Origin of the sequence: Streptomyces polyasparticus (genome assembly GCF_014493765.1) — a bacterium.
GTDB classification, from domain to species: Bacteria; Actinomycetota; Actinomycetes; order Streptomycetales; family Streptomycetaceae; genus Streptomyces; species Streptomyces polyasparticus.
In genome coordinates this window covers 1-57,671 of record NZ_JACTVJ010000030.1, presented here as the reverse complement: position 1 = coordinate 57,671, position 57,671 = coordinate 1, and the positions used below count along the sequence as shown (strand labels likewise).

General features: G+C 68.2%; 53 protein-coding genes and 5 pseudogenes (1 of these 58 running past the window's edge). 40 read left to right on the top strand and 18 right to left on the bottom strand.

Going from position 1 to position 57,671, the window contains the following annotated elements; genetic code table 11:
* Together H9Y04_RS40875 and H9Y04_RS40870 are read right to left on the bottom strand one after the other, a co-directional pair.
* Window positions 1-926, bottom strand: the start of a protein-coding gene (locus H9Y04_RS40875; protein WP_268980553.1) for a condensation domain-containing protein. The gene continues 1,792 nt to the left of window position 1, outside the view; only the first 926 of its 2,718 coding nucleotides appear in the window; the start codon lies at window positions 924-926; the stop codon falls past the left edge of the window.
* Between the two features lie 182 nt (window positions 927-1,108).
* Entirely contained in the window at window positions 1,109-1,288 is a 180-nt protein-coding gene (locus tag H9Y04_RS40870) for an integrase core domain-containing protein (RefSeq protein WP_187819321.1), read from the bottom strand.
* Window positions 1,289-1,468: 180 nt separating this feature from the next.
* Here H9Y04_RS40870 and H9Y04_RS47185 point away from each other — a divergent pair.
* Window positions 1,469-1,687, top strand: a pseudogene (locus tag H9Y04_RS47185) (IS30 family transposase); the annotation flags it as partial.
* Between the two features lie 207 nt (window positions 1,688-1,894).
* Here H9Y04_RS47185 and H9Y04_RS40860 read toward each other — a convergent pair.
* The 7 genes and pseudogenes from H9Y04_RS40860 to H9Y04_RS40830 form a co-directional block, all read right to left on the bottom strand.
* Window positions 1,895-3,056, bottom strand: a pseudogene (locus tag H9Y04_RS40860) (IS3 family transposase).
* A 185-nt stretch (window positions 3,057-3,241) separates the two neighbouring features.
* Window positions 3,242-4,098: pseudogene (locus tag H9Y04_RS40855) on the bottom strand (IS5 family transposase).
* A 14-nt stretch (window positions 4,099-4,112) separates the two neighbouring features.
* Window positions 4,113-4,523, bottom strand: coding sequence for a RacP protein (locus tag H9Y04_RS40850; protein WP_187819319.1), 411 nt, complete (start codon window positions 4,521-4,523; stop codon window positions 4,113-4,115).
* A 2-nt stretch (window positions 4,524-4,525) separates the two neighbouring features.
* Window positions 4,526-5,443: a DUF6192 family protein gene (locus tag H9Y04_RS40845; RefSeq protein WP_308801891.1), complete on the bottom strand. Its 918-nt coding sequence runs from the start codon at window positions 5,441-5,443 to the stop codon at window positions 4,526-4,528.
* Between the two features lie 283 nt (window positions 5,444-5,726).
* Window positions 5,727-6,926, bottom strand: coding sequence for an MAB_1171c family putative transporter (locus H9Y04_RS40840; protein ID WP_187819318.1), 1,200 nt, complete (start codon window positions 6,924-6,926; stop codon window positions 5,727-5,729).
* Window positions 6,927-6,939: 13 nt separating this feature from the next.
* The gene (locus H9Y04_RS40835; protein WP_187819317.1) at window positions 6,940-7,443 is read right to left on the bottom strand and encodes an ImmA/IrrE family metallo-endopeptidase; all 504 of its coding nucleotides are present in this window, start codon (window positions 7,441-7,443) and stop codon (window positions 6,940-6,942) included.
* A 109-nt stretch (window positions 7,444-7,552) separates the two neighbouring features.
* The gene (locus tag H9Y04_RS40830) at window positions 7,553-8,242 is read right to left on the bottom strand and encodes a helix-turn-helix domain-containing protein (protein ID WP_187819316.1); all 690 of its coding nucleotides are present in this window, start codon (window positions 8,240-8,242) and stop codon (window positions 7,553-7,555) included.
* A 1,267-nt stretch (window positions 8,243-9,509) separates the two neighbouring features.
* Here H9Y04_RS40830 and H9Y04_RS40825 point away from each other — a divergent pair.
* From H9Y04_RS40825 to H9Y04_RS47175, 3 genes are read left to right on the top strand one after another with little or no spacing between them, the layout of a single operon-like run.
* Complete coding sequence (locus H9Y04_RS40825) at window positions 9,510-9,989, top strand: hypothetical protein (protein WP_187819315.1); 480 nt, start codon at window positions 9,510-9,512, stop codon at window positions 9,987-9,989.
* Window positions 9,986-10,948: a helix-turn-helix transcriptional regulator gene (locus H9Y04_RS47855; protein ID WP_187819314.1), complete on the top strand. Its 963-nt coding sequence runs from the start codon at window positions 9,986-9,988 to the stop codon at window positions 10,946-10,948. Before H9Y04_RS40825 ends, H9Y04_RS47855 begins: the two co-directional genes overlap by 4 nt.
* Before the next feature lie 19 nt (window positions 10,949-10,967).
* Window positions 10,968-11,288 carry a hypothetical protein gene (locus H9Y04_RS47175; RefSeq protein WP_236072049.1) on the top strand — a complete coding sequence of 107 codons (321 nt, stop codon included), beginning with the start codon at window positions 10,968-10,970 and terminating at the stop codon, window positions 11,286-11,288.
* Window positions 11,289-11,653: 365 nt separating this feature from the next.
* Here the strand turns inward: H9Y04_RS47175 and H9Y04_RS40810 are convergent.
* Window positions 11,654-11,945, bottom strand: a pseudogene (locus tag H9Y04_RS40810) (transposase); the annotation flags it as partial.
* A 69-nt stretch (window positions 11,946-12,014) separates the two neighbouring features.
* Here H9Y04_RS40810 and H9Y04_RS40805 point away from each other — a divergent pair.
* A complete protein-coding gene (locus H9Y04_RS40805) occupies window positions 12,015-12,605 on the top strand; it encodes a hypothetical protein (RefSeq protein WP_187819392.1) in 591 nt (196 codons plus the stop codon).
* A 150-nt stretch (window positions 12,606-12,755) separates the two neighbouring features.
* Here the strand turns inward: H9Y04_RS40805 and H9Y04_RS40800 are convergent, their stop codons facing one another.
* Both H9Y04_RS40800 and H9Y04_RS40795 read right to left on the bottom strand, forming a co-directional pair.
* Entirely contained in the window at window positions 12,756-12,977 is a 222-nt protein-coding gene (locus H9Y04_RS40800; protein WP_187819313.1) for a hypothetical protein, read from the bottom strand.
* A gap of 91 nt (window positions 12,978-13,068) precedes the next feature.
* Window positions 13,069-13,617: a 50S ribosomal protein L11 methyltransferase gene (locus H9Y04_RS40795; RefSeq protein ID WP_268980556.1), complete on the bottom strand. Its 549-nt coding sequence runs from the start codon at window positions 13,615-13,617 to the stop codon at window positions 13,069-13,071.
* Between the two features lie 560 nt (window positions 13,618-14,177).
* On the opposite strand from H9Y04_RS40795, the gene H9Y04_RS40790 reads away from it, so the two are divergent.
* The 20 genes from H9Y04_RS40790 (at window position 14,178) to H9Y04_RS40695 (ending at window position 30,873) form a co-directional block, all read left to right on the top strand.
* Window positions 14,178-14,453, top strand: coding sequence for a hypothetical protein (locus tag H9Y04_RS40790; RefSeq protein ID WP_187819311.1), 276 nt, complete (start codon window positions 14,178-14,180; stop codon window positions 14,451-14,453).
* A gap of 161 nt (window positions 14,454-14,614) precedes the next feature.
* Window positions 14,615-15,571, top strand: coding sequence for an LLM class flavin-dependent oxidoreductase (locus H9Y04_RS40785; RefSeq protein WP_187819310.1), 957 nt, complete (start codon window positions 14,615-14,617; stop codon window positions 15,569-15,571).
* A gap of 39 nt (window positions 15,572-15,610) precedes the next feature.
* Entirely contained in the window at window positions 15,611-16,693 is a 1,083-nt protein-coding gene (gene mpaB / locus H9Y04_RS40780; protein WP_214662157.1) for a daptide biosynthesis RiPP recognition protein, read from the top strand.
* The gene (mpaM, locus tag H9Y04_RS40775) at window positions 16,690-17,493 is read left to right on the top strand and encodes a daptide-type RiPP biosynthesis methyltransferase (RefSeq protein WP_187819309.1); all 804 of its coding nucleotides are present in this window, start codon (window positions 16,690-16,692) and stop codon (window positions 17,491-17,493) included. Before mpaB ends, mpaM begins: the two co-directional genes overlap by 4 nt.
* Window positions 17,490-18,755, top strand: a complete 1,266-nt coding sequence (mpaD, locus tag H9Y04_RS40770; RefSeq protein ID WP_187819308.1) for a daptide-type RiPP biosynthesis aminotransferase — start codon at window positions 17,490-17,492, stop codon at window positions 18,753-18,755. The genes mpaM and mpaD overlap by 4 nt, the downstream gene beginning before the upstream one ends.
* Before the next feature lie 47 nt (window positions 18,756-18,802).
* Entirely contained in the window at window positions 18,803-18,967 is a 165-nt protein-coding gene (locus H9Y04_RS40765; RefSeq protein WP_187819391.1) for a daptide-type RiPP, read from the top strand.
* A 226-nt stretch (window positions 18,968-19,193) separates the two neighbouring features.
* The gene (gene mpaC / locus H9Y04_RS40760; protein ID WP_187819307.1) at window positions 19,194-20,576 is read left to right on the top strand and encodes a daptide-type RiPP biosynthesis dehydogenase; all 1,383 of its coding nucleotides are present in this window, start codon (window positions 19,194-19,196) and stop codon (window positions 20,574-20,576) included.
* Between the two features lie 82 nt (window positions 20,577-20,658).
* Entirely contained in the window at window positions 20,659-20,817 is a 159-nt protein-coding gene (locus tag H9Y04_RS40755) for a daptide-type RiPP (protein ID WP_187819306.1), read from the top strand.
* Window positions 20,818-20,865: 48 nt separating this feature from the next.
* Complete coding sequence (locus H9Y04_RS40750; RefSeq protein ID WP_187819305.1) at window positions 20,866-21,030, top strand: daptide-type RiPP; 165 nt, start codon at window positions 20,866-20,868, stop codon at window positions 21,028-21,030.
* Window positions 21,031-21,185: 155 nt separating this feature from the next.
* A complete protein-coding gene (locus tag H9Y04_RS40745; RefSeq protein WP_187819306.1) occupies window positions 21,186-21,344 on the top strand; it encodes a daptide-type RiPP in 159 nt (52 codons plus the stop codon).
* Window positions 21,345-21,392: 48 nt separating this feature from the next.
* Entirely contained in the window at window positions 21,393-21,557 is a 165-nt protein-coding gene (locus tag H9Y04_RS40740) for a daptide-type RiPP (protein ID WP_187819305.1), read from the top strand.
* Between the two features lie 182 nt (window positions 21,558-21,739).
* On the top strand, window positions 21,740-23,377 hold the full coding sequence (mpaP, locus tag H9Y04_RS40735) for a daptide biosynthesis intramembrane metalloprotease (RefSeq protein ID WP_187819304.1): 1,638 nt from the start codon (window positions 21,740-21,742) through the stop codon (window positions 23,375-23,377).
* Between the two features lie 67 nt (window positions 23,378-23,444).
* Complete coding sequence (lanKC, locus tag H9Y04_RS40730) at window positions 23,445-25,976, top strand: class III lanthionine synthetase LanKC (RefSeq protein WP_187819303.1); 2,532 nt, start codon at window positions 23,445-23,447, stop codon at window positions 25,974-25,976.
* Window positions 25,973-27,250, top strand: coding sequence for a YcaO-like family protein (locus H9Y04_RS40725; RefSeq protein WP_187819302.1), 1,278 nt, complete (start codon window positions 25,973-25,975; stop codon window positions 27,248-27,250). Before lanKC ends, H9Y04_RS40725 begins: the two co-directional genes overlap by 4 nt.
* 61 nt (window positions 27,251-27,311) lie before the next feature.
* The gene (locus H9Y04_RS40720; RefSeq protein WP_187819301.1) at window positions 27,312-28,196 is read left to right on the top strand and encodes an ABC transporter ATP-binding protein; all 885 of its coding nucleotides are present in this window, start codon (window positions 27,312-27,314) and stop codon (window positions 28,194-28,196) included.
* On the top strand, window positions 28,193-29,443 hold the full coding sequence (locus tag H9Y04_RS40715) for an ABC transporter permease (protein WP_187819300.1): 1,251 nt from the start codon (window positions 28,193-28,195) through the stop codon (window positions 29,441-29,443). Before H9Y04_RS40720 ends, H9Y04_RS40715 begins: the two co-directional genes overlap by 4 nt.
* A gap of 30 nt (window positions 29,444-29,473) precedes the next feature.
* Window positions 29,474-29,656 carry a hypothetical protein gene (locus H9Y04_RS40710; protein ID WP_187819299.1) on the top strand — a complete coding sequence of 61 codons (183 nt, stop codon included), beginning with the start codon at window positions 29,474-29,476 and terminating at the stop codon, window positions 29,654-29,656.
* A gap of 89 nt (window positions 29,657-29,745) precedes the next feature.
* Window positions 29,746-30,018, top strand: coding sequence for a hypothetical protein (locus H9Y04_RS40705; protein WP_187819298.1), 273 nt, complete (start codon window positions 29,746-29,748; stop codon window positions 30,016-30,018).
* A 3-nt stretch (window positions 30,019-30,021) separates the two neighbouring features.
* Window positions 30,022-30,444, top strand: a complete 423-nt coding sequence (locus tag H9Y04_RS40700; RefSeq protein WP_187819297.1) for a hypothetical protein — start codon at window positions 30,022-30,024, stop codon at window positions 30,442-30,444.
* Window positions 30,445-30,531: 87 nt separating this feature from the next.
* A complete protein-coding gene (locus tag H9Y04_RS40695; RefSeq protein ID WP_187819296.1) occupies window positions 30,532-30,873 on the top strand; it encodes a peptidase inhibitor family I36 protein in 342 nt (113 codons plus the stop codon).
* Between the two features lie 265 nt (window positions 30,874-31,138).
* On the opposite strand, the gene H9Y04_RS47625 is transcribed toward H9Y04_RS40695, so the two are convergent.
* From H9Y04_RS47625 to H9Y04_RS48020, 6 genes are all read right to left on the bottom strand, one after another.
* Window positions 31,139-31,264 carry a hypothetical protein gene (locus H9Y04_RS47625; RefSeq protein WP_268980552.1) on the bottom strand — a complete coding sequence of 42 codons (126 nt, stop codon included), beginning with the start codon at window positions 31,262-31,264 and terminating at the stop codon, window positions 31,139-31,141.
* Window positions 31,265-31,341: 77 nt separating this feature from the next.
* Window positions 31,342-31,563 carry a hypothetical protein gene (locus H9Y04_RS40690; RefSeq protein ID WP_187819295.1) on the bottom strand — a complete coding sequence of 74 codons (222 nt, stop codon included), beginning with the start codon at window positions 31,561-31,563 and terminating at the stop codon, window positions 31,342-31,344.
* 41 nt (window positions 31,564-31,604) lie between these two features.
* Complete coding sequence (locus tag H9Y04_RS40685) at window positions 31,605-31,838, bottom strand: hypothetical protein (protein WP_187819294.1); 234 nt, start codon at window positions 31,836-31,838, stop codon at window positions 31,605-31,607.
* A 35-nt stretch (window positions 31,839-31,873) separates the two neighbouring features.
* Window positions 31,874-33,319, bottom strand: a complete 1,446-nt coding sequence (locus tag H9Y04_RS40680; protein WP_187819293.1) for a hypothetical protein — start codon at window positions 33,317-33,319, stop codon at window positions 31,874-31,876.
* A gap of 480 nt (window positions 33,320-33,799) precedes the next feature.
* Complete coding sequence (locus H9Y04_RS40675; protein WP_214662156.1) at window positions 33,800-34,426, bottom strand: hypothetical protein; 627 nt, start codon at window positions 34,424-34,426, stop codon at window positions 33,800-33,802.
* On the bottom strand, window positions 34,398-40,847 hold the full coding sequence (locus tag H9Y04_RS48020) for an RHS repeat domain-containing protein (protein ID WP_187819291.1): 6,450 nt from the start codon (window positions 40,845-40,847) through the stop codon (window positions 34,398-34,400). The genes H9Y04_RS40675 and H9Y04_RS48020 overlap by 29 nt, the downstream gene beginning before the upstream one ends.
* Before the next feature lie 413 nt (window positions 40,848-41,260).
* On the opposite strand from H9Y04_RS48020, the gene H9Y04_RS40665 reads away from it, so the two are divergent.
* The 15 genes and pseudogenes from H9Y04_RS40665 to H9Y04_RS40600 all read left to right on the top strand — a co-directional run bounded on the left by H9Y04_RS40665 (window position 41,261) and on the right by H9Y04_RS40600 (window position 57,462).
* Complete coding sequence (locus tag H9Y04_RS40665) at window positions 41,261-44,296, top strand: FG-GAP-like repeat-containing protein (protein WP_308801882.1); 3,036 nt, start codon at window positions 41,261-41,263, stop codon at window positions 44,294-44,296.
* A gap of 95 nt (window positions 44,297-44,391) precedes the next feature.
* A complete protein-coding gene (locus H9Y04_RS40660; protein WP_187819290.1) occupies window positions 44,392-46,065 on the top strand; it encodes a lytic transglycosylase in 1,674 nt (557 codons plus the stop codon).
* Window positions 46,062-46,535 (top strand): hypothetical protein, encoded by a 474-nt coding sequence (locus H9Y04_RS40655; protein ID WP_187819289.1) that lies wholly within the window; start codon window positions 46,062-46,064, stop codon window positions 46,533-46,535. Before H9Y04_RS40660 ends, H9Y04_RS40655 begins: the two co-directional genes overlap by 4 nt.
* Window positions 46,536-46,561: 26 nt before the next feature.
* Window positions 46,562-47,185, top strand: a complete 624-nt coding sequence (locus H9Y04_RS40650; RefSeq protein ID WP_187819288.1) for a hypothetical protein — start codon at window positions 46,562-46,564, stop codon at window positions 47,183-47,185.
* Between the two features lie 188 nt (window positions 47,186-47,373).
* Window positions 47,374-47,928, top strand: a complete 555-nt coding sequence (locus H9Y04_RS40645) for a GntR family transcriptional regulator (protein ID WP_187819287.1) — start codon at window positions 47,374-47,376, stop codon at window positions 47,926-47,928.
* A complete protein-coding gene (locus H9Y04_RS48715; RefSeq protein ID WP_438818214.1) occupies window positions 47,876-48,085 on the top strand; it encodes a helix-turn-helix domain-containing protein in 210 nt (69 codons plus the stop codon). The genes H9Y04_RS40645 and H9Y04_RS48715 overlap by 53 nt, the downstream gene beginning before the upstream one ends.
* Window positions 48,086-48,117: 32 nt before the next feature.
* Window positions 48,118-48,270: a hypothetical protein gene (locus tag H9Y04_RS40640; protein ID WP_187819286.1), complete on the top strand. Its 153-nt coding sequence runs from the start codon at window positions 48,118-48,120 to the stop codon at window positions 48,268-48,270.
* A gap of 217 nt (window positions 48,271-48,487) precedes the next feature.
* Complete coding sequence (locus tag H9Y04_RS40635) at window positions 48,488-49,294, top strand: TnsA-like heteromeric transposase endonuclease subunit (RefSeq protein ID WP_214662155.1); 807 nt, start codon at window positions 48,488-48,490, stop codon at window positions 49,292-49,294.
* Window positions 49,291-51,438, top strand: coding sequence for a DDE-type integrase/transposase/recombinase (locus tag H9Y04_RS40630; protein ID WP_187819285.1), 2,148 nt, complete (start codon window positions 49,291-49,293; stop codon window positions 51,436-51,438). The genes H9Y04_RS40635 and H9Y04_RS40630 overlap by 4 nt, the downstream gene beginning before the upstream one ends.
* Window positions 51,435-52,733 (top strand): TniB family NTP-binding protein, encoded by a 1,299-nt coding sequence (locus H9Y04_RS40625; RefSeq protein ID WP_214662154.1) that lies wholly within the window; start codon window positions 51,435-51,437, stop codon window positions 52,731-52,733. The genes H9Y04_RS40630 and H9Y04_RS40625 overlap by 4 nt, the downstream gene beginning before the upstream one ends.
* A gap of 27 nt (window positions 52,734-52,760) precedes the next feature.
* Window positions 52,761-54,623 carry a TniQ family protein gene (locus H9Y04_RS40620; RefSeq protein WP_187819284.1) on the top strand — a complete coding sequence of 621 codons (1,863 nt, stop codon included), beginning with the start codon at window positions 52,761-52,763 and terminating at the stop codon, window positions 54,621-54,623.
* Window positions 54,624-54,814: 191 nt separating this feature from the next.
* Window positions 54,815-55,144, top strand: a pseudogene (locus H9Y04_RS40615) (PHP domain-containing protein); the annotation flags it as partial.
* A gap of 399 nt (window positions 55,145-55,543) precedes the next feature.
* Window positions 55,544-55,771: an ACT domain-containing protein gene (locus tag H9Y04_RS40610; protein WP_187819282.1), complete on the top strand. Its 228-nt coding sequence runs from the start codon at window positions 55,544-55,546 to the stop codon at window positions 55,769-55,771.
* Between the two features lie 386 nt (window positions 55,772-56,157).
* Window positions 56,158-56,370, top strand: a complete 213-nt coding sequence (locus H9Y04_RS40605; RefSeq protein WP_187819281.1) for a DUF6233 domain-containing protein — start codon at window positions 56,158-56,160, stop codon at window positions 56,368-56,370.
* 522 nt (window positions 56,371-56,892) lie between these two features.
* Window positions 56,893-57,462: a transcriptional regulator gene (locus H9Y04_RS40600; protein ID WP_187819280.1), complete on the top strand. Its 570-nt coding sequence runs from the start codon at window positions 56,893-56,895 to the stop codon at window positions 57,460-57,462.
* Window positions 57,463-57,671: the final 209 nt, after the last annotated feature.

Genomic DNA, 57,671 nt, shown 5'->3' with positions numbered 1-57,671 from the left:
GGCGTCCCGATGACCAGATCCTCGGCTTGTGTGGTGGACCGTAGCAGTGCGCAGAACCCGGCAAGGAGCACCATGAACGACGAAGCCCGCTCATCGCGCGCCAGCTGCTGGAGCCGAATGGAGAGTTCGGCAGGCACCCCGGCGGTAAATGTCCGGGCCGCATGGTCGGCACCCCCGGTGTAGGCGGAGGACTCGCCGCCGACGCCCGGAAGCACGACTGCGGGCGCGCCTGCCAGATGCCTGCGCCAATAGCCGAGGCCTTTGCTGTACATACCGCCGGCCAGCTCGCGGCGCTGCCGGGCCGCGTACTCGGTGTACGTCACGCGCAGCCTCTGCGGCGGTGGCGTGCGGCCCAGCCGGCGCGCGCTGTACAGCTCTGCCAGCTGCTGCCACAGCACACTCTCGGACCAGCCGTCGACGGCGATGTGATGCAGACACAGCACCAGCAGGTGCTCGTTCGGCGCGGTCCGTAACAGGCGCCAGCGCACGGGAGGTTCGCGATCCAGGGCGTACGGTGCCGCGCCGAGCGCCGCCGCGATACCTCGTGCAGCTGCCGCGGGATCGGGCAGATCGCTCAAGTCCGAGGACGGCAGGTCCACCGGGAGCGCGCGCCGTACCCGCTGGACCAGCCGTCCATGCTGCTCGGCGAGCACGGTCCGCAGCACGGCCTGTCGCCGGTGCAGCAGGTCGATGGCTTCACGCAGAGCCACATGATCGAGCTCGCCGCGCAGCCACATCAGCAGCGTGCAGTGGTTGCTGCCGCTGCCGGGAGCCAGTTGCTCCACGAGCCACATCCGCTCCTGCCCGCAGGAGGCCGGCCCCTGGTCTTCGACTTCGTTCGCCGGGTGCGGTGTTGGAGGCCGGGTGGGTTGTGGAGGGGGGTTGCAGGGCTGTTCGGTCGGAAGGGATGTTCGGCGGGTCGTCATGGCTGGAGGCTGGCCCGTATGGCTATGTGTCTCCTTCTGCGGGGCTATCGGCACCCGCAGGCCGACAGGAGACTGTCCGGGCATGATGCGAGTCCGCCTGGAGCAATGATCATCGGCAAGGAGGCCTGGTTACTGTGGGGGAGGGGTTGGGCTTCGCCCCTCGCTTTGTGGACATCTACGAACTATGCAGCCAAGTTCAGGCTGCCTGAGTTGATCGAGCGCCGTGCGAATTCAACTGGGCTTATGTGACCAAGCGCGGAATGCCGACGCCGGTTGTTGTACCGGGCCAGCCAGGTGAACACGGCCATGCGGGCATCGGAATTGTTCAACCATCTTTCTCCGTAGAGCAGTTCGCGCTTCATGCTGGCAAAGAAGATTCCGCAAGAGCGTTGTCGTCACGCGAACCAAGCCGCCCCATCGAGCGTCGGATCTCGTGCTTTCGGCAGGCGGAGGCGAAGGCGGCGGACGTGTATTGGGCGGATTCAACCGGTCGTCGCAACACCTTGATCGTGGAGGTGTTGATGGGCAGGCCATCGGGATGGATGAAGGCGTTGACCGGCAGGTCGGCGATGAAGTCGCCGGGGGCTCCGTCGTTGCGGCGGGAGGGCGAGCGTGATTTCTGGCGTGGGATCGCCAAGGGGCTGACCAGCGAGGAGGCCGCGGTCGGCGCGTCGCAAGTCGCCGGTAGCTGTTGGTTCCGCGAGCGTGGCGGCATGCCGACGCTCCTGCCTATCCCTGTCTCGGGCAGTTACCTGTCGTTCTTTCGTGCCCTGATGCCGACAGGACAACGGGGCAGCCGAGAGGAGGAACCGAGCCCTGCGAAGGGCTCACCGGATCGGGTGGGGGAGCACCGCGCACGCTGTCGGACCTGCAGCACGCACTCGTCAGCGGCCGAGCATGAACAGGCCTGCGTGCGATGCCCAGTCCTGATTGTTTGGGTCTGATGCAGGGTTGGGTGACAGGTGTGGTCACGCGGCCCGGAGAGCCGGTGTAGTCATGACGATCTCGAATTCGACGGGGTCAGCCGGCCGAGCGAGGTTTGTCTGCGGCGTCGGTGGTAGGTCCTCTCGATCCAGGTCACGATCGCGATCCGCAGTTCCTCGCGGGTGGCCCACTGCCGGAGGTCGAGGACGTTCTTTTGCAGCAGGCTGAAGAACGACTCCATGGCCGCGTTATCGCCCGCCGCCCCGACCCTCCCTATCGAACCGGCCAGCTGGTGGCCGGTGAGTGCCCGGACGAACTTCCTTGATCGAAATTGCGATCCGCGATCGCTGTGGACAATGCACCCGGCGATGTTGTCGCGGCGGGCAACGGCGTTGTTGAGGGCTGCGAAGGCCAGTCGGGACTTCATCCGATCGTCGATGGAGTAGCCTACGATCCTCTTACTGAAGGCGTCCTTGATCGCGCAGAGGTACAACTTGCCTTCTCTGGTGGGATGTTCGGTGATGTCGGTGAGCCACAGCCGGTTCGGGCCGTCCGTCGTGAAGTCGCGGCGGACGAGGTCGTCATGGACCGGCGGGCCGGCCTTCTTGGCCTTGCCGCGCTTCTTCCCGAACACGCTCCACCAGCGGTTGTCCCGGCAGATCCGCCACGCGGTCCGGTCGGACATGCCAGAACCCACACTGCGGGCCTCGTCGGCCAGGAAGCGGTAGCCGAACTCCGGGTCCTCGCGGTGAGCGTCGATCAATGCGTTCGCGCGCGCAGCCTGCACCAACTCGGCATCGGTCACCGGTCGCTCCAGCCAGCGGTAGTAGGGCTGCCTGGCGAGCTTCAGCACCCGGCACGTCACCGTGACGGGCACCCCGTCTCCGGCCAGCTCTTTCACGAGCGGGTAGATCATTTTCCCGGCAGATTCGCCTGGGACAGGTAGGCCGCAGCCCGGCGCAGGACCTCGTTCTCCTGCTCCAGCAGCTTGATCCGCCGACGTGCTTCCCGCAGTTCCACGCTCTCCTGACTCGAAGTTCCAGGCTTGGTCCCGTCGTCGATATCCGCGCGGCGCAGCCACTTCCACAGCGTCATCGCGTGGACCTCGAAGTCGGCGGCCACTTGCTCGACCGTCACGCCCGGGCCGCGGTTCCGCGCGACACGGACGACATCCTGGCGGAACTCTTCCGGATAAGGCTTCGGCACAGCGACATCCTTCCCACCCGCCCCACAGGGCAAGCCAGTTCAGATGTCACCCGATCGTGCGGCAGACCCCATCGCTTCCGGCTCTCCTGGATACGACAGCTACCGCACTGGAGACCGGCGAGGCGGTGGACGGTTACCTGCCTGTGGCAGTCGATGAGGACGAGCTGGAATGGGAGTTCTAGCGTTCAAGCCGCTGCGACAGCCGGGTGGACCCGAGGCTTTGCCGCGTTCGGGTGGGCGGGGAGCCGGGTGAGCCGGCGAGTCATGAGCGTGATGGCGGCGAGCGTGAGCATCGCTTCGGAGTGCTCGGGGAGGGTTTCGTAGTCGCGCACGTTCCGGCGCGCGTGCAACAGCCAGGCAAGAGATCTCTCGACCACCCAGCGCCTCGGTAGGATCACGAATCCTTTCGCGTCTTTGGGTCTGCTCACGGTCTTGATCGTGAGGCGGAGATAGGACTTGGCCCAGGCGATGAGGGTGCCGGCGTAGGCCAGGTCGGCCCAGACGATGGTGATTTCGGGGTGCATGAGGCGGAGCCGGAAGAGGGCTTCGCGGGCGGCGACACTGTCGTGCATGTCGGCCGGGGTGACCATCACGAACAGCGGAAGCCCTTTGAGATCCACGATGATGTGTCTCTTCCGACCCGGCGTCTTCTTTCCCGCGTCGTATCCCGATGTGGAGCGTGGGACGGTGGCGGCGACCTTGACCGACTGGGAGTCGATCACCGCCGCCACCGGATTCGGGGAGGTGCCCATGGCTCGGCGGATCCGGTGCCTTAGCTGGTCGCGGATGAGATTGAAGACGCCGGCGGCGGACCAGCGGGTGAAGAAGCCGAACACCGTCTTGAAGGGTGGGAAGTCCTGCGGAAGGGCGGCCCACTTGCAGCCGGTGTCAACGAGGTAGCGCAGGGCATCGACGATCTTCCGACGAGGTGCGCCTCGGGGCGGCCGCCGCGACGGGTCTGGCAGGCCGGCACCGGCAGCAACGGCTCGATGAGCAGCCATTCGAGATCGGTGGTGTCCGAGGGATACCGGCGCCGGCGCATGACGACCGTCCTGTTCAGGCGATCAGGTCGAGGGTGGGCTCGACCGAGTTGAGCTGGGCGACGATGTGCCGGATCCGCTTGTCCTGCGGATCCAGGGCCGCGTGCGGGGCTATGGTCCCGGTGATCAGGCGGCGGACCTCGGTCAGCAGCACGTGGACCCGGGCCGTCTCGTAGGACTCCAGCTCGTTTGGGTCCGCGGTGAACTGGTAGCCGTCCGCGCGTGTGTAGATCACCGGTGGCCATCCCTTCTTCGTGATGATGTCGCGCATCATCGCCATGCCCGACTGCACTTGGCTGCGGGTGAGTTCGGTGGCCCGCATTAGCTGGTGCATGTGGAGCCCGGCCGGGCGGGCCTGCATGAGTACTCGCCAGATCGCTTCCGCGTGATCGCGTGCCGCGTCGCCCCGGTGCCGTGACCGGGGCATTCCTACTCGCCTCGCAGAAGCTTCGCGAGTTCCTCGTCCACGTCGACCTGGCCGGTGTCCACGGCGGTTAGGATCCACTCGCAGGTGGCGCGGACACGATCGACGTTGCGGTGCACCGTGTCGCGTTCGTCGTCGGAGAAGGGCCGCTCGCGCAGCGACGGCACGATCCTGCCGGTAGCCGCGACGAACCGCTGACACGCGGCGACCAGGTCCAAGAACTCTAAAGCGTGGTTGATCCGGCGCACGGCGGGCGCGAACGGCTCCGGCTCGCCCGTGAGTTCAGCCTCGTTCATCTCGCGCAGCTGGCGGGCCTGCTCGACCTGGGCGTGGTTAACCTGATGGCGGGCCGTGTCGTCCCGCATGGCCTTGAACGCGACCGATGGCCGGCGCAGCAGATCGGTGGCCACCTGCGTGGCGACCTGCTCGTCGGCGACCAAGTCGTGGACGGCCTCGATCTTCTCCTGCGCCGTCTCCGGTCCCGGACCGTGGTAGCCGACGCGCTGCCGGGACGTCTCCGGCGTCCAGCGTCGCATTCCGGTCCGCTCGTCCAGCGGCGGCGTTTTGATCGCCTTCCACCGCTCCTCGTCGTCGGAGATCGCGGCCAGAGTCTGGTGGATGCTGAACGCCACGCCAGGGCATCGCTGCTGCTCAGGCCATCGGCTGGCCACCCATCGGTAAGACCTGAGGGTGTTGTAGGGGACGTTGATGTCCTCCGAGAGCCGGCGCAGCCACGCCGACACCCCGAACAGGTCGTCGCCCACCGACCGGCCGCCGTGATCCTGCATCGGGCACACTTCAAGGGCCCCGTCGCCGATGATGAACTGACTCTTCGGCAACTTCTCGACCGCGTCACGCAGCCGCGCCACGATCTGCTCGTACTGATCCACGCTGACGCTGCCGACCATCTCCGAACTGGGCACCACAAGCCACCCCCTGCCAGGCCGGAGCACGGCCCCACGACCGTGAAGAGGAACTCCGACCCGCCCGGTACCGGCAGAATCCGCCCGCCGGCCTTTCCCGCAAAGGCGTACCAGCGCGGCACAACGAGCACCCGAAAGCTCTCCGCAAAGCCCGCTGCCGGACCACTGCGAGCAGAGGGCTCCGTGCACACCCAAGTCCGCCACCGTGGCGCGTGTACGAGATCAACAGAGGTTCAAAGATGGGTTCTGAGCGATTCTGACAACCGTCACAGAACGTCACAGATCATGGGTTATGACACAGCTTCTTCTGCGTCTTCACCAAGGGGTGTTGGAGTGCTGCGGCGACGCGCACGAGCTGTGTGCGCTCGGCCGCGGGTGCGACGCTGGTGAGCACGTTGATCGTGGGGTCCGGCAGGGGCGGTGCGCCGCTGGCGCGGCGGGAGAGCGCGTCGGTGAGGGTGACAGCGGAGCAAATCGCTTCGAGCTCGGTGGGGGATAGGCCGTGGCCTTCTGTTTCCCGGATGCGGTTGCTCGAGGTGTCACTCATCCAGGGGCGTAGTTCGTGCAGCGCGTCGGAGATCTCGACCACTCGTCGAGGCAGGTGCCAGTACCGTACGTTCCACGCCAGGATCTCGGTGGCGCGGCTGGGCGGGTGCAGGACGAGGTGTGGGGCACCGGTTTGGACCGCGAGCTGCCACAGCGGGCGCAGCCGGCGGAAATCTTGACGCTCGGCTCGCCATGCGCTCCAGGCGGGGCTGAGGTATCCGTACTGCACCATGTGGATGCCCAGGGCGCTGACCAGCGGAACTGCGAGGTGCAGTGCTTTGGGTGCCGGTCTGCCGGTCGAGTCGGCGATCAGTAGCGGCAGGTTGACCGCGGAGGACCACGCCATGAGATGCGCGCCGTAGCGGATTGCCCGCAACCCGCGCTGTAGTGCAGGGGGTTCCTGGTCCAGGGCGGCGAGGAGTCTGCGGCACTGTGCGGCGGTGGCCAGCAGGGCAAAGGCCGTTGTGATCCAGCAGCCGGTCAGGAAGGCAAACACCTGCGGGTCAGGGGCGTGCTCCCTTTTGCCGTGCAGCGCCCCTGCGGTGATGGGGCCGTCGATGAAGAACACGGCGACCACGAGTGCGGCCAAGGCGGCGTGGAGGCCTGCCACCCGGCGAGGGTCGAAGCCGCGTGGGATTGCTGCGATGCGCAGGTCGCGGGCCCACAGCGTGACGAGCAGGTGGGAGAGCGCCGCGAATCCGTACGTGCACAGGTAGATCAGCAGGAAGCCGAGGGTGGGGATGTGGGACACCGACCCGATCCAGCGGTAGACACTAGGCACAACGGGGGCAAGTGACGCGGCGGCCAGGATGCTTCCCGTGGCGACGATGACAAGCGAACGCGAGTGGTCGTGGCGCAGAGCGAGCACTTTGGTCACCGCCAGCAGGACGGTCACCAGGCTGACGCTGATGAATAGGCAGCCGTAGACGATGTGCATGACCCATGAGGCGTTAGACACCGGTTCTCCGGTTGGTCAGCGCGGAGGCGATCTCGGTGATGGCGGCGGGGGAGTGGCCCAGATCGAGCAGCGAGACCAGCTGGGTGGCGAGGAGTTCGGCCTCGCGCTCGAGCGGCGGCCCGTAGTGGGAGCGGCCCATGAGGACGATCCGTACGACGTCCGGGTTCATGCCCGGCAGCAGGGCACGTGCCGTCGCCGTGTCGAAGATGCTTCCGTCGTCGGGGCGATGCCCGCGCCACAGATGTGCGAGTTCGTGGGAGGCGATGAGGATGCGATTCAGCGGGGAGGCCGTCTCGTCCACGACGATCACGTCGCGGTCGTCGAACTGAGCGCAAAAGCCCGACACGGCCGCCGGCAGGCGCCGGTGTGTCACGAGAATTGGGCGCCCACGCATGTCGGCGACGGCCTGTACGGCGTCGTCGAGGGTGGGCAGATCGGGAAGGCGGAGGGTGCGGATTTGCCGCTGGGCCCATCGACGTTCTCGTCCGATACGCATGGCCTTGCCCCCGTGTCCATCTGCCCCGCCGCCCCTACCCGCCGTAACGGGTCTGATCGTGAGGGTAACGCGCCGGGAGGAGCGGCTGTGTGCCGGGACAGGGATTGGTTCAGACCGGTGAAACAGGCGGCACTTCGCCGGGACGGGACGTCATTTCGAGGAAGAGTTCCTCGACTGCGGCAGAGACCTCCGCGCGGCGGCCGATGGGGAGATCCGCCATTCTGAAGGCCATCGTCACGGCCTCCGGCGACTGAGAGATGCGCCGGTAGGCGGCCAGTGCCTTGAGGGTGTCCTCAAGTTCCACCACGACCGGACTGCCGGGCTCGTAGGTGAGAGCTTCCCGGCGTACGCCGAAGTGGCGGGCGATCGCTCCGAGACTGTCGGTCGTCAGGACATCGATGCCGACGCCGAGAAATGAGGCCAGCGGGGCCAGTTTGGAGAGCGTGGGCTGGCTGCGGCCCTCCAGCAACTTGTCGAGATAGGTCGGCGACATGCCCGCCGCCCGGGCGGCGGCCCGCAGCGAGTACGGCTCACCGTGCTCGTCCCTGCGCTGGGACAGCAGATGATTGAGGCGTTCGGTGAAGCCGGCCGCAACATGCTCGTGCTGCGGGTCGCGGTGGACGGGGCTCAGCGGCCGGCCGCGTCGCAGCGCGGCAACCTCCGCCACACTCACACCGGTTGCCTCGGCGACCTCACCATCCGTCCAGGGGCGTCCCAGACGCGCGGAAAACACGTTCTCGAACAAGCAGTCCAGTCGCGCGGCAACGCGCTGAGCCAGAACGTCGCTGCTCTCACCCACGGACATGCTCCCTATCTGCCCTCGCCGATGCGCTCGGAGTCTAGATGTTGAATCTGCGCTTTTGACGCCCACCGTATGCGTCGGACAGGTAACGGCCCCTGCCCCCAGCTAAGTTCACCGACAAGGTTCACCAAGGTGCCACCAATAGTTGACACTTGTTCGGGTCGCCGGTGAGGATTCGGGGGCGCGAAGAGGATCTAGGAATGCACGGCATGCTCACGGGGGGACGATCATGCCCAGATCAGGCTTGACCGCCTGGAGTTGCGTCGAGGTGCCCGACCTGCACGCCCGACGCAAGCCTGCCATCTGGAGTGCCTGGCCGACCCGAGCAACCATGTGCCCGCCGTGCACATCCTTCACCACAGCCGACCGGACGCAGGGCCGGCTGGATCATTCATGCGCCGAGCCGGTTACGCGATGCGGCGCGCAGGCAGGGGGAGCAGGGTGACCTAGATGCGATTGCGGCTTGGCCGCGGGTAACGCCCGCTCCCAGGTGATTAGCCGTCACCCGGGCTGGGCGTCCCATCTGCTACCGGAGGGTTAGCCGACCCTCCGAAGACCTGTCGCCCAGCCTCACGCCGGACAGCAGGTGTTTCGGTTCCGACCAGAACCATTCCCCACACCAACAGGGGTTTTGCCATGCCAACGGCACAGCCCTTATTGCGAGGTCAAGTGTGCACCACAACCATGCCCTTCGCCAGCCTCCCCCACCTGCCCCCCACCGTCTGTGCCCCGACGCCCGGCGCGGCAGAAGCAACTGCAAGCTGCGGCCTGGTTCCAGCTGGCGGGGGAGGGTCGGGCCGCGTCTCCTGGCCAGGGGCGGAACAGTCGGCAACGTCGCGGCTGCGCTGAGGGCCTGGATACGCGATGCGCACGCGGACGCACCAACGGAACCGGACGTACAGGTCAGTGAGTTGACGCTGGCATCGACGGTGCGCCGCGAACGGCCGGCGGAGCCCTTCGCGCCATTGAATCCCGGCGAAGCCGCGCTCGCCAGTCCCACCTGCCCGGGCAAACAGCCGCTCGGCCACGCACCGAGACCTTGCAGCACCGCACCGCCCCAGACCGGCATGTGCCCTAGCAGCCTTGCTGGAGCGCGGGTGCCTGCGATGTCCATGCGGGGGGCGATATGGCTGCGCTGACACCCACGCTTGCGCCGGTGCCACCCTGCACCGACCGGCTCGAGCCGCACTTGAGCCAGCCGGCAGCCGTGGGACACCCTTCGCATAGAGCGGGCCGATACAGCAGTCTGGAACTGGGGCGCGGGATGCGCGCCCGGCTGCGTACCGCGCTGCGCACCCTGCTGGACGATCCTGCGCTGCAAGGGCTGGCCGATGCCGCACGCCTTGCTGCAGTGATGCTCTATGCGAAGTCGCGGGCACCGCGCGGCACAAGCGACGATCTGCTCGCCTCCATCTGGGGGGCCGAGTTGGGCCGCTGGCTCGGGAAGTCCGCCTCGACCGTCCACCACCACGTGCTCCCCGCGCTGCGCGCTACCGGCGCGCTGCATACGCGGGTCGCCACCAACCCAAAGGGGCATCCGACCGACACAGCCCGCCAGCGCACCGCTCAGCACCTGCTCACCACCAGGCTGCAACGGCTGCGCGCGCTGACGACCGCCGGACCGCCGCCCGCCGCCCGTCCGCCACAGGCACACCCTGCGGCCCCGGTCCCAGCAACCGGACCCGGCGCGGCCCCATCACCCATGCCGCACACACCACACGAGAAGAACAGGGGCGGTCAGTGAGAAAAGCCAGTCTGGACTTCCTGGGTGTCACCAGCGAAGAAGAAGGCCTCTACCGCCAACTGCTGCGCCAAGGCAGTCTCACCCCCGACCCGGCCACCGACACCAAAATCGCCGACCGGCTGGTGGCGCTCGGCATGGCGACCGAGACGCACACCGGAGCCCTGCGTCCGGTCGCCCCCGGCCGCGCCGTCGAACGCCTCATCGAACACCGAGTGCACCGGGTACAGAGCGAGCTGGAGGAGACCACACACGCCTGCGGCGTGGTCGACTCGCTGCTCAAAGAACGCGAAGTCGCCGCGCTGCCCCGCGTCACCGCCGACAGTCCACCCGTACAACAGATCCAAGGCATGGAAAACGTGCGGGCCGCGATCGACGAACTCACCTTCTTCGTCCGCACCGAGAACCTGACCACCAACCCCATCGGAGTCCTCAGTCCGGAATCCATTGAGTTCTCCCGCCCCATCGACCTGCGAACCCTGCGCCGCGGCGTGCGGATGCGCACCTTGATGGCCGCACCTGCCCTGGATGACCCGGGCACGCTTGCCTATCTGCGTGAACTCGCCGGTGAAGGAGCTGAGATCCGGATCTCCCACCACCCCTTGGAGCGGATGATCATCTGTGATCGGGCTGCGGCGCTGACGCCGCTCGACCCGGCCAACACGTCCAAGGGCGCACTCCTGACGCGCGAGCCCGGCCTGGTCGCCACTGTGATCGAGCTCTTCGAGCGGATGTGGACGATGGCCAAGGACCTGCCGAAGCTGGACGACCAGCCGCCCAGCGACATCGAGCGCCGGATCCTCAAGGTGCTCTACAACGCGGACAAAGACGAAAGCGGCGCGCGCGAGCTGGGGATCTCCGTACGTACCTACCGCAAACACGTCGCGTCCCTGATGACCCGCCTCAACGCCAGCAACCGATTCCAAGCCGCTTTGCTGGCCCGGGAACGCGGCTGGTTCTAGAAGTCGCGGCAGCGGTTCCATGGCGGCGGATCCGCTGCCATGGACGAAGCCCCTTGGCGAGGGCGGCTCCTCCACGGCGTTACCCACCTGCCACAGCCGTTTCGCCAACCGCGCGGCTATCGTCGGCATCGTGACAGGAGACGCATTCGAACTGACTTGGGGAGTGGTCGCGACTGCCGGCGGGACGATCCTGGCGCTCGATGCCTGGGGTGCCGCAGAGCGATTCCAAGCGATGTCCTATGCGTACCGTTCGTGGCCCGCAAGCGTGACAACGTGTCGGGTGGCCGGAGGTCTTTTCATGATCGCAGGTGTGGTGACGCTGGTCGCCGCGCTGCCTTAACTGATCGTTTCAGAATGAAGCGCTTGGCCAGAGAGTTACGCACTGCGATGATGCGAACTCGACTGGGCGGTGGGGGACGGGGACACCAGATGACGCGTGGCAGCTCGTGCAGGGAGACGTCCTGGTCGGTGAGTTCAGTGAGTACGGCTGTGATCAGCCGTTCTTGCTGGCGCGCTTCACCCCGGGACCTGGCTGGGAGAGCGTGAGGCCGTTGTTCGAGGCATTGGCGACCTACAGGGGCTCGGACCCGGATGGGCTCAGGTTCGTCGCCCTGGCCAAGCCGTTGCAGGATTGGGGGCTCGCACTGGCTCCGGTTGACGGCCAGCAGACTCCGTTGCAGCTCTTCAAGGACTGCATGGTGTGTATCAATGGGGCTGAAGCCCACCTCCGCTGCTGACCGAGCGACTGGCCGTCCGTGGGAGTCGGCGCAGGCATATGAGGCTGCAGGCCAGGTCGAGCAGGCCCTGGTGGATGTCAGCGCGTCGTTCGTAGCGGATGCGGAGCCGTTTGAACTGGTGCAGCCAGGCGAAGGTGCGCTCGACCATCCAGCGCACCTTGCCCAGTCCGGAGCCGTGGGGGGACGCCGCGTCGGGCGATCAGGGGTTTGATGCCGCGTTTCCACAGCAGGCGGCGGTACTTGTCGAAGTCGTAGCCCCGGGCAGGTGACCGAGGACCCTGCCTGGCCAGGCCATTTAGCTCTGGACACGGGTGCTTGCAGTGGGTGTTATGGCCTCTGTGACTACCGCAACCGTGAAGTCGGCGCCTTGGCCCAAGACGATCCGCAGGGTCAGCCTCTGCATCTTCGCGGCCTTGGCGGTGCTCGCGACCTACGTCGGTGTTGTCTTCCTCGGCTTCGTGGCTGCGAGGAGGGGTGATCCCGTAGGGGAGACGGTGCAGGGTGGAGCCGTGCTTACCGGCTCCACGTGGCTCTACATCCGTCTCGGCAGGTCCCGTGTCGAGATCTCGGAGCGTGGCCTCACCATCGTGGACTGGTGGAGTCGGGAGTGGATTCCCTGGGGGGCGTATGTATCGGTGCATGAGGACAGCCAGGGCGGCTTGACCATCACCACCCGAGGCGAGGTTGAGCACAAGCCCGCGGCGTTTGGTGGGTCACTCATCGAAACGTTGCTCTCGATGCGCGGCCGGGGATTGATCATCAGGGCTGCTCGCGCCATCAAGACTGCCAGGGGTGCCGTGCGACCCGAGCATCTTGACGACCGAACCGTGGTCAAGCAGCGATGGGAATTCATCTGGGCCGACATGCTGCCCGTCGTGGCTCTGCTCACCATCGGAGCGGTGGCGCTGTTCAGCTCGTAGTTCGCGGTTCCAAGGTTCAGACCCCTACTCGCGTGCGCCAAGACCAGGCGGTCGGGAGACCCATCGTTGAAGGCGCGCCACATGGATGCCGGCGACCTCAAGTTCGATCTTCACCCAGTGATCAGACAGGTTGCTCCTGTGGCGAGCTGCTCAGTGCGTCGGGCATCCGTGTCGAGTGGTGGAGGCGGCGGCAAATGCCGTCAGCAGCCGGCGTGCATCCTGTGAGGCGATGGTGGTGCGTATCTTCTTCGCGGTGTCCGGCCGCGGGAATTCCTCGAACTTGAAATATGCGGTCCCCAGCCCGCCTGCGCAGTCCTGAGACCGCATGACCGCGCCGTTCACGCTGCCCGGGTAGCGGTCATCCAGGTACATCTCTTGCTGAGTCCGGTGAGTGGTTTGTTCGCTCTGTCCGCTGTGGCGTGCCCGCTCACCGCCTTGATCTCGAAGGGCTGAGCGGCCCGCCTTACGGACGTGCAGGCGAGGCGGGCTGGCTGAACTCCCAGACGTCAACGGTTCCTTGGCCCTGGGGGAGGACGCTGCGCCAGGCCGGATCGAAGGGCAGTTCCGCGCTGGCAATTTTCCGCATCGCCCAAGGTGATGGGTCCATGGCCGCAACGTTCAGGACCTCTGCTGCCGTGCTCCGCACACGAGCGGTACTCGCGTGCGCCAAGACCATGCGCAGGGCAGCCAAGCCGTCCACGCCTCCGCCATCGTGCAGATGACGCTCGTCTTCTGGTACGTCTGGCAGCAGTGCCGCGGGACGCTGAGGCGGGTTGACGGCCAGCACATCAGCATGCATGGGGGCGAGTTGGCTCCAGTCCGCTTCCCAGAGGGTCAGACGGTTGCGGGCCTCGGAGCCAAGAAGGTCCGTGACATTGCGAGCCGTATCAGAAAGAGCGGCACCGTCGTAATCCTGGGAGATGACATGGTGAGCTCCGGCCTCAAGGGCCGCCACAGTCACCAGGCCGGCCCCGCACCCCGCGTCCACAACGACCTGCCCGCGGGCAGTCAGTCGTCGCGGCGGGCAAAAAGGCAGAGAACGTCGACGGTCGGTGTACTCCGTCGCTGCCCTGGAACTTCCGGCCGAGGCCTATCCAGGGTCGACCTCGAAGATCTCCACCTGGGCATGCTGTCAGGCCTGGCTTCACGGCGAGAATCTGCACCGTCGTGAGACCACTTGAGGCGCAGAGAACAGTTCTGCCCGCCGCTGCTGTCGCGCCCACGCATCGGGGCTGGTGTGCGTCACGACGCAGGCGTGTTCCCCGCGCCCCGCAGCCTCCAAGGCTGCGGGCATCCGACGGCCACGCGACACCCCGGCGTAAGCCGTCGTGAAGGCGAGGAGCGGCACCAACGCGTCGAGTAGCGACTCGTCTGCCGGCTTCACCGTTGCGGACACGTCGGGGCGCCTGCCGGCAGGGTCCACGAGGTTTCCGGATGCGGAAGGGGCATGGCGCAGCATGCTGCGCGCAATCCATCTCGATTGGCAGTTCCCATCCAGGCAGAGTTGTCCTCGCAAGGAAGAAACACCGCAAGGGGACGAACGAACTACTCAGGACAGTTGGGGGAAACAACGTGAACCGCATCGCTGGGGTGAAGAACGGTCTGGGTCGACGCAGCGCTCGTGTCGCCGTGACGGTCGCCGCGACCGGACTGCTGTTCCTGACCGGTCAGGCGGCCGCGCAGGCCTCCGCCCCGCAGCCCGCGCCGCACGCCGCCGCGGCGCAGGAGCTGTCTGCCCGCGGGCTGCTGGACGGACTGCCGCAGCACGCGGCGCAGACGGCAATCGAGATCGTGGAAGAGATCGTGGCCACCCCTCAGACCAACGACTGGGGCACGCCCAAGCCGTAAGACCGGCCGGCGGCTGACCACCGCGGACCGAAGCCTTCGGGCCCTGACGCTCCCCGCATCGCGAGCGCGGCCCACCTCGGGCCCTGTGCCCGCAGCACCAACCTCCCTGCATCCACAGCCTTGGGCACCCGTGTGCCTACGAGAGAGAGATTTGTGTTGTCATGACGGATTATTCAGTTCTTATCCCCAATGTGCCGCGCCGCCTCGAGCAGGTGCTGCCGTTCGCGGGACTGGTGAACTGGACGCCCGCCGTGCGGTTGTGGCAGGGGCAGTCGATGCTGCTGGAGCCCCACCAGACCTTCGCCGGGGTGGCCGGCGCCGGCTTTCGGGTACCGGTCGGCTTCGGCGTCACGCTGATGCCGCTGCGGCACCCCTACGAGGCCGCCACCCAGGCCCGATCGGTGGCCCTGGCCACCGGACACCCGGTGATCGCCGGATTCGGGCCCGGCGGACGCGCCTTCCAGCAATACCTGCGCGGCGCCCCGTACGAGAGCCCGCTGAAGGTGGCACGCGAATACCTGCAGTCGGTGCGCACCCTGCTGGACGGCGAAGTGGCCGACTGCGATGGCGAGTTCACCTTCCAGGCGCAGCTGGCCCCGGCTCTGGCGCCGCGGGTCGACGTCGGGCTCGGCGTGCTCAGGCCGGGCATGGCCCGACTCGCGGGTGAAGTGGCGGACGTGGTCATCACCTGGCTGACGCCGCCCGGATACCTGCGCGACGTGATCATCCCCGCTGTGGAGGAAGGCATGGCCAAGGCCGGGCGCACCCAGCGCCCGCGGATCGTGGCGATGGTGCCCGTCGGCATCACCCGCGAGGACACCGACCCCGAGCGGCTCGTTTTGGCCAGCAACACCGCCCACCTGCAGGCCCCGCACTACCAGGACATGCTCCGCAAGGCCGGCGTCGACACCAGCGGCGATCTGAATGCCATCGCGCGCGGCGTCATCGACACGGGCGGCTTCGTCACCGGCGACCTCGACACCGTCGTCAAAAAGCTGACCGAGTTCAGCGAGGCCGGCGTCGACGAGATCGTCCTCAACACCGTCGGCGTCAACAAGATGTTCGGCCCCCAGGAGGCCCTCAACGACCTGACCGCCATCCTCCGCACCGCGCCGTAGCCCGGCCCTTACCCCAGGGAATCGAAGGACCAGACTGCCATGGACACCACCGCGCGCAGACGCGCGAAAGAGCACATCATGTCGTGGGGATCAGGAAGCGCACGCCCCGCCCACGTGCCTGCCGCCTCCACCGCCACGATCGTCCTCGCCGATGGCGCCCATCTCGACGCGGTCGCCGCATCGGGCCTCATCGGCCCCGGCACCCTCGTCTTCGCACCCGATACCGGTGCACCGCCGCGGCATCCCCAGCAGGTCGGCTACACCGGCTCGTTGACCGAACCCGGCGCGGACTTCTGCCTCGGCGAAGACTTCTACCTGCAGACCCAGGACTACGCCTCCAGCGCCTACATCACGGTGCTCGGCCCCACGCTGGTGCGCCTGTTCACCCTGGACGACTTCGCCGCCTTCCTGGGCGACGCCGACCGAGCCTTCGCCGAAGGCGTCTTCCCTGCCTTCCTCACCACCCCTTCCGTGCTGCTCGCCGACACCTCGGCGCTCGGCAGCCCAGGTGCCGTCGACGGGCCCACCCTGCGCCTGTACGTCGACCACGACGGGGCCATCTCCTTGTCGCCGGGCGGCACCGCGCTGGGCCAGGCAGGCGACGATCTCACCACTCTCACCCAGCGATTCGACCGCATCAATGCCGTCAGTGAGGCGCCTTGCGCGGTGACCCTGGGGGCCGTGCTGCCCGAGGAGGCCCGCACCGCGGCCCTGCTGGTCCGTCCCTACCTGGGACGCTACCTCGCGGCCGTCAAAGCGCTGCGGGTACTGACCGCGCAAAACGTCCTCGGCCTGCAGGTCTCCGGATTCGGCGGCCGCCTCACCGCCGGCCTGGCCGCCGCAGGCGCCGAAGCCGACCTGCTGGACGCCGAGCTGCCGCTGGTGCTGTCCACCGCACAGCAGGCGTATGTGGCCGCCGCGGACGGACGCATCTTCACCGTCAACCACACCGTCGCCGCTGCCGTGGAATGCCTGCTGGCCGCAGGCGACCACGCCGACCAGTTCACCGACCCACACGTTCTGGACCAGGTCCGCTCCTTCTTCGCCGCCCGCGACGTGCCCCTGGGCGTACCAGCTTTCCACCCCGCCGACGACACCCGCCTTCCGATAGGTGCCCGATGACCACGATCGCCCCCACCCTGCCGCCCGGCCTCGCCGGCCGCCGCATCACCGAACTGGCCGACCGCGTCCACCTCTGCGGGATGTACGACGCCCACGGCGCCGCCTTCTACGACGACCTCGCCGCCGCCGACGCCTTCGAGATCCGCGAGATCGCTGCGGCCGTCCGCATCACCGGCGGACCGGTCCTGGACCTGGCCGCCGGCGCCGGCCGCTTCACCCTCCCGCTGCTCTCCCTGGGCCACGAGGTCACCGCCCTGGACCTGTCCAGCTCCATGCTGAGCAAGCTGGAGGAGCGGCTCGCCACCATCCCGCCCCCGGTACGCCGGCGCTGCACCGTCATCCTTGGGGACATGGCCGACTTCCGCCTCGGCCGACGCTTCGCCCACATCATCCTCGGCACCACCTCCCTGTCCCTGCTGGACGCCGAAGGCCGCGTGGGCCTGTACCGCTCGGTGGCCGAACACCTCACCGAGGACGGCCACTTCACCCTCTCCGTCATCGAACGCGGCGACGTGGACGGACCCACCGAGGTCTGCGCCCGCGTCCAAGGCCTCAGCGGAACCAGCTACGACCTGTACGAGTACTGGCCCACCGACGCCCCCACCCGCCGCGTCACGATCATCCCGGCCGACGCCTCCAGCACCGTCACGGTGGCCACCGACGAGGTCAACACCCTCAGCCGCGCCCAGGTCGAGGCCGAACTCGCCGCAGCCTCCTTCCAACTGGTCGGACACCGTGAACTGCCCGGCACCAGCGAGCGTCACCGCATCACCCTGCTGACGGCGGTGAGCAGCCGATGAGCACCCTGTGGCCCTACCTCATTCCCCCCAGCATCCACGGCGACGACAGCCGATGCGCCGTCAGCGCCCACGGCCACCGCATCACCTTCGCGGACGGCAGCACCGTCCTGGACGCCGACAGCGGTCTGTGGAACGCCAACCTCGGCTTCGGCAACACCGCCATCGCCCAAGCCATCGCCCACGCCGCCACCGAAGCCTCCTACCTGCACTCCTTCCGCTTCGAGAACACCTACGCCCGCCAGGCCGCCGACAACCTGATCGCCGTGGCAGGACCCGACCACTACGCCCGCGTCCTGTTCTCCTCCGGCGGCGGCGTCGCCAACGACGCCGCGATGAAACTCGTCCGGCAATACCAGGGCCTGGCCGGCCGCCCGGAACGCAACCTGGTCGTCGCCCTGCGCGGCAGCTTCCACGGACTGACCTTCGGTGGATTCGCCCTCACCGGCGAAGACCTCGGCCAGCGCGTCTACGGCGTCGACCAGCGTCTGATCCGGCACATCGCCCCCAATGACGTCGACGAACTGCGCGCCCTGATCAAACACAGCGGCGATCGCATCGCCGCCGTCGTCGTGGAACCCGTCCTGGGCAGCGGCACGATCGAACTGACTGAGCAGTACATCGCCGAACTCGTGGCGCTGCGCGACGAAACCGGCTACCTGCTCGTCGCCGACGAAGTCGCCACCGGCTTCGGCCGCACCGGCACCTTCTTCGCCTCCCAGACCTGGCCCAGCCCGCCCGATGTACTGATCAGCTCCAAGGGCCTGACCAACGGCACCTGCCCCGCCTCCGCCGTCCTGTTCTCCCACCAGATCGCCGACGCCTTCACCCGCTACGACGCGATCCTCACCCACGCCGAAACCCAAGGCGGCACCGCCATCCCGAGCGCGGCGATCAGCGCCACGCTGAGCGAAATGCACCGCCTGGATGCCGTCGTCGCCGGTCAGCGTGTCGCCGCCCGGCTCGCTGAGGCCATAGACGACCTCGTCGCCCACCATCCCCTGGTCACCGGCGCAGCAGGCCGCGGATGCTTCCGCACCCTGCAGATCGGCCGCCGCGGCGGACCCAGCCTGGGCCCGCACGGCGTAGCCCACCTCGTCGCCGAGATCCGCCGCGCCGGAGCCATCGTCCATCCCGGCCCCGCAGGCATCCAGCTCGTCCCCGCCCTGACCTACAGCGACGCCGAGGTCGACGAACTGATCACGTGCGTTGAAGCCGGCCTCACCTCCCTGATTTCCACCGCCCGATCCCAAGCCCGCGGCTGACCGCCCGGTCCAGCACCCGCCCTCACCCACACAGAAGGACGCCCACCATGACCGAGCAGAAGCCCACCGCCGACATCCTCCAGGCCGACCCGCTGGACGCCGCCAAGACCGAACTGGAGATGCAGGAACTCGAGCCTCTGGAAGCCCCGGGCTTTTGGACCGGTGTGTCCATCGGCACGGCCGTCAGCGCCTCCGTCGTCATCGCGACCTGAGCCGACCCTGACCTTGCGCACCGGCACCCGGCAGCCAACCGACCTCGGCGCCCCGAGGACCGAAGGCCCACACCGGAGCGCACCCAGCGCGAGCTGCGCTCGCCCGCTGCGGCACATTCCCCGGCCGCAGCACCTGCCTCGGCCCTGCTCCCACCAGCGAGCCGGGCCGAGGCAGGCCCCCCGAATCCGACGCAGGCATCCGACCTCAAGTGGCCAAGGAGCTGATGTGAGTACTGACTTCACCGCCTTCCCACACCCGCCTGCCCACCAGATCCCGGACCCCGCCCCCATGCCTCTTGCCGCCGCGACCGTCGCGCCCCGCAGCCTCCGCCACCGCGCCACGCCGCCGCGGAGCGACCAGCAACACCACACAGCCCCTCCCACCCTGCCGCCGGCCCCCGCCCCGCTGCGTGGCCTTGACCACCTCGCGCCCTGGCTGCGCCGCGACCGTCCCGCCGCCGTCACAGTCCTGACCGACCCCGCCGTCGCCCACCAGCCCGTCACCACCTTGGCTCTCGCTCAGATCGCCCGCGCCGGCATCACCGCGAGGACCCTCACCCTCACCGACGCCGGCGGCCTGGACGCCATCGCAGAACTGGCCGCACGGCTCACCCACCGCGAACTGATCGTCTCGATCGGTGGCGGCACCATCCTCGACTTCGCCAAACTCACCGCCCTGACCGCCCAGTACCCCCGCGCCATCCGCTACCTGACCGCCCCTCAGCGCAGCGGCTTCGTGATCCTGCCCCCTTCCCTGGGCGACCACGTTCGCGTGCTGGCCATCCCGACCACCCTGGGCACCGGCAGCGAACGCGGAACCGTCGCCTGCTTCACCAAGAACCACGCCAAACACCTGGCCCTGGGACCGTGCCTGCGCCCCGTCGCGGCCCTGTGGGCTCCCGAAGCCACCGCCACCCTGCCCGACCACCTCATCGCCGACGGCGTCCTGGAGGCCCTCTTTCGCACGGTGAGCCCCTATGCCGGCGACCCCACCGAACTCCTCCTGCCCGACCAGGCCGTCGAAGCGCTCGCCGCCCGGATCCTCGTCGCCGGGTACGAAGTCGCCGCCCTGCGCCGCGAACACCGCCCCATCCCCGACGAACTGCGCCTACGCATCGCCGAAATGAGCGCCGAGAGCCAGCTCGGACACACCAACCAGGGCCGCAACCCCTACTCGGTCAAGTGCTGGGCCATCGCCAACGAACTGTCCACCACCGTGAACCTGCCCAAGATGCGCACCGTCTCCGCCCTATGGCCGGTGCTGTGGCGCCGCACCCTCGCAGGCGACACCCGCCTGGGCAGCCCCCACCGCATCCGACGCCTGTGGGCCCACCTGCGCCACGGCGCCGCATGGCTCGACCCCGACCCCGCGCAAGGACTCCTCCAACTCATCGACGAGTGGCACATCAACCGGACCGTCACCGCGAACACCACGGACATCGCCCGAGCCGCCCAAGCCACCATCCGAGCCTGGGGAGCAGGCCTTCCCATCCTCGCCGAGTTGAGCGCCGCCGACCTGCGCACGCTCCTCGCCGAGGCCACCAAGCCGGCTGCCGCCGACACCGCTTCGGTGTCCGCGGCGGTCTCCAAGACCACCACGGCGCACTGAAGTGCGGGCCGTGTTGGAGCACCACCCGTCTGAGTGAGCCCTCGCCGGACGGATCACACCACAACCCAACCAGGAGTACGCGATGAGCGACACGAACCCGGTCGAGACGGAACTGCAGGACCTGGACGTCACCGAGCTGGAGATGCAGGAGCTGGAGGCGCTGGAGGCGCCGGGCTGGGCCACCAGCATCGGCGTCAGCGTCGGCGCGACCCTCGTCTCGGCCGGCGCGCTGCTCACCTGATCCCCCCTCTCCGACCAGACCCACACCCCTTCTTTGAAAGGACGCCTCATGGCTGACATCGACAAGAACGACGAGCAGGTCACCGCCGGTACGCCGGACGTGGAGCTGGAGATGCAGGAGCTCGAGGCCCTGGAGGCCCCCGGTTTCTGGACCGGCGTCTCCATCGGCGCCTCGGCCGCCTCGGCCGTCGCCACCTCCATCGCCCTCACCTAAGAGCAGGCGACACCCAGCCGCCGACACCGCTTCGGTGTCCGCGGCGGTCTCCAAGACCACCACGGCGCACTGAAGTGCGGGCCGTGTTGGAGCACCACCCGTCTGAGTGAGCCCTCGCCGGACGGATCACACCACAACCCAACCAGGAGTACGCGATGAGCGACACGAACCCGGTCGAGACGGAACTGCAGGACCTGGACGTCACCGAGCTGGAGATGCAGGAGCTGGAGGCGCTGGAGGCGCCGGGCTGGGCCACCAGCATCGGCGTCAGCGTCGGCGCGACCCTCGTCTCGGCCGGCGCGCTGCTCACCTGATCCCCCCTCTCCGACCAGACCCACACCCCTTCTTTGAAAGGACGCCTCATGGCTGACATCGACAAGAACGACGAGCAGGTCACCGCCGGTACGCCGGACGTGGAGCTGGAGATGCAGGAGCTCGAGGCCCTGGAGGCCCCCGGTTTCTGGACCGGCGTCTCCATCGGCGCCTCGGCCGCCTCGGCCGTCGCCACCTCCATCGCCCTCACCTAAGCACCACGGGCGAATCCGTAAGGACGCGACCCCCAGTGAGGACTCCTCACTAGGTCTTCGGTAACTCCGCAGACCCTGCCTCGGCCCGGCTTACGGCCGGGAGCCCGACCTGAGCCGGGCCGAGGCGGGGGCGCCCCTCCACCCTCCACTCCCTGCAGCCCCGTACGCCGAAGGAACCCACCGTGACAGCCACCGTCGCACCAACTGCTGCGCCCGACGAGCTTGTGCAGCGGCCGACCCGCGCACCGGGCACCGAGATTCACCCGCCCATGGGCGAGGGCGGCACGTGGGTGCTGCAGCGTGGCCCACGCTACGTCCGGGTCAGCCCCGCCATCGCCGAGCTCGCCGGGCACCTTGATGGCACCCACGACCAAGAAGGCCTGGCCCGCGTCATGGGCGGCACCTGGTCGCCGGCCCGGGTGCACCAGGCCGTCACCCGCCTCGACGAACTCGACATGATCGACCGCGGCGAGGACACCAAGCCGGCGCGCGAGCGCCGCATCAAGATGGTGCCGCCGTTCACCGTCCAGTTCACGCTGCTCAAGCCGGGCCGAACCATGCAGGCCCTGCAGCCGCTGTTCATCCGCCTCGGCAACCGCTACCTGATCGGCGCGGCCCTCCTGGTCGCCGTAGTCGGCGTGATCGCTCTCACTGCGCAGTCCGGCCCTCTCATCACCGGCCTGTCCGGACCGCTGACCCCCCTCACCTACGCCGGCATCCTGTTCGGACTCATCGCCGGCACGTCCATCCACGAACTCGGACACGCCGCGACCCTCATCCGCTACGGCGGACGGCCCTCCCGCATCGGGATCATGATCTTCTACCTGATGCCCGCCTTCTTCTGCGACGTCTCCGACTCCTGGAGACTCCCGCAGCGACGCCAGCGCGTCCATGTCGCCCTCGCCGGGCCTGCGGTGCAGACATTCCTGGCCGGTCTTGCCGCCCTCCTCGCCCTGCCCCTGGCGCCCTCCGGTCTGAAGACCACCCTCGTCTTCTTCGCCCTCGGCAGCTACCTGACCGGCCTGCTGAACCTGCTGCCCTTCATCAAACTCGACGGCTACATCGCCCTGATGAGCCACGTCGACATCCCCTACCTGCGCGACCGCGCCATCACCGACGCCCGACGCGCCATCGCCCGCCTGCTGTTCGGCGGCACCTACCGCCGTGAACTGAACACCCGCTGGACCACCTGGTACGGGCTGGCTTGTATGGCCTTCCCCCTGTACCTGCTGTCCACCGCCCTGCAGCTGTGGATCGACCTGCTGCAGCGCGGCGGACTCTTCGGTATCTGCCTCGCCGCCTCCGGCGTCTCCTACCTCGCCTACTTCCTGCTGCGCGGACTGCGCCGACTCGCCACCGAGGTCCGCGCCGCCGGCGCCGCGCCACACCGCGTCGTCCCCGTCAGCGTCGCACTGGCCGCGGCCGCCGCCGCGCTGGCCTGGTGGCCCGTCCCGCACACCGTGTCTGCCGCCTTCGTAGCCCGCCCCGACGGCATCGACCTGGTCCTGATGGACGGCACCGACACCGACCGCATCCAGCCCGGCCAGCAGGTCACCCTCAGCGCCAACGGCCCCGTACTGAGCCCCACCCTGGGCACCGCGACCATCACCGCCCAGCCTCCGAGCCAGGTCGGCGCCCCGCTGTCCGCGTTCTTCCCGCTCCGCCTGGACGGCGATCCCGAACTGCCCGTCATCGCCTACCGAATGACCACCGGCGACCAGCTGTCCCGCACCTCCGGCGCAGCCGAGGTGAATACCGGCCGCATGCCCCTGTGGGAAGTCGCCTACCGCAACTACATCAGCCCGTTCAACCCGTTCTGACCCCCATCCACCTACCCCGAGCGCCGCCCTGCGGCGCACCGTACGCACCCCGGCCAGGAGACGTATCGTGCTTGACTTCCGCTTCCTCGACTTCTGCCGCGAGGACTCCCTCTTCTACGACGCCCCCGACCACGACGGCGCCGCCGACCAGGACTTCCACGCGGGCCGCATCCCCGGCCCCGGCTGGACGGTGACCCGCGGACGGGAGTGGACGGTCTGCACACCGCCCGATCTCGACATCCCCGAGCAGGGCTGGAAGATCCACGTCTCCGCATCCCCCGACAACGCCGCCGATCTGCTGGACACCGTCGCCCCCTACTGCGCCGAGCGCGGCCTGATGTACAAGTACATCTCCAACCAGGAGATCCTCGGCCGCCGCGGCAGCAAGTACGGCGACCGCAGCGCGAGCGGCAAGTTCATCACCATCTACCCGCCCAACGACACTGCCTTGGAGCGCACCCTCAACGAGCTCGAGGACCTGGTCGGCGGCACGCCCGCCCCGTACATACTCAGCGACCTGCGCTGGAACGAGGGCCCGCTGTTCGTGCGCTACGGCGGCTTCGTGCTGATGATGGCCCGCGCCGCCAACGGCGCCCTGGTCCCCGGCATCCGTAACCCCGACGGTGACATGGTCCCCGACGTGCGCCGGCCGGCCTTCCGCCCGCCGGAGTGGGTCACCCTGCCCGACTTCCTGGCCACGGCGCACGCCCAGCGCAAGCAGGCCACGCTCAAGGACTTTCCCTTCCGCGTCTACAAGGCCCTGCACTTCTCCAACGGCGGCGGCGTCTACCGCGCCCTCGACAAGCGCACCGACACCGAGGTGCTGCTCAAGGAAGCCCGTCCGCTGGCCGGCCTGGACGCCAGCGGCGACGACGCGGTCACCCGCATGGAACGCGAACACTGGGCGCTGGCGAAGCTCGCCGGACTGCCCACCGTGCCGACCGTCGTGGACTACCGCGACGGTCACGAACACCGGTTCCTGGCCCGCGAGTTCGTCGAAGGCGAGCCCCTCATCGACGTGCTGCGCGCCCGCCACCCCTTCAACAGCACCGACAACACACCCGAAAGCCGCGCCGCGTACACCCGCTGGGCCCTGCACATCCTCGACCAGGTCACCGACGGGGTGGCCGCCATGCACGACCGCGGCGTCGTCTTCGGCGACCTGCACCCAGGCAACATCCTGGTCAAGGACGACGACACCATCGCGTTCATCGACATGGAAACGTCCACCGCCGTCGAGGACAACCGCCCCCAGGCCATGGGTGCACTCGGCTTCCACGCCCCCCACCACCTCACCGGCGCGGCCATCGACCTGTTCGCCCTCAACGTGCTGCGGCTGACCATGTTCGTCCCGATGCCGCAGATCGTGCCGTGGGGCGTCGCCAAGGTCCGCACCCTCCTCGAGGCCGCCACCGAACACTTCGACCTGCCAGCCGACTTCGTCGCGCGCATCGAAGAAGGACTCGGCCCTCAGGTCCTCACCGCCGAGCGCAACCTCTCCGGCTCCTGGACCGCCGCCCCCGACGCCGCCGTACGCGACACCATCGCCCGCTCGATACTCGATGTCGCCACTCCAGAGCGGCACGACCGCCTCTACCCCGGCGACGCCATGCAGTTCCTCGCGCCCGACGGAGGTCTCACCTTCGCCTACGGGGCCGCCGGCGTGCTGTGGGCCCTGGACCGCGCCGGCTACGAGGTCCCCGAATCCCACGTGCAGTGGCTCGTCGACCACAGCCGTGACGCGGACACCGACGGACCCGGCTTCTTCACCGGCCTGGCCGGCATCGCCTACACCCTGGACCACCTGGGCCGCACCGACGAGGCCACCGCACTGATGAACCGGGCATTCGCCACCCCCACCGCAGGAGTCGGCGCCTCCCTCGCCAACGGCTGGGCCGGCCTCGGCCTGACCGCCCTGCACCTGGCACGGCGCCGTGGCGAACAGCCCTATCTCGACATGGCCCGCACCCTCGCCAACCGCGTGAGCGACCTGGAGGACTCCACCACCGGACCCAAGAGGGTCGGCCTCGTCCACGGCCGTGCCGGCCACGCCCTGTTCCTGCTGCGCCTGTTCGAGCACACCGGCCAGGTGCGCCACCTCGACGCCGCCGTCGCCGAACTCCGCGCCGACCTGAACACCATCGACCTCGACGAACCGGACAGCCGCCAGCGCCTGGGCCCCGGCCTCGTCGGCAGTGCCGGATTGGCCCTTGTCACCCGCGCGATCATCCAGCACCGTCCAGAGGCCGACCTCACCAAGGCGCACCGTCAGCTGCTGGACACCGTGCAGACCCACTTTGCCGTCCCCTGTGGCCTGTTCAACGGCCGCTCCGGCACCCTGTTCGCGCTCCTCGACCACGACACGCACCGCATCAGCGACCATCTCGATGCGCTGCGCTGGGAAGCCATGGCCATTGAGCCCGGCCGCATCGACTTCCTCGGCGACAACGGCTACCGGCTCTCCACCGACCTGGCCACCGGCTCCTGCGGCGTGCTCCTCGCCCTGAGCGCACTCGACGACGGCAGTGACCCGCTGCCCTTCCTGCCCACCCGCGTGCCGAGCGGACCGGGCACCTCGAAGATCGCGGCAGCAGCATGATGATCGACATTCCGCGCACCCTCGCCCCGCACACCGGCATCGCCGCCGGCTACGCCCTGACCCCGCCTCAAAACACCAACCCACTGTGGAGCGCGGCCGTCGCGCTCCACCCCGTCGACGGTATGGACAGCGACCAGGTGCCACTGTCCGCCGCCGTCGCCGGCGCCCACGGCCACTCCCGCGCCGACGCCCTGGTCCGCGGCGCGGGCGAAGCCGTCGAACGCCGTGCGCTGCACCCCGACCCCGGCGTGTACGCATGCACCGCCAAGGCCGCCGACCTGGGACGACCCGCATTTGACGCGCCGCAGGCTGCGCTGGCCCATCCCAAGGCCGCGGACACGCCCCTGACCTGGTATCCGGCACGGCGCCTCAGTGACCACGCCACCGTGCTGGTGCCCGCAGGCCTCGTCGACTGGCCCGTCGCCACAGCGACCGAGCTGTTCGACCCGAGCCCCTCCGGCGCGGCCGCGGGCAACAGCCACGACATGGCGCTGCGCTCGGCCCTGGTGGAGATCGTCGAACGGGACGCCTTCACCACCGCCTGGGGGCGTCAACTGGCCCTGCCGGCATACACCGACCCCACGCACGCGGTCGCCCCGCTCTCCGGCAACTCCGAAAACCCTGCCCAGACCGCCCTGTTCGCCCTGTGGCAGCAGGCCCTGCAGGCCGACATCACCCCCACCCTCGCGTACATCCCCACGGCGGTCCCCGGCTTGTGGTGCGTCGTGGCCTGCCTCGTCGAACCAGAGCGCCCCGGCGCGCTGGCGACCGTCGGAATGAAAGCCTCCGGCCGCCCCCATGAGGCGCTGCTCGGTGCCCTGCAGGAGGCCTGGCAGGTACGTACCGCGCTGCACAACACCCCGCGGGCCACCGCAACCGGACAGGGCGGGCCGATCATCACCGAACACGACCGCATCGACTACTTGTGCACCCCCCAGGCCTACGCCGCCGTACGGGACTGGGTCGCCGGCTTCACCCCGGCCACCCAGCCCATGGAACAAGGCCAGATCACCACCCGCACGCTCACCGACGCCGTCCTCGCCGACGGCGCCGACCCGCTGGTCGTCGACCTGACGCCCCGCCTGCCCCTGCCCGTCGCGGCCATGGGCTGGCACGCAGTCAAAGTCATCCCGGCCGGCTACCAGAACCTGCGCATGGACGAACGGCACCAGTGGAGCTGGCACCCCCAGCGCATGCACACCGCACCCCAGCGCACCGGCTGCCCCGCACGCCTCGACGATCACCGGGACGCACCGCCCCACCCTCTGCCCTGACCCACCGGCCCGCCGCGACGGGCCACCCCTCAACCACCCCCAGCGGGAGGAAGACACACTGATGTTGGAACTGGACCACGTGGTACGACGCTTCGGCGACCGGTGCGCCGTCGACCATGTCTCCTTCCGCGTCGACGACGGCCGGATGACCGGCTTCGTCGGCGGGAACGGCGCCGGAAAGACCACCACCATGCGCATGATCATGGGCGTGCTCGCGCTGACCGACGGAGAGATCCGCTGGAACGGCGCACCCGCCACCAGCCAGGCCCGGCGCGGATTCGGCTACATGCCCGAAGAGCGCGGCCTCTATCCCAAGCAGCCGGTGCTCAACCAGCTGGTCTACCTGGGACGGCTGCGCGGACTGAGCGCGCAGGCGGCGCACCGATCAGCCACCGACCTGATCGAGCGCCTCGCGCTGGCCGACAAGCGCGACGAACGCCTTGAGGCGCTCTCCCTGGGCAACCAGCAGCGCGTTCAGATCGCCGCCGCCCTCATCGGCGAGCCCCAACTGCTGGTTCTGGACGAGCCGTTCTCCGGACTCGATCCGCACGCGGTCGACAGCATGGCCCAGCTGCTGCGCGAGCACACCGCCCGCGGCATCCCGGTGCTGTTCTCCTCCCACCAGCTCGAGCTCGTCGAACGGCTCTGCGACGACCTGGTCATCCAGGCAGCCGGCCGCGTCCTGGCAACCGGCACCGCCGAGTCCCTGCGCCGCCGCGGCCGGGTGCGCCACCGCCTGGTCGGCCATGGAGATATGACCTGGCTGCACGGCGTCGACGGCGTTCGCGTCATCAGCGCCGCACCCGGCACCGCGCTGCTTGAACTGGCCACCGACGACGTGGCCGACCGGCTGCTCACCCAGGCCCTCAGCCGGGGCCCCGTCCGTGAGTTCGCCGAAATCGTCCCCAGTGTCGCCGACGTATTCCGGGAGATGACGGCCGCATGAGCACCGTGACCACCACCAAGCCCGCCCCCACCCCCGACCTGGAGCCGACCGGCCCCGAAACGCCCCCCGCGCCCGAGCGCCGCGAGGCCGCCTGGCGGATCGTCACCGCCCGCGAGATCACCGTGAAGCTCCGCGACCGCGGCTTCATCGTGTCCACCCTCGTCACCCTCGCCCTGATCATCGGCGCCGTCGGCCTGCAGGTCTACCTCGCCTCCACCATGGGCAAGATCTCCGTCGCAGCCGTCGGGACAGAAAGCACTCAACTGATCAAACAGGCCGAGATCCTCGCCGACCAGGCGGGCCAGGACGTCACCATCACCCTGCGCGCCGAGGACTCTGCAGCACAGGTTCGCGACGCGGTCCGCTCCGGCGACGTCGAAGCCGGCCTCGTACGCACCGACCAGGGCTGGACCCTGCTCGGCAACACCGACCGTGACGACACCGCCGCCACCTGGATCGGCGCCGCCGTCCAAGCCGCCGCTCTGGAGGCCAACGCGACCGCACAGGGCACGAGTTTGGACGCCCTCACCCAAGGCGCGACCCTGCAGCACACGCTGCTCTCACCCGGCGACACACCCCGCTCCGTCGTGCGCACCGCCACCTTCTTCTTCGGTTTCCTCTTCTACCTCGCCGCGATCCTGCTCGGCACGTCCCTGGCCACCAGCATCGTCGAGGAGAAGCAGAACCGGGTCGTCGAGATCATCGCCAGCTCCGTACGCCTGCGGGACCTGCTCATCGGCAAGATCGTGGGCAGCACCACCCTGGCGCTGGCACAGATGCTCGCGTTCACCGCGGCGGCCGCCATCGGACTCGTGGCGGCCGGAGAGAGCAAGACACTCAGTCAGGTCACCGCCGGACTGGGCTGGTTCCTCGTCTACTACGTCGTCGGAATCGTGGTCCTGGCCTGCGTCTTCGCCGCCGCCGGCGCGATCGCCTCCCGCAGCGAGGACATCCAGTCCACCACCACCCCGGTCACCGCGATCACCGCGATCGTCTTCATCGCCGGCATCTCCGCCTCCGGAGCGGCCCAGACCATCCTGTCCTTCGTCCCCCTCGCCTCGACCATCACCATGCCCACCCGCATCGTCGCCGGCGATACGACCTGGTGGGAGCCCGCCGCCTCCCTGGCCGTCTCCGTCGCCGCAGCCGCCCTGATCATCCTCGCCAGCGAACGGATCTACCGCCGCGCGCTGATGCAGACCGGCGGAAAGCTCTCCTTCCGCCAGGCCCTCAAGCTGACCGACTGAACACCCACCCCCACCCAAAGGAGCACCACCATGGCCACGCCCAAGTCCTCCCGCACCCTGATCGCCGTCCTCATCGCCATCCTGGCCGGCGCCGAAGTCGCCCTGATCACCAGCGACGTCGACAACACCATCCGCTACGGCGTCGGCGCCGCCATCCTCATCGCCCTGATCGCCAGCGTCGCCCAGCTCTCACGCGCCCGCAGCACCCGCTGACATGAAGGCCACCGAGGGCAGCCACCCGGCTGCCCTCGGCCCTCACCCGGACATGCGCCTCACCGTGCCACCACCAGGAGGCCCCGCCCATGACCACGGAGCACACCGTTCGGCTCAGCGGCCCCGACCAAGCCATCCCCGAAACCGCAGCGATCCGAGTGATCGCACTACTTCCTCCACAGTGGAAGGCCTCTGACCTCAACTGCTCAGGCAGCACCGCCGCGTTCACGCTCACCACGCCCACCGCACTGCGCCCCACCGTCATCGACACCGCAATCGACGAGATCCTCGCCCACCCCGGCCTGCACGGATGGACCCGCGCTCGCCCCCAGAGCACCGACTCGAGCCCTCAAAGGAGATGAGGAATGCCCCTGCGCACCTTGGCCGCATGCGCGGCGGCCGCCACCACCGCCATCCTGCTCCCGCTGCTCGCCAGCGCCCCCGCGACGGCGTCCACCAGCATGTTGCCCGGCAGCTGGTCGACCGCGCACGGTGCCGCAACGGCAACGGGCACCACATCGCTCCAACGTCCGGGCCCCCTGACACCCATCGTCACTTTGGTGATCAAAGGGAAGCTGACCAGCACCGGACCTGACTGCTATGCGGCCTGGACCCAGATCACCACCGGAACCACCGCCACCGCGCCGGTAAAGACCGCCGAGGTCTGCGGATCCGAGACCGTCGACATCGCCACGGACCGCACCGCGCTCAACTCCGTATCGGGCCACATCTTCATCTGCCGGGGAACGGAGAACGCCACCGACTGCGGACCCCGCCAACGCCTCTGATCAACAGAAGCCGGCCCCCGCAGCATCAGCCGACTCAACGTCGCGCCCGCACACGCCAATTCATCCACTGAATCGAAGGAGACACCCATGCCCTCACCGCGTACAGCCCTCCGGTACTGCGCCGTTGCCGCAGCCATCGCTGTCGTATCTGCCGTCCCGGCAGCGCACGCCAACCCCACCAAGCAGTCCTGTCCGAACGGTTCCGTGTGCTTCTACCCGAGACCCGACTACCAAGGCACCCCGCAGATCATCAACTTCTCCACGGATCCAGGATGCAATCCGACCATCGCAGCCCGATCCGTCATCAACAACGACCCCCGTCACTCGGTAGGGCTCTACGTCGACCAGGAATGCACGCAGTACCTCGACGCCATCGACCCCGGGAGAAGCCGGACCTCTCTCATCGCCAGCGTGGTCACCGCACAGTGATCTCTCAAATCGCCGCCCCGGCCCGGGAAAATCAACGTTGATGTCTGCTGTCGAACGAGTGGCTGACCTCGACGCGTCGTGTCGCCCTGGACCTTGAGGCCGGGGCCGGCAGCCCAGCAGCAAGGCATCACGCTTCCCAGGGCGTGGAGTTCGTCGCCGGGCACGGTGCCCACCGGTAACTGATCAGTGGTGCGTCCCGCGGTCACGTCGCCGCGTGCGACGGTCGGCCGCTGCGCGGGACCCTGCCGGCGCCGTGCGCGACGAACTACCGCGCCGTGTGCAGCAGATCGCGGCGGTTGGTGACGAGCGTCCGCCATCGGTCGCGGGTGGTCGGCCCGTCGTCGATCCATCGTGGCACCGGGTGGTCTTCGGGGAGAGGCGGGCCTGCCATGACTGCGCTGGTCGCGGCGTCGCCCGGTCGGGGAATCTCCTGTTGTGACTGAGTCTTTTAGGTGGCGGGCGTTTTCCTCAAAGGGCGACCGGGTCGGGCAACCTGTACGCGATCCGGGAACGGGTCGCGTCACTTGCCTGCTGCACTATGACGCTCTGCGCACCGATCTCATCCAAGACTGCCCGGACCTGTCGCACGCTGTACGGGCCGGCGAACTCGCCGATCAAGGCCGACAAGGTGATTCCTGAACCGGCCTCGGCGTATCCGAGGAGTTCAACGAGTTCTTCTCGTAGCTGCACGGGTTCCAGTTCTCCTTCAAGGGCGCGGGCACGCAGCGCTGTCACCTTCTGACACGCTGTCGTTGCTGCAGTTTCATCTCGATGAGGCTGACGCGCACCAGGCCACCACCGAGCACGCCGATACCGATCAGGGCGAGCTTCGGGAGCAGGCCCTCATTGGTGATGGCTCCGCCGAATCCGGCAAGCACTCCGCACCAGCCGAGGAACAGGGACCGCCAGCCCAGTACGTAGCTGGAGATCCGTAGGTGCTCGGCGCCCCTGGCGTGCCTGCCCATGGAGTGTCCCTATCGCTCGGCCCGGCTGTGCGCCCTCAATCGGCGGTGAGCGCGTCGAAGAAGGCACGATCGTCGACGGGATCAGTGCCCAGGAGTATGTAGTCGCCGGCGGGCCACACGGGGCGTCCCTCCATCCACGGCACCCGGATGTCCAGATGCTCCGCCGTGCCGTGTAGGCGGACCTCGCCGCTTGGGCCCGGGAGTACCTGGTTGGCGAGGAGCGGTTGCGCGGCAAACGGCGTGTCATCGTCGCCAATCGAGAAGTACACCGCCCAGGGCGCCCGGGTGGCGTATTCGCGGAGCAGCACGTAGCGGCCGGTCTGCTGCGGCTCGACGGCGGCGTCCTGTGCGAGCCTTCGTGCGGTGCGGGCGGCGCGCACGGTCTGAGCGACCGCGACGAGAAACGTTCCGCAGGTGATCCCGACGATGATCCACGAGCCGTTGCCGATGAACAGGAACACGACGCCAACGCCCACGAACGCCAAAGTGGAGACGGACAGGTGCCGTATCCCCGCTATCTCGAGCAGCGGCTTGATCCGCCACCACGGGGCGCCTGCGTCCGATGCCACAGGGGCCCCGTCACCAGGCGTGTTCAAGTGGGATCGGGCTTGCTCGGCAGCCGCGGCCGACAACTCGGCCCAGCCGTAGCGCTGTTCTTCGGAATGTGCCTTGACCAGCGACACACGTGGCTGGATCTCCGGCGACACCCTGGGAGCGAGTCCGCTGATTGCGTTGCGGTGGCGTGCCGCGCTGACCCAGCTCAACACGAGCGCTCCTGCCGAGCCAAGGAGCAGCACTCCGCCGGCGACGAGGCCGCCGGTATACGCGGCAAAGGCATCGGTGCCCTCCAGGTCCGCGTTGTACAGATCGCCCTTGAACGGTCCGTGGGCGATCGTCCACCCGTCCATGTAGCGGAACCCGTACTCGTCTGGGGCGTCGATCAACCGCTCCGTACACGGCAGGTCAACGAAATGCTCCACATCGGTGTCCTGCTCCCTCCAGGACGCGACGCAACGGCCGTCGCTGCTGGGGCCCGACTCCACGATGAGCGGCACGTACGGATCCGAATCAGTGGATATCTCCGCAGCCAGGCAGACGCCGAACAGAGCCAGACCCGCGAGAGCAAGGGCCGTGAACATCCGCCACCGGAACGGCCCCCGACTGCTGCTCGTGTCCAGCGGCTGCCCGCAATCCGCTACGGAAGGCTGAGGTGCCGCAGCCGCAGGCTGAACCACACCATCCCGGCTCAGCCGACCTGACTCCCATGCGGCTCGGGACTCACGTCGCAACCGTGCCGACCCGACCGCCCTCGCCCACAGCAGGCCATCGCCGTCGGGCCGCACGAGGACCCCGCCACCGGTCTGATCCCCGCACCACCACAGCACCCCGCGCGCGTCGGGTTCGGCCAGATGCCACCGCTGCCGCACGGCAACCACCGAACGCACCAGCACCGCATCGCTGACGGGGTTTCGCAGCACCACGCTCGGCCCCGACCACACGGAGGGCGCGACGACCGCCGAGCAGGCGACCCACGGATGACTCCGCAGAACCCGACGCATTCGCCAGTGGTTCCGCAGAGCGCACGATCCAATACCCCACGCGGCCAAACCCAGCCCGCCGGCCCACACGCCTGCACCTGGCACCACTCCGCCGAGCAACACCGCCAGCAACATGGTCGCAAGGCCACCGCCAGCCCAGCACCAAGCGCGCCTACGGTACGTCTCCAGTGCATGACGCGTCGTGGCATGGTCGATCGCTCTCACAGGAACTGCTCTCCGGTCTCACTCATGATCATCGCGGGGTGGTCACTCCCGAGGACTGCGCCAGTTCACCTGCGGCGATGCTGTGGCACCAGAGGCGTTGGTCCTGCAAGAACGCCCCAGCTCGGAGCAGCCCGAGCTAGGGCGTTCAGAGTGCGGGTCAGGGCACAGCCAGTGTGGAAAAGCCTGGCCGTTGATCTCCTATCCGCTCCAGGATTGCAGCAGCACGAGCGCGGCAAAGCCGCACACGATGCCGACTGCTAGCAAGCCCTCGGAGATCAAGTCGCGCGCGATGAACCGGACGATGTTGCCGTCGGCACCCTCGTTCTTGCGATGCTTCCGCTGCCACTTGTTGATCTCCGCGGCGGCCTGATCTGCAGTCCGACGGAAGTGGTCGATCAACGACCCAGCGAACCCGACAACGAAATAGCCGTCCTCGCCATCTGCTCGGGGGACCTTGGGTTGAACAATGAGGCTCCCCGTCTGGCTGACTTCAGCTCTCCGGATCGCTCCATGCGGAATCTCGTAGGAGAAGATCGGGTTAACCAGCGTCACCGACAGGTGGCTGAGGATTACTCGCGACATCATGATCCGCCGAATGAAAACGGCTCCTGCCGCGACGATAGCTGCACCTGCCATCGGGTTCGGATCCCCTGCTTGGACGGCGGGCCATATGCACCACGTTATCCCCGCGATTGCGAGGAGGGTCGCGATGGCGGAGAGGATGACAAAGGAGCGGCGCTGCACAGGTTTCCCTGCGCTCGCATTCCTATACTTCACCAGACACACCCCGTCCATATCAGCAGGATCCGACAGACTTGCCAGCACTGAAGCTCCCAGCGCCACAGAATCCAAAGTTGAATCCGGTATTCGCATACATGTTCCCACGTGTGGCGGACCAGTTGACTGATCCCGAGCTCCAAACTGCACCGCTCGTTGTAGTGGCCGGCTTGACTCGGACAGAGTTCCGGGCAATGGCACTGCCCCACATCGCCTCGCGCGAGGTGGCACCTCCCCAGCGGGCGTACTTGAAGGCCGCCCCAGCCCCGAAGGCCGTCCACGCGAGACTCTCGCCCAGGTTTGCGAACTCCCAGCTGCCGGTTCGACGCCCCTCAACCGTGAACGTTCCAAGAGCGATCCCCGCACCTGCTGCTGCGCAGACTCCCGCTGAGGCGACGACGCATGTGGCGAATCCGGCCGCGGGGAGTACGCGGTTCTTCCAGCCGTCCCAGGTGCCGAAGGTGTCCTTGAGCCAGCCGCCGAAGCCGCCGCTCTTCTTCTTGGGCTGCTCGTGCTGTTGGGTGTTCTGTTTGATTTGGTTGTCGCGCTGTCGTTGTTCGTCGCGTGCCTTTTGTGCTGCGGCGTCGGCGCGTGCTTGGGCGAGGTCGCGGGCGTAGTCGGAGGTGAAGGGCCCGTAGACGGGGCGTGCTGAGGATCGGTTGGGTCCGCTGTAGCGGGTGAAGTAGCTGGAGTTGCGGGAGACGTAGCTGACGTACTTGCGCGCGGTCGATACGACCGACTTCACCACGTTGCGGATCCCGTTGAAGAATCCTCCCCAGCCGCTGCGCTGGCTCCTGATCTTGGCGGCCATCTTCTTGGCCCACTTGATGATCTTGCCAAAGAACATGCCGTCGGGGTCGGAGTGGATGAGGGGGTTGTTGTTGCCGTAGGTGTAGCCGTGCATCTGCTGCGGGTCGGCGGTGTCCATGATCGGGTCGACGGAGATGAACCGGCCCAAAGCAGGATCGTATTCGCGTGCCCCGAGGTGGGTGAGGCCGGTGTTGTCTTGTGTGCCGCCGACGAAGCCCTTGCTGCCGGGCCAGGTAGCGGGCTGCGCGGTGCGTTCGCCTCCGAAGATGGTCATCTTGCGCCGCGTGATGGTCTGCCCTGCGCCCTGGAGGACGGCGACGGTGGCGGTGCCGGTGTGGTCGTTGAGGAGCAGGTTGGTCTGGTTGCTCGCCTTGACCGCGATCGTCTCGTCACCCGCCGAGTAGTAACGGGCCGTGGCCTTGGTGCCGTTGGTGTCGGTGAGCTCGTTGCCGCCGGGCAGGTACAGCGTGTTCTTTCCGGGGGTCTTGGCGATCAGCCGGTTCCCGTCCGCGTCATACACATACGACGTGTCCTTGCCCTGCTCGGTGAGCGTGGCGAGATGGCCTTCGGGGTCCCACGCCAGGTCCTGCTTCTGATCGCCGTCCTCCCGCTTGGTGGTGTTGCCGGCCTTGTCATACGCGTACGACGCGGTGGTGGTCTTGCCTCCGGTGGTGGTGTCGATGCCGGTCAGCTGGCGCTTGCCGGCGTCGTTCTGGCCGTAGTGGTAGGTGCGGGTGACGTCCTGGTCGGCGAGCGGGTTGCCGTCGACCTTGTGCTGGGTTTCGGTGGTCCGGTTGCCGATGGCGTCGTAGGTGTAGGAGTGCCAGTAGGCGTCCGGGCCGCCGACCTTCGGCGCGGTGCCGCCCTCTGTGCCGTCGGCGTTGGGCTTGGCGGCGCAGGAGTCGGTCGCGGTCCAGGCGTTGGTGATGCGGCGCAGGGCGTCGGTGGTGAAGCACTGCGTGTCGGTCTGCTTCTGCTCGTCCTGCCCGGACGCGGTCTTCAGCTGGGTGAGGTTTTGGGCCTGGTCGTAGGTGTAATGGATGTCGTCGATGCGCGCCGGCCCGGTCTCCCGGTCCGTCGTAGTGCGAGTCAGGGCACCGGTGTGCTCGTCGTACTCATGGCTGGCCCATACCTTCTGCCCCACGCGGCCGTATTCGGTGCGGAGGACCTGGCCGTAGGGGTTGTAGATGCGGTTGTTGATGAGGACGCTCGCGGTGGTGCCGGCGCCGACGAGCTGGTCGGACGGGCCGTAGCGGTAGACGAAGTTCTCGCCAAGCTGGCCCGGCAGCGCGGGCTGGCGCAGCCAGTCCTGCAGTCCGGTCTGCGCGTTGAAGCTCGAGGTGAACGTGTAGCTGCCAGCCAACGCTCCCTCGCGTTCGGGGATGGTGATTTTGGTTCCAGTGGCCTGGTAGCGGTCGTTGAGCGCCGTGACCTCGTTCACATAGTCCTGGCCGCCCTCATGGCGCACCGACTTGGTGAGCTGTCCCTTCGCCACGGTGTCGTACGTCCAGGAGGCGCGGACCGTGCTGCCTTCCTTCATCTCTGTCTTGCGGCCGAGCTTGTCGTAGACGGTGGTCAGGGCCTTGCCGCGGGCGTCGGTGACGGTGACCGGCCGGTCGAGGTTGTCGAAGGTGGTGGTGTAGGTGCCCTTGTCCGGGTCCTCGACCTTCACCGGGCGGTCGCGGTGGTCGTAGTGGGTGATCCACTTTGCGCCGGTCGGGTCGGTGACCTGCTTCGTCTGGCCCGAGGGCGTGTACGTGTACGTCGTCGACTGGGACTTCGTCCGGTCCGCGTTGGTGTACTGGATCAGCTCGGTGGTGCGGCCCTGGGCGTCCTTGACCGTGGTGGTCGCGGTGTCGCCCTTGGGCGGGATCACCGTCTCGCGGTCACCCCCGTACTGGGTGGTGGTGCGAGTCTGCTCGTCCCCGTACTTCTCGCTGATCTGCACGGTCGGGCGACCGGCGCCGTCGTAGGTGGTGCGGGTGGTGCGCGGGGTCTTGGTGTCGTCCCCGGTCACCAGCTCGGCCGTCGGCTTGCCCGTGGCGTAGTAGCCGTCGTAGGACTTCCACTCCAGGCCGCGGGAGTCGTACATGTGCTCCGTGATCAGCCGGCCAACCTCCGTCGCGTCCGGCGTCTGGGTTTCGCGTTTACGGCCGAGACCGTCGGTGAACGTGTACTCGGTGCGGTACTCCCCGCGCCGCGTGAGCGTCTTCGTCGTCACCACACTCGGCTTCGTCGTGGACACCGCGTACTCGAAGGACTTGCTCGGTGTCTCCGGGTGGGCGGCCTTGGGCCAGGCAGCCTCCCACGCCTTGATGGTGCGGCCGAGACCGTCCAGGACGGCGTCGGTGCGCTTCCCGTTCGCATCCACTGTCCCGACCGGCGCGCCGCGGCCGGGCTCGAACTCCTCGGTCCCGCTGTGGCCGAGCGCGTTCGTCGTCACCTTCTTCGTGACCGCGTACTGCGTGGCCGGCGTAAATGCGGTGGTGGTCTTGTTCCCAGCCGCGTCCGTGGATTCGAGGGTGCGGCCGTGCTGGTCGACCTTGTTCGACGCGACGGTCACCATGCCGGTGCCGGCCGCGTTCTGCTCATCGGTACGCGTCACATCACCCTTCGACGGCGCGGCACCGAGGGTGGTGGAGCCGTCGAAGTAGGTGCGCTTCTCGGAGATCAAATCGTCCGGGAGGTTCGGGGTGGTGCCGCATGCCTTGGCGACGGTCTTCACCGCGGAGGTGAACTCCACCATGTTCGCGCCCGTGTTGCGCGCGTACGTGGTGGTGGTGCACTGCTCGTCGCCGCCCTTGGCTGTGTCGCCGTGGTCGGACTCGGTGGCGAGCATGCCGTAGGAGTCGAAGGTGCGCTCCACCTTCGTCCTGCGCCAGCCCGCACCGACGGCGGTGCGGGTGGTCTCGGTGGCGGCGTCATCAACATGGAAGGCTTGCAGATCGGGCAGGCTGTCGCCGCGCTTGTGCGTCGCGGTCGCCGCGGACTTCCACGGCACCGACGCAGACGCCTCGACGACCTTGCTGCCGTTGAAGGTGGCCTCGTCGCGGGTCATCCCGGCGAAGGCGGGGTGGTCGGTAGCTTCGTTGCCTTCGGAGTCGGGGACCTTGGCGCCGGGGATGCCGCGGAAATAGCGCGACTCGCTGATCTGCTTGGCGCCATCCGTTCCGGTACCCACGGACGTCTTCACGCGGGCGTAGCCGCGGAAATCGCTGTACGTGCGGTACTTGGCCTCGGTGAACGGATCCTGGGACTTCGCCCAGGCGACGCCACCGGTGTAGGTGTAGTCGGTCACGACGGCAGGGCTGCTCGCGACCTTGTCCTCTTCACGGACCTGGGTGACGGCGTAGGTGTGGAACCAGTCCTTGACCGGCTTGTACTCCTCACCCGGCGAATCCGGAGACGACCAATACACCGGGTAGCACCGCTTGGTGTTGCCCTCCTCGCCGGGCAGACTCGCGCGGGTGCATTCCTTGGGGGTGTAGGTGACGGCGGTGGTGCCACCCATCTCGTTGTGAACGGCGCTGATCCGGTAGCGGATCAGCGGCGGAATCCCGTCACCCGTGGCATCCACGCGGTTCTCGAGCTGCACACCCTTGAAGTCGATCTTCGGCAGCGCGGTGTCGGTGCCGCCGGTGTGGCCGGTGCGCTGAATGCTCTTCAGCCACAGGGCCGGGGAGGAGCCGTCGCCGGTGGAGGGGAAGTTCTGATCGAACGCGAACGTGTCGACCTTCTTGTACGCGGAGCCGTCCCGCACCTCGGTGGTGACATTCGTGATGCGCTTGCGGGACCAGAACGACGGGGAGAACTGGGTCTTGCACTCCGTACCAGGCGCGCAGTACAGGTCGAACGGCACGTCCGGCCAGTGGCTCGCGTTGGCGGCGGTGAACTTACTCTCCGCGCAGTCGAACGAGCTGGTCTTCACACAGCGTTCGGCGGTCCCGAAGGTGACCTTGGCGGCGGGGGTGCCGGTGTACATGTTGCTGGAGCGCAGTCCGTAGTCGATGCGCTTGAGGTAGCCGCCGCGGGCGTACGCGGTCGCGGTTCCCTTGCCGGTGGACAGGTTGACGTTGCGGCCGTAGTGGTTGGTTTCCTTGCCCCAGTAGTACGCCATCGCATCGCCATGCGGATCCACCACGTAGTCAAGGTTCCACCGCCACGCCTGCTGACACCATGCCTTGGAGAAGTCCGCGTTGTAGCAGGGCTCGCCGCTGTGGTTGCCGAAGACCGGCACTGTCCAGGTCGAGTTCGTCGTCTCCTTGCCGTCGGCCCATCCGGGGAGCTTGTGCCGGCCGAAGAAGTACTGCACGCCCTTGGTGTCGGTGACCTTCCAGTACTCCCCGTCCGCGTCACCGTTGCCGAGGCCGGTGTCCTTGAGGAGTTCGACCTTGGAGCCGTCGTCGTGCTTCAGCTTCCACTTGCCCGACGCGTCGTCCTTGACGAGCTCGTTCGTGGAACCGCCGAGCGAGAGGACGGCGTTCTCGCCGCCCCAGCACAGATCCCCGTTGCGGGCCTTGTTCGTTCCGCCGGTCATGTCCGTGTTGCAGGCTTTGTAGCGGCGCTCGACGAACCCGGGCTCGAGAGTGAAGCCATCGCCAATGTTGTTGGCCTGGTTGTTGGTGGCTGCGGTGCGCCCGTCCAGCGCGGTCGAGGAGTAGTCCAGAGAGAGTTCCGGGCCGAGTTCGCCGGCGACGTTGGGGGTGTCGATGGGGTAGGACCAGGTGAACGCGCCGGTCGAGTCACCGGCCTGCCACTCACCCGACGGCGACAGCGAGGACGCCTTGTAGTCACCGCCCGCGCCCGACGGCTTCGACGTCACCGCGAACAGCGTCCGCGCCAACCGCGGCTCAGTCTTATCCGCCTCGGCTGTGGGTGACGGGCTGGCGCTGGGCGATGCGTCTGATTCCGGTGAAGCAGACGGCGAAGCCGCGGTGCTCGGGCTCGCGGAATCCTCGACGTCATCGGACGGCGATGCGCCAGGCAGTTTGGACGTGGATGCCTGCGGCTTCACGCCGTCTTGACCGCCGTCGGATTCGGGCTCTGCGGCGTCTTCGAGGGAGACCTTAGCCGTGAGCCGCGCCGTGTCCTCGTTGTTGTCCGCATCCTTCAGCGGAGTGACGGTGCACTTCCCGCTCGCGGTGTCGTTTTCCCCGCAATCGGTGAGCTGGACCAGGGTGAGGCGAGAGGCCCAGTCTCCACCGATCGCATTACGGAACTTCCCATAATCCACGGCGAGTTCGGCCACGCCGCCAGTCGAATCGACCGCGAACACCACACCGTCAATACCGGCCTTCTCGGCCGCCTTACGGTCCAGAACCTCAATGCCGACGTCCCCGGACGCCGGCGCCATTCCCTTCGCGCCGCGCGGCGCCGCGGTAGGGGTTACGCGGACCGGGAGTGTTCCGGCCTTCAACTGAGCAGCAGACTTCCCCGATATGGAGCCGTCCGCCTCGGCGGGCTTCGGCCACGCCGCGTCGGGAATCGACTTCCATTCCTTCCCGGCCGTCTCATCCTTCCCGGAGGCTGCGTCGGCGCCGACCTTCGACACGGGGACCGGGTCGGTCTTTTGCAGGTCGGGCAGAGCGAGCGGCGACAGGGCCACGGCCTGCGCGGACAAAAGTCCCACCAGCAGCGCCGTGGCCGTAAGCGTCGTCACCGAACGAGCACCGTGACGCCGTATTCGATGCCGGCATCTGCCTGACGATTCCTCACATGGACTGCCGTGGATGAAAGATGACACGACGCGGAACTCCCGAACATCGGAACATAATGAGCCGCGCCGACCCTATCCATACGCCGCGCTTACAGCCGTGAAATTCTCAGAAACATCTCACAACTGGCGACCTTAGTCCCATGTGAACGGGACCTAAGCCCCATCCGCATGGGCCGAAAGACATGCCGGTCGGATTCGATTTGGGCGCGGAAGCGCAGCTCAGGCACCAATGGGATAGGTTCCGGCGTGCTGTTGAATGAGTGTTGCATGAAATCGGTGAAGGGAAACGCTTCGTGATATCCCGTCAATTCAGATCGGGGCATAGGTCGCCGAGCCGGCTGACGGTCGCCTGTCTTGTGACCGGGGCGCTGGCCGCTCCGCTGTTGATCGCCCCGGCCGCCACTGCGACCGCTGTGGACGCGCCGGACCCGACGCGTCAGGCGCAGGACGCGGATCCGGAGACGACGGCATCATTGAAGGCCGCACGCACAGGTGACAGGGTCGAAGTCACTTCGCACCGCACGCAGTTCTCGTCGGTGTTCGCGAATCCGGACGGGAGCTTCACGCAGGACACCTCCACGGTTCCGATCCGGGTCCGCAAGGACAACGCCCTGGTGGATGTGGACACCGATCTTCAGCGTGACGGGGCAGTGGTGCGGCCGACGGCGGTCGATGTGGGGCTGGCCTTCTCCGGCGGCGGGAACGCGCCGCTGGTGACGATCACCCGTGACGACCGCTCCCTCACCGTCGACTGGCCGGGCGCTCTGCCCACGCCGCGGCTGGACGGTGACACTGCGACCTACCCCGACGTCGAGCCTGGAATCGACCTGCAGCTGAAGGCCGGCGTGGATGGATATCAGCAGCTCCTGGTCGTCAAGACCCGCGAGGCGGCGTCGAATCCGCTGCTCAAGCAGGTCCGCTACACCATGGACACCGACGGCGTGGAAGCGAGCACGGACGCGGCCGGGAACCTGAAGGCGATCAACCCGGCCGGGCAGGAAGTGTTCACCGCTCCCGCACCGGAGATGTGGGACTCCGCCGGCGTCCCCGACGAGCAACTCACCGACCCGTCTGCCGCGTCGGTCAGCAAGCTCATGGACCAGCGCGCTGACAAGCCCGCGACGCGGGGTGAGGATGTGTTCGAGCCCCGCTATGGCGCCGATGTGTCCCGTATGCCGCTGAAGACCAGCGATGACGAGCTGGTGATCACGCCGGACGAGAAGGTCCTCAAGGACCCGGACACGGTGTTCCCGGTGTATATCGACCCGACGGTCTCGAGTCCGAAGCTGGGTTGGACGTCGGTATCGAAGAAGTATCCGAATACCTCGTACTGGAACCACTCCTCCAAGGTGGCGCGGGTCGGCTACGAGAGTGATACCGGCGGCACGTGGCGGTCGTTCGTGCAGTTCGATCCGCGCAAGCTGCACGGCAAGCAGATCGTCAAGTCAACGTTGCGGATCAAGAACACGCACTCTTGGTCGTGCACGAAGAAGCCTGTCGAGGCGTGGCTGACCGGTGAGATCTCGTCGGCGACGACGTGGAACAAGCAGCCGAACTGGGGCACCAAGTACGCCACCGTCACCGACGCCAAGGGCTGGTCGAGCTCCTGCCCGGCCGGGAACTTGGAGTTCAACGTGAAGGGCGCCACCGAACGGGCTGCCTCCTCCAAGTGGAACAAGCTGGCGTTCGGGCTGCGCGCGTCCGAGTCGGATGTGTACGCGTGGAAGAAGTTCGACGCCTCCACGGCGGTGCTGTCCACCGAATACAACTCGGTCCCGAACCAGCCCACCTCGCTGGATACGTCGCCGAGTACCCGGATCAATAACACCTGCGGTGACAAGGGCACCTGGGTCACTCTGGGGAACACGGATGTGCAGCTGACCGCGAAGGTCTCCGATCCGGACGGCGGCACGGTGAAGGCGGCGTTCGAGCTGTGGCCCACCGGCAAGCCGGACGGCACGCCGGGCAAGTTCATCAAGCGCGAAGTGTCCGTCACCTCGGGTGGCACCGCCCGCACCACCGTCTCCAAGGCGGATCTGGCCAAGCACATCGGGATCTCGAACGGCTCGTTCTCGTGGCGGGTGCAGGCCCGCGACGGGAAGGCCAACTCCGCGTGGAACCCGGTCGCCGGCGCGGCCGGCTGCCGCTTCGCATTCGACCCGAACCGGCCCTCCAACCCGCCGGCTGTCGCCTCCGCCCAGTTCCCCGACGGGGATGACGGCTGGCCCGAAAACACCGGCCCGGCCCGCTCGGAGGGCACCTTCACCCTCAGCTCGGGCGGCGTGGGTGATGTCGTGAAGTACGAGTACTGGAGCGACTGGGACCCGGCTGTGCGCAGTGCCACGGTGTCCGCGGGCGGCGCTGCGTCGGTGAAGCTGACCCCGCCGAACGCGGGCCCGCAGCGCGTGTACGTGCGGTCGTTGGACAAGGCGAACAACAAGTCCGACACCACCGTCTACCTCTTCTACGCCAACCCCACCGGGAAGATCGACGAGCCGGGCGATTTGAACGGCGACGGCAACCCCGACCTCACCGGTGTACGCAGCGACGGCGAGCTGTGGATGTACGCAGGCCAGGGCAACGGCCGCCTCGGCGTCGCCTCCAAGGCCAGCCCGCACTCCTTCGACGGCTCGCTGATCACGCATCGCGGGGACTGGACCGACGACGGCTACGAGGACCTCATCGCCTCCACCGGCGCCAAGGGCCAGCGCACCCTCGCCATCTACCCCAACAACGGCTTCGGGCACGCCTGCACCACCTACGGTGAACACGCCGACGGCGCGGCCTGCACCGAGTCCCTGCGCGACCTGAGCGTGTACGAACCGGCCAACGACCACTTCAAGGACGCCGATCAGATCCTCGCCATCGGCGACGTGGACGGCCCCACCGACCTGGACGGCGACGGGCAGATCGGCGAGGGCGATCTGCCGTCCTTCCCCGACCTGCTGGTCAAGGAGGGCGACCACCTGTGGCTGTACTACGGCAACAGCTTCGGCTACCTCGACGACATCACCCCCGTCCTGATCGGCAACGGCTCCTGGTCCGGCTACGATCTCGCGGCCCCCGGAGACGTGACCAAGAACGGTCGGGTCGACCTGCTCGCGCGTAAGCGCAGCACCGGTGAGCTGTTCACCTACGAGGGCACTGGCGAGAACGGGGAAGGACTCGGCGGAGGCAACCGCAAGCTCACCGCCACCGGCTTCACCCCCACCGCCCGGCCGCTCTTCGCCTCCGGCACGGACGCGGACAACGACGGCGTCGCGGACCTGTGGACCACCACCGACCAGACCGGCGCCGGCCTGTACTTCCATCCCAAGGTCACGGCGACCGGTATCGGTGCGCCGGTCACCGTCGGCACCGGCGGCTGGAACAACTTCCAACGCCTCAGCTAAGCCCTCTCGCCCTCTTGGGTGGGTCCAGGCCGTGCGGCCCGGACCCACCCAAGTCCCGCATCAGCACTCGCACTTGCCTTCGAAGGATCTAGTCCGTGCACCACGACCGCGCCCGTCTCTTCCGCGTCTGCCGCCACACCGCATGCGCCCTCGCGCTCGCCGCGACCCTGACCACCGCGGCGTCCGCCGTCACCACCCCCACCGCTGACGCGAAGAACCTGATGCCCGACGAGACCTCCGCCCAGGCGCAGCAGCGCGGCCCCTACCGCACCGAACTCCCACCGCTGAACGGGCATCCAGGCACCACCCATGAGTCCAAGCAAGCTCCGCCTGAGGCCGACTCCGAGACGGGGATACCGGCCGCAGCGCTGGCGGCCTACCGCGCCGCGGACGAGATCATGGCCACCACCGACCCGAACTGCCACCTGGACTGGGAACTGATCGCTGGCATTGGCCACGTCGAGTCCGGCCACGGCGCCAGCTACGGACTGAAGGACGACGGCACGACCGAGCAGCCGATCCTCGGCCCGCGCCTGGACGGCAGGGAGTTCGCGCTGATCCGAGACACCGACGGCGGACAGTACGACGGCGACCCCGAGTACGACCGGGCAGTTGGGCCGCTGCAGTTCATCCCCTCCACCTGGAAACAGTGGGGCGCCGACGGCGACGCCGACGGTCAGAGGGATCCGGGCAACATCAACGACGCCGCCCTCGCCGCCGGCTTGTACTTGTGCGCCGGCGACCGCGACCTCGCCAAGCCCGACCAGCTGGACGCCGCGATCCTGAGCTACAACAACTCCCGGACGTACGTGAATACCGTGCTCGCCTGGATGCGCCACTACCAGCAGCACACCCCCACACCCACCGGCGAGAAGACGTCCAACGCCCCACGCAGCCCGCGATCTACGCCGCAGGAGCCCAAGCCCAGCGTCCCGCCGCGGACGCCGACACCATCCAAGCCCGACCGCGAGGTACCCGCACCGCCGCCGGTGACCAAGCCCAAGCCGACCCCGGCACCGCCGAAACCAGAGCCCGAGCCGGAGCCGGTCCGCCCCAAGCCAGTCACCGAACTCGAACGCGTCGGCCCCAAGCAGTTGACCGCCCAAGCCAGACACGCATTCGCGGTCCGACCCGAGACCACCGCGCGGCGCAGTGACGGCACACCCGCAGCCGGTATCCAGGTCCGCTACGAAATCACCGGCACCACCGACACCCGCTTCGCAGGCGGTACGCGCGTGGTCACGGTCACCACTGACCGGCGCGGCACCGCGACCGCCCCCGTACTGAACGCCGAGACCAAGACCGGCACCTTCACCATCCGCGCCCACACGATCGCACGCCCCGAGATCGAGACGACGTTCCAGGCGACCGTCACCGCACCGCCGGCCGACCAGCTCACCTACGTCGATGAACTCCCACTCGAAGCCGAGATCGGCGAACTCCTGGCCGGTCCCGTCAAGTTCCGTGCTGCGCACCGCGGCACTCCCCTGGCAGGCGTCACACTCACCGCGACCATCCTGTCCGAACAGGGCGAACCCCTCTCCGAGGGCCCGTACTTCACCGATCCGGCCGGACAGCCGCTGCACACGGTGACGCTCGCCCCCACCAACTCGGAGGGTCTCGCGACACTGCCGGACCTGCTCGCCGGCGAGGTGCCCGGCACATACGTGCTGCGGCTGACCGCACACGGCGGCGCCCGCTTGGATGTGCCATTGACCGTTGACGCCGCCCAGGACGCTGACCGGCCCGAGCAGATGGACCGCTCATGAACAGTATCCGCTCGTCCACGCCCATCCAGCCGTACGCGCCCCGCCCCATGCCCTATCCCGCCGACATGCCCGCCTGCGTCACGGCCGCCCGCCTCGCCCTGTTCGTGGTGGGCGGCCTCCACCTGTGCAGTGGCGCCCTGGTGATGGTCAGCGCCCAAGCCGCCATCCCCCAACACCTGCTGGACGCACTGGGCCTCGACGGCTACTCCGCGGGCGCTCGGTTCGTGCTCGGTCTGCTGGCCCTGCTGCTCGCCACCGCCGTCTTCGCTCTCGCCGGCCGCATGTCGCGCGGACGGCTCGGCACCCACCTGTGCACGTGCATCCTGGGCGCACACATCGCGGTCGTCGGCGTGATCTACATGGCCGCCGGCCAGCTCATGTTCCTGGCCGACGTGGTCCTCGGCGCCGTGGCGGTCATCAGCTGTGCGAAGCCCGGCGCGAAGACGTACTTCCAGCGCCCCCGCTACTGACCGGCCCACCGCGAAGGATCGATCTCGTGCTGCCCCACTGGGTCCAGACCGCTGCCTTCGTCGCCGCCTGCTCACTTGTGGTGTGCGGGGTGACGGTGTGGGCCAACCTGCATCTCGCTCGCCATCGTGCCCGGTTGGAAAATGCGCGGTGGGAGAGTGAGCGGCTGCGGGCCTGTCTCATGCACCTCATCGAAGCAGCGAGCGCCGCCAACCGCTACCTCGCCGCGCTCCACACCATCGACCCCACCGACTTTGGCCAGCGCAAAGAACAGGTGATGGCCGTCCTCGCCGCGGTCAGTAGGGCCGAAGCTGAACTCGCCGCTGCCCACCGTCCGCCCGGCGCGGAGCGCGCGTTCGCGGCCGTGGAGCACGCCCTCGACGTCCTCGGTGAACTGATCACTGCCCCCAAAGCCGTGCTCCCGCCCGCGCCGGATGCCGATCCGGACGCCCGCGAGCAGCCACTCAGCCCCGTCATGAGCTCGTTCGCTGATGCCTATCGCACCCACGCCTGGGCGATCTGGGACGACGGCGAGCCCGTCCGGAAAGGCATTGCCGCCGCCGCGCGCCTTGCACGCCGTCCCCTCGACACCCTCGCCACCAGGCACCCACGTAGCGCCGCGTCCTCTGCCTCGACCGCGCATGACACGTAGCCGCCGCGCAGCTATGCCGCATTCCCTCGAGAGCAGGTCTATGTGAAGGCCCGTGTGGGCAACAGTCAACCAATGGTGTCCCGCGATATCCGTGCGGCAGCAACATCCGCCACCACCGTGTCCGATACTAGAATTTCGCCCTACTCTGTCTTGTTGAGGTAGTGATCTCGGTGACAGCGGACCACGCCATGAACCACCCGCACCGTGCGACCGCTCCGCACGCGCTCACCCCGCAGCGGCCGGTCCGGGAGTCTGGCGGCCTGCTCGCCGCGTCGCGACTGCAGGCAGCGAGCGGCGAGGATCCTCCCCGCTACCAGTTGATCGCCGAAGACCTCCTGGCGCACCTCACCGCGCCCCTGCCAGCCCGGGCGGTGCCCGCGGTAAGCGAGATCGCCCGCCGCTATCGCATCCCCTATGCCACGGCACAGTTCGTGCGCCGCGCGGTCCTCACGCGACTACGCCCGGCCGCCGACTGCGCCACCAGCGGCACCGCCGCAGCCTCCCGCCACGCGTGGCAGCGCGTCGCCGACGACTTGTCCCATCGCATCCGCACCGGGCAGCTCACCGGCACGTTGCCAACCCGGCCTGAACTCGCGGCCCAGTACCAGGTCAGCGTCGACACCGTCAGCAAAGCCGCCCACGCCCTCACCGACGCTGGCCTGCTCGCTCCCGCCAGCGCACGCGGCACCCGTGTGCTGCCCCAGCCCGTTCACACCGCACAGCGGAAGGACACGCCACGGTGAACCCCGGTCCTCGTACATATCTCCGGATTGCCGGCGCGTCGGCCGGTCCTACGGATTCACGCGAACCCTGCTCACTGAAGCGGGAATCGTCCTTAGCCCCCGTGGCATCTGTCCCCCAGCCACCGTGAGAACCGACACCACAGGGATAGCACGATGAAGCGTCCGCGCCCGGCAGGTTCGGGCGGGTCCATGCCGCTTAAAGACCACGGCGAGCTCTGCGTCACCAAGCCGCCCGGCGAGAGGGAAGAGGCCGCCGCGCGCCGCCAAGTCGCCGCGCACGCCCGTACACCAGACGATTGCCGGATGCTCCTGGCCGTTCTCGGCCTCGACACCGCTCGCTAGGGCTCGGGCTGTGACCGGTCCGCGCTTGTGGCCGCCCAACGGATCGGGGCCACACGTGATCACGGCACCGCCAGTCGTGTGGGAAGGGGAGGGCGTGGCATCGGGAAATCCTCGGATCGTTGAGGTGGGTTCGGGTCACACCGGCGGGATCGGCCCCGCCGCGAGTACCGCGGGTCCGGCTTTTGCGGCGAGGCCGGTGTGGTCGCATACGTGCGGCTTGGACGATCTCCTCGTCCCCTATGGCATCGGTGAGGACGCGGTCGCGGGCCTGGAGCTGGGCGAGGGATGGCCGCAGAGATGGAGTGCGTCCTGGCGAACCCCGGGTGCCGATCTCGTGTGTTCCATCAGCGAGTTGGCGCACGTGCCGGTGCAGGTGACGCGACCCGCACGTCGGTTCACGTGGCGCCAGAATCAGCGCCACCGGCCCGGGCTGAAGTTCGTGCAGGCGACGGCGCGGATGCACGGATTCGAGAGCTTGGAGGAGCGGCGGCTGCTGCTCGCCGTGGATTTCACGATGGCCGGCCAGCTGCAGGCTGTGCTCTCCCAGCCGGTGCGGCTGCGGTTCTTCAACCAGCGGGGGCAGCGGCTGGAGCACACCCCGGACTTCCTTGTCCTGGACGCGTCCAGGGTCGGCTGGCTCGTGGATGTGCGCCCTGCGGCCCTGATCGAGGGAGACGACCGTCTGCGATTCGCTGCGGCCTCATACGCTTCCGCGGCCGCCGGGTGGCGGTACACGGTGGTCACACGTTGGCGCAGCGAGGTCATGACCGGCCTGGACCTGCTGTCCGCGCGCCGCCGGCCGATGGCGGATCCGCTGGGCCTGATGGAGCCGTTGCGGGCCCAGCTCGAAGAGCGCCCGCGGCAGTTGGGCGAGCTCGTCGATGCGAGCAGAGTCCCGGCTATGGCCCGCTCTTTGCTGCTGCATGACCTGTGGCTGCGTCGCCTGGCTGTTGACCTGGCCCGTCCGCTGGGCGACGCGTCGTGGATCTATCCCGTCGGCAGTGTTCTCGGGGCGGGGGCATGACCGCTGATTCCAGTTCCCCGGATCGGGGCGCCGAGGAGCACGGTTCGCCCGCCGCTGAGTCTGCAGGCCACGGAAGTCGGCAGGCGGCGAGAGAGTCCGATCTCAAGGAGAAGGACTTCGAGCGGGCGCAGATTCGGCTGGCGCATCTGCTGGAGGTGGAGACCGGCTACCGCTCCGGCAGTCCCTTTTGGGCGGCGCCTGGGGAGCCGCGCCCCGCCTACGATCCGGATGCCACGACGCTGACCGAGCGGCGCCTCGCGAAGGTCGCCGAATTGAACGCCTTGGCACCGCAGGACGCGAAGACCCTGGGGTTGGGCGCGATCAGCTTTCGGACACTGGAGCGGATGGCGGCCGCGCACCGGGCCGAGGGGTTGCTCGGATTGGCGGACGGGCGCTGGACGCGGCGGCGCTCCGGGCACCGGTCGATCACCGAGCCGGTCGCGGAGGCGCTCAAGGCGGTGCATGCGGAGTCGTTACACCGCTCGAAGCTGTCGATGCGTACCAGGGAGCGGATGATCCACCAGTACGTGCGGGAGAAGTACGGCCCGGACGTGAAGATCCCGCACTACACCACGCTGGCTGGGGTGTGGAGGGAGTGGTTCGGCTCCAACGCGCCGCGGCAGAAGTATCTGCGCTCGGCAGCCGCGGTGGACACCGGGTGGGGGCGCGTGGCGATCTCCCGTCCCGGGCAGGTGGTGCTCCTGGACACGACGCCGCTGTCGGTGAAGGTCCTCGACGATGTGTTCGGCGAGCCGATCAGCGTGGATCTCACCCTGGCCCTGGACGCCTACACGCACAGCCTGGTCGCGTTCCGGCTGACCCCGGTGGCGGACGCGTCGATCGAGGTGGCGATGCTGCTGCGCGACGTGCTGTGTCCGTTGCCGATGCGCCGCGACTGGGGCGAGGAGATGGCCTGGCACTACCCAGGCGTTCCGCAGGCCCTTGTCACCGAGCTTGCCGGGCATCCGGTGGCGGCCCGGCCGTTCTTCGCTCCAGAGACGATCACCAGTGATCACGGCAGCGTCTACAAGAACCACCACCTCATCCAGGTCTCCCGAAGGCTCGGGGTGGATGTGCTGCCGGCGCGGGTGATGCGCCCGCAGGACAAAGCCGCCTGCGAGCGCGCCTTCGCCGGAATCCAGTCGCTGCTGCTGGAGTTACTGCTCGGCTACCAAGGCATCGACACCGCCGATCGCGGCGCCGACCCGGAAGGCGATGCGACGTGGACGCTGTCGGAAATGGAGCATCTCCTCGCCACGTGGATCGTGCGGGTGTGGCAAAACCGTGCCCTCGACCAGTACGCGCCCGCCTGGGACCCAGGCGGCACGCACAGCCCGAACACGCTGTTCGCCACCGCTGCGGCCCGCGAGGGTATCAGTCTGCAGGTCCCCGAGCCCGAGCTGTACTTCGAGCTGCTGCCCGTGAGCTACGTGAAGATCCACGGGCGGCGCGGGGTGAAAATCGGCGGCCTCTGGTACGGGCGGGACGCCGCCGTACTCGATCCGTATCGTTCGCGGCTGTCCGCACGCGGCGGCATGCACCAGGGGAAGTGGGCAATCAGCCGGGATCCGCGCGATGCGCGGCAGGTGTACTTCGAAGACCCCGCCACCGGCGATTGGCACACCCTGGCCTGGAACGGGCTACCGCCCGGCCAGGACATCCCGGCCTTCGGCGACGCCCGCGTGAAGGCGGTGCTGCAGGAAGCGGCACGCGCCGGGCTGAAACCCAAAGACGACACCGAACTGCTGCCGGTCCTGCTGGACTTGATCGCCCGCCACACCCCCGTGGAGGTGTGGCCGACCCAGCTCAGCAAGAAGCAGCGGGTCGAGAGGGCCCGCGAACTGGCCCGCGCCCGCGCCGCCGCAACCGATCGGCCTGCACAGCCCGTTCCGTCGCAGAGCACTCCGGTCCCGCAGGGGCCGGCGCCGGTGCTGCGCCCGGTGGAGATTGTTGAGCAGACCCGCAGCGCGCTGGCGGCGCAGCGCCGGCAGCGGCGCGAGCAAGCCCTGTCCGACCGGCCGAAGCCGGCCCCGCTGCTCGCCGACACCGTCCGCGCGCAAAACCTCTTTCTTCTGCCCGCGCAGGACAGCCATCCCAACAACGCGGATGCCGAAGATGAGGACGAGGGCGGGGAGCTGGCGTGAGTTCGGTGATGTTCGGCGACCTGGCCGACGGGGAGAACGGCTGGCACGGGTGGTCAGGGATGCCGGCGCAGCGGGACACCGTCGAAGGGTGGGACCTGTGGCGGCGCACACGGCACCAGTTCGTGCCCGCGCCCCGGTTGGAGCCGGCCCGGTGGCGGGGGATGCCCGCGCGGGAGAAGTCCCTCTACGACCTGCATCGGACCGCCACGCACGCCAACCTTCCGCTGCTGCACACACCGATGAGCCGACAGGTCGCCCGGGCATTGACGGCGAGGATGCGGGCGAACGCGTTCAAGTCGAAGCCGTCCACCCGGCCGGGGGTGATGGTCACGGGCGGCGGCTACCAGGGCAAGACGGAGACAGTGTGTGAGATCGCCGCGGCGTTCGAAGATTCCTGGCGCGAGTTGAACCAGGGCCTCAATCCGAACGACGTGCCCGGCGGCCATGATCTGTACGTGCCGGTCGCCTATGTGCAGACCCCGGTCACGGCGAAGCCGAAGTCGACGTGCAAGGCCATCTTGAACTTCTTCGGCGCTCCGACGAAGAACATGGACCTGCCCGACCTCGTCCACCAGGTCGCCGCCTCGCTGCACGATCACGGCACCCGCGTACTGATCCTGGACGACATCACGAGGCTGCGCATGCATCGGGCCGACGACCAGGACACGCTGGACCTGATCAGGGCGTTCATGAGCATGCACGTCACTCTCATCCTCGTCGGCGTCAACATTCCCGCCTCCGGACTCCTGCGCGAGGGCCGCACCGACCCGCGCACCGGCCGCATCGTGATGTCCTCGCGCAGCTCCGTCGTCCACGGGCTTGAGCCCACCCAGACCGAGCGGCGCTTCGACCTCGTCGAACTCGGCCGCTTCTGCTACGACACCGCAGCCCAGATCCAGGCATGGGTCGAGCACCTGGCCGGTGTGGAGGAGCAACTGCGGCTCATGAACGCACAGGCGGGGATGCTCACCGAGCACGGCATGCCGGAATACCTCTTCGAACGCACCCAGGGCGTGGTCGGGCTCCTCGAGCGGCTCATCGAAGACGGCTGCCAGGAAGCCATGGCCACCGGCACCGAGCAGCTCACCGAGGACCTCCTCGACGACATCATGCTCGACCTGTCCGGCGCGATCGGCCGCGACCCGGAAGCCGGCGAAATCCCCGCCGTGCCCAGCCCACCCGCGAAACGCAAGAAGCGGACACCAGCGAAGCCTTCGACGGCCAAGAAGTCCCGGCGCAATACCGTCTTCGACGACCACGGGCCCGGTGGCCCCGACCTCAAGCAGGGGGCCTGAGCCCTCGTGTCCTCGACGCTTCGCGCGTTGCCGCGCAGTATCACCCCGGTTGCGGGGGAGACGCTGGCGAGCGTCTTGATGCGCCTGTCGTACCGGCTGCGGACCACGCCCCTGGTGCTCGCCGACCGCGCCGGGCTGCGCTCGAGCCCCACCGCACCGGCCGCTCGCCTGGCCACCTACCAAGGCGTACGGCTGGACGAGAAGGCCGCCCAGGCACTCGCCCATGTCCTAAGGCTCGATCCCGAGGCCGTCCACCGGCTCACCCTGGCCGGGCAGGCCCCCGGCTACCCGCAACTGCACTCGCCTTACCTCGGGTTCCCCCGCGACCACCACATTCAACTGGTCCACGATGAATGGATCTTCACGCGGTTCAGCCGCTACTGCCCCCAGTGCCTCGCCGAGGCCGCCGACACGGAAGCACCCAGCCCCTGGCAAGGACTGTGGAAACTTCCGATCACCTTCATCTGCCCCACCCACCAGCGATATCTGCGATGGCGTTGCCCGACGTGCGACAGCCCGGCGCTGTCCACCGGCTTCAAGACCACCGGAGCCTGGCGGCCTCCGCAGCTGATCCCCTCACCCCGCACCCGCCTCCACCCCGCCCAATGCCGCAGCCGCCCGGCCGACTTGACCAATCCCCGCGGTAACGCCCCGTGGGCATGTGGCGCCCGGCTCGACCACGCGTTCCCTGGACCTGCGGCAGATCCGCGCCTGCTCGCCGTACAAGAACGCTTCCACCACCTCGCCACCACCCCGGGCGTCACAACCGTCAGCATTGGCCAAACGGCCACCGCCAGCCAGTACTTCACCGACCTGCGTACCGTGGTCACGCTGATCACCAGCACCTGGCCCACCGCCACCTACCTCCCCGTCCCTGACGGCCCCGCGGCACTCATGGCCCCACTGGAGCACGCGATGGCCACCGCCCCGACGCACCACACGACAGGACAGGTCAAACTGGGCGACCTCACCTCACCGCTCACGGACCCGCAAGCCGGTGCTGCGCTCCTCACCGTGGCCCATCAAATCCTCACCGCACCCGACGCCGCAGGCCGCCTGCGCACCCTGCTCGACGCCCGCGTGCCGATCCGACACGCCCGCGAAGGACTGCTGCGCCTCCTCGACCACGGCTCACCCGCACTGCGCGCCGCCTCCGACAGCCACCGCGCCGAGCTGACAAGACGCCGATACCGGACGCCCGCCTTCACGCCCCCGACCCACCACCGCGGACAGCTCGATGCGCGCCGCATCCCCCAGTGCCTCCCCGACGCTCACCTCGCCCACCTCGCCCACCTCGAAACCCGGCCAGCACCCCCCGCAGCGGTACGCCGTGCCGCAGCGATCCACCTCGTACAGATGGCCCTGCCCATCGGACACCGCGAAGCCCGCGCCTACCTCGGCCTGCGCCCCTCCAGCGCCCGCTTCAGCATGACCCTGTCCTGGCTCCAGTCCGGCGACAACGCCATGCGTTACCGCACGGCCCTCAGCGAGATCGCCGAAAAGATCATGGCCGACCCGGCCCCCATCGACTACCACCACCGGCGCGCAGCCCTACACCACTGGCACATCCCACCAGAGGACTGGGACGCCCTCATCCAACAGATCTCCCGCCGGCAGAACCCAGCCTCTCTGCGCTCCACCACCTGGACTCCAGCCCGCCACACCGGAGCATCCGCCACCGTCTGGGCGCACATCACCCACGGCGAGACCCGCTACGCACCGCAGCTCGCCCAGGGCGAACGCACTCACCACGATCGCGCCGTCATCGAAGCGATCAACCTCAAACGGCCGCGTGAACGGCTTCACGCCCTCCTGCGCGAACACCTCCGCGACTACGCCACCGCCCTCGCCACCCGCATCGACCGGAACACGCCCCACGGCCCACACTGACGCGCCCTTCCGTACGCACACGCGCCGCCATGTAAAACGCTCACCCGCCAACTAAAAGACGAAGTCACACCTGTCGCATCGTTCGTACCTGGGGGCTCAACGCGCTATCGTTTTCGAACAGACATTCGAACATCTGATCGGGGGACGGGGATCAGCCGGGCGAAAGGGGAGGAGAAGGGAGACCGTCGACCATGGCGGGTGTTACACACCTGCATGCGGCCTCCGGCTTCTCCGCCCGCTACGGCGCCTCTCACCCCGAGGCCTTGGTCCGCCGCGCCACGGAGCTCGACATGGGCACGCTCACGCTGACCGACAGGGACACCGTCGCCGGCGCGGTGCGCTTCGCGAAGGCCTGCGCCAAGTACGGCGTACGTCCCGTCTTCGGTGTCGAGCTCGCGGTGGCCGCACACGCTCCGGAGGAGGTCGCGAAGCGCCGTACGCCGGTCCGCGGCGGAGCTCACGTGGCGGAGCCGCCGCTGCGCATCACGCTGCTCGCCAAGAACATGCCGGGCTGGGCGCGGCGCCTTGACGCCGACGGCCTCGCCCAGGCCGTACGGGAGCAAGCGGCCCGTGCCGCATCCCGTTGGTCTGGTGCCTATCTCGGTTGATCTCGTCCGGTCCGCTTGAGGAGGACCAGATCAAGAGGGGCCGGCGGCCGTTCGGGCGATTCGCTGTGTGAAAACAGTGACACGGGCGCGGCTTGATCGTTTCTGTGGCGGTGTCCGGCGTACCGGGTCCGGCACCGGGCCCTTTCGTCCTCGGCGCGGATTGCGCAGGGTGGGCGAAGGCCCCTGGATCCGGATCGTGCGACACGCCCCCGCGCTGGGGCGCGGGGAGTTTCAACGATGTGTGGGCTGGTCGGCTATGCCGGTTTCGCGGGACAGGTGCCAAGGGGCACCGAGGACACATCCCTCAAGGAGATGACCGAGACCCTGGCGTGCCGGGGACCGGTCGCCTTCGTTACGACAGGCCCGCTGGTCCTGGAGAGCGACACCGTGGACGACTGGCGGTCCGGGCCCTTCACCCTCACATCACGGCAGTCCCTGAGCCTGGCTCTGCCTCAGGTTCCCGGGGCGGCCGTTGCCTCCCTCGAGCCGTTCGCCGCGGATCTCACGCTGGAGTCCCGGCTCGGAGGCACAGGACAGTAGCGCTCCGCTGGTTGGGGTCGCGGGCCGTTCGGAGAAGATCGACACGTGCTTGACCGACTGGGCACGGCAGCGTCGGCGCACGGCAGTTCACCGGGAAGCTCCACACCACTACGCGGGATCACCACCTGGCTGCGGCGGCGTCTCAGCAGTTCAGCGCATTCCGTCGGCGGACCCGTGGATGGCTGAACCGACCCGCCCACTCGTACCGGATCGTCCACCACCTGGCGCCGGCCGCCCTGCCCGGCCGCGGGGAACTCCACCGCGACGACTGTCCCCGACAGCCCGGACCCGCCGGCGAGAGCACCGGATTCGGGCCCGACGCCGCAAGGGACGCACTCGAAGACACCCATAGCCCCATCACGCCGTGCGGCCTCTGCCAACCGGAGGTGGTCCTGCTCGACCGAGCCCCCGCGACGTACCGAATCCAGAGGCTCCGCAAGAGCGACAACCGCGAGCAGCGCTACTACCTGCACACCAGCACCTACCTCGTCACCGATGGCGAAAAGATCGACGCAGCCGCGGCCACGTCAGCACTGAGCCGAGACGACGTCGACGCCTGCGACGGCTGCCACCCCGACAACGAACTGACCGGCACCTGACCACGATCACCACCACGACGCCGGTAGGGTCGGCGCCAACCTGTGCCGGAATGGAGCGCGTAGGCGAGGCCCGGCGCCCCCGAGATTCGCTCTGGGGTGGAATACCGCCGGGCCGCTACGCCCCCGCCCACGAAGGCCAGCGCCTCCTACGTACAGGCGCCCGCACCTTCAGTCCCCTGGAAGGATGCCGTCATCCTTGCGCGTGCAGGTGAAGGTGGTGTTGGAGAACAAGGTCCCGTGCGAAAGGGAAGGTCCACTTGCCCATAAGCGTCTCACCTTCCGGATTCGTGACTGGGATGCAGGTGTGGTACCCCTCGTAGTTCGTAACCACCCCACCGCCACCCATCCAAGCCATACACACTCGCAAACACACACTGCTATACAGCACCCCCACCGCTGCGCCCGAATCCTTCGGATTCCTCGAATACAATGCTCTCATTTGGCACTGAAAGGGCAATAAAATCAGGCGAGTTGAGGTAGGATGACGCATATCCGAATGCGATACAAAGGGAGGTTGATGAAATGCCGGACAGGACACACGAGTTCGGAAAGTATGGTGCACGCGGCGTCAAAGGCAGCGATGCCGTCGCCCGCCAGCTCGACGAGCTTGCCGGCTTCATCGCCACCCCGATCACCCAACGCCGCGGCCTGAAGGCCCGGTTGAATTATCTGACGCGGACCCCGCACGCTCTCCAGGCGGCCCATGCGGCCGGCCTGACCCTCACCGACCGCACCCTGAAAGCCTGGCAGACCGGACGCCGCCGGCCCTCCAAAGCAAACCTCGAAAAGATCGAGACTGCCTACCGCACCGTGCGCCGCCACAACGTGGCCCGCTACCTCCTCCAGCGCCTCAACAGCCGAGGCGGCACCCGCGTCGAGATCCACCCGCTCAACCAGTCCCAGGTCGACCGCCGCTTCCAACGCGTCCTGGAATACCGCACCCTGAACATCCGTCAGTGGGACACCATCATCCGAGCCTGGGCCGCCGGCGACACCAGCGCCCTGGACGAAGCCTGGATCGACTCGATCGTGGACCTCGGCTCCCAGTGGGGACAATACGAATACGTATCAGCCGTCGGGTTCGCAGCATAAAAAACCGATCAATTTGTCAAATACTGCAGCATTCAAAATAATTGACGGATCCTCACAAACCGGGGGAGACCCCGCCCCCTCGCTGCGTTTTGTGGTATCTGCGGAGCAGGTACCACCCGGAATTCGCGGAGCGAATTCCGCAGGCCGAATCGCGGAGCGATTCGAGCCACGGCCCGAAGGGCCGTCAATTCCCTTGCGGAGCAAGGGAA

What these genes read in the sequence shown, in the direction of transcription:
- H9Y04_RS40610 (WP_187819282.1), top strand. Translation starts at nt 55,544, where the DNA reads ATGACCGAGACCCTGGCGTGCCGGGGACCGGTCGCCTTCGTTACGACA.
- H9Y04_RS40840 (WP_187819318.1), bottom strand. Translation starts at nt 6,926, where the DNA reads ATGCACATCGTCTACGGCTGCCTATTCATCAGCGTCAGCCTGGTGACC.
- H9Y04_RS47625 (WP_268980552.1), bottom strand. Translation starts at nt 31,264, where the DNA reads ATGGCAGGCCCGCCTCTCCCCGAAGACCACCCGGTGCCACGATGGATC.
- mpaB (WP_214662157.1), top strand. Translation starts at nt 15,611, where the DNA reads ATGGACACCACCGCGCGCAGACGCGCGAAAGAGCACATCATGTCGTGG.
- H9Y04_RS47175 (WP_236072049.1), top strand. Translation starts at nt 10,968, where the DNA reads ATGGCGGCGGATCCGCTGCCATGGACGAAGCCCCTTGGCGAGGGCGGC.
- H9Y04_RS40765 (WP_187819391.1), top strand. Translation starts at nt 18,803, where the DNA reads ATGACCGAGCAGAAGCCCACCGCCGACATCCTCCAGGCCGACCCGCTG.
- H9Y04_RS40700 (WP_187819297.1), top strand. Translation starts at nt 30,022, where the DNA reads ATGCCCCTGCGCACCTTGGCCGCATGCGCGGCGGCCGCCACCACCGCC.
- H9Y04_RS40640 (WP_187819286.1), top strand. Translation starts at nt 48,118, where the DNA reads ATGCCGCTTAAAGACCACGGCGAGCTCTGCGTCACCAAGCCGCCCGGC.
- H9Y04_RS40750 (WP_187819305.1), top strand. Translation starts at nt 20,866, where the DNA reads ATGGCTGACATCGACAAGAACGACGAGCAGGTCACCGCCGGTACGCCG.
- H9Y04_RS40645 (WP_187819287.1), top strand. Translation starts at nt 47,374, where the DNA reads ATGAACCACCCGCACCGTGCGACCGCTCCGCACGCGCTCACCCCGCAG.
- H9Y04_RS40710 (WP_187819299.1), top strand. Translation starts at nt 29,474, where the DNA reads ATGGCCACGCCCAAGTCCTCCCGCACCCTGATCGCCGTCCTCATCGCC.
- H9Y04_RS40825 (WP_187819315.1), top strand. Translation starts at nt 9,510, where the DNA reads ATGCGCGCCCGGCTGCGTACCGCGCTGCGCACCCTGCTGGACGATCCT.
- mpaM (WP_187819309.1), top strand. Translation starts at nt 16,690, where the DNA reads ATGACCACGATCGCCCCCACCCTGCCGCCCGGCCTCGCCGGCCGCCGC.
- H9Y04_RS40800 (WP_187819313.1), bottom strand. Translation starts at nt 12,977, where the DNA reads ATGTACCTGGATGACCGCTACCCGGGCAGCGTGAACGGCGCGGTCATG.
- H9Y04_RS40695 (WP_187819296.1), top strand. Translation starts at nt 30,532, where the DNA reads ATGCCCTCACCGCGTACAGCCCTCCGGTACTGCGCCGTTGCCGCAGCC.
- H9Y04_RS40835 (WP_187819317.1), bottom strand. Translation starts at nt 7,443, where the DNA reads ATGCGTATCGGACGAGAACGTCGATGGGCCCAGCGGCAAATCCGCACC.
- H9Y04_RS40705 (WP_187819298.1), top strand. Translation starts at nt 29,746, where the DNA reads ATGACCACGGAGCACACCGTTCGGCTCAGCGGCCCCGACCAAGCCATC.
- H9Y04_RS40630 (WP_187819285.1), top strand. Translation starts at nt 49,291, where the DNA reads ATGACCGCTGATTCCAGTTCCCCGGATCGGGGCGCCGAGGAGCACGGT.
- H9Y04_RS40655 (WP_187819289.1), top strand. Translation starts at nt 46,062, where the DNA reads ATGAACAGTATCCGCTCGTCCACGCCCATCCAGCCGTACGCGCCCCGC.
- H9Y04_RS40755 (WP_187819306.1), top strand. Translation starts at nt 20,659, where the DNA reads ATGAGCGACACGAACCCGGTCGAGACGGAACTGCAGGACCTGGACGTC.
- H9Y04_RS40600 (WP_187819280.1), top strand. Translation starts at nt 56,893, where the DNA reads ATGCCGGACAGGACACACGAGTTCGGAAAGTATGGTGCACGCGGCGTC.
- H9Y04_RS40785 (WP_187819310.1), top strand. Translation starts at nt 14,615, where the DNA reads ATGACGGATTATTCAGTTCTTATCCCCAATGTGCCGCGCCGCCTCGAG.
- H9Y04_RS40745 (WP_187819306.1), top strand. Translation starts at nt 21,186, where the DNA reads ATGAGCGACACGAACCCGGTCGAGACGGAACTGCAGGACCTGGACGTC.
- H9Y04_RS40870 (WP_187819321.1), bottom strand. Translation starts at nt 1,288, where the DNA reads ATGAAGCGCGAACTGCTCTACGGAGAAAGATGGTTGAACAATTCCGAT.
- H9Y04_RS40850 (WP_187819319.1), bottom strand. Translation starts at nt 4,523, where the DNA reads ATGCCCCGGTCACGGCACCGGGGCGACGCGGCACGCGATCACGCGGAA.
- H9Y04_RS40725 (WP_187819302.1), top strand. Translation starts at nt 25,973, where the DNA reads ATGATGATCGACATTCCGCGCACCCTCGCCCCGCACACCGGCATCGCC.
- H9Y04_RS40805 (WP_187819392.1), top strand. Translation starts at nt 12,015, where the DNA reads ATGGCCTCTGTGACTACCGCAACCGTGAAGTCGGCGCCTTGGCCCAAG.
- H9Y04_RS40720 (WP_187819301.1), top strand. Translation starts at nt 27,312, where the DNA reads ATGTTGGAACTGGACCACGTGGTACGACGCTTCGGCGACCGGTGCGCC.
- H9Y04_RS40740 (WP_187819305.1), top strand. Translation starts at nt 21,393, where the DNA reads ATGGCTGACATCGACAAGAACGACGAGCAGGTCACCGCCGGTACGCCG.
- H9Y04_RS40715 (WP_187819300.1), top strand. Translation starts at nt 28,193, where the DNA reads ATGAGCACCGTGACCACCACCAAGCCCGCCCCCACCCCCGACCTGGAG.
- mpaD (WP_187819308.1), top strand. Translation starts at nt 17,490, where the DNA reads ATGAGCACCCTGTGGCCCTACCTCATTCCCCCCAGCATCCACGGCGAC.
- H9Y04_RS40685 (WP_187819294.1), bottom strand. Translation starts at nt 31,838, where the DNA reads ATGGGCAGGCACGCCAGGGGCGCCGAGCACCTACGGATCTCCAGCTAC.